This window comes from Streptomyces sp. NPDC102467, from assembly GCF_044765445.1.
GTDB lineage: Bacteria > Actinomycetota > Actinomycetes > Streptomycetales > Streptomycetaceae > Streptomyces.
Genome location: NZ_JBIWKA010000030.1, coordinates 1 through 54,628 on the forward strand (window position 1 = coordinate 1; position 54,628 = coordinate 54,628).

The window sequence follows — 54,628 nt, forward strand, 5'->3', positions numbered from 1 at the left end:
AACGGTTCCAACTTCGGACCACGACGAGGCACCGGCACATCCGCAGAAGCAGTCATACACAAACTAACGACGGATCTCCGACGCGGGACACTAGCCGTCCACCTCGTACTGCCCCACCTCACGGAAGTAGCGCAGAGTCTCTGGGGATCCGTCGTCGAGAGCCTCGTTGGCAGCGGCGCGGAGGGCATCGCTGATGTTCGGGTTCGCGAGGAGGCGGGCGATGGCGACCTGATCGTCCTCCGCCTGTGCCAGCCGGTAGCCGGTCTTCAAGAAGGCCCTCATGCCGTCCACGGTGCCGTTGAGTGCCTCACTGGCCTCTCGGACGACTCCGCGGCCGCTGGCCTCGTCCGCCAGCATGGCTGCGATGGCGGCACGCAGTTCGGCCTCCGACATGGCGTCCACCGGTGTGTCGGACGTGGCCGCCACGGTGGTCGTGGACGAGGCTGTCGAACCGTCGGCGAACGCTGGGGCGGTGAACAGAGGGGACGAGGCCAGGCTGCCGGTCACGATGAGCAGGGCGATACGCGTCGGTCTCATGAATGACGCCTCCGTGGTCGATTGGTAGATGATCCGACGTTCCACTGCCCGACCAGTACGCCACCGCCCTGCAGGGGGCCGACATGGTCGCCCTGAAAAGCCTGCTGACGCAGGACACCCGCTGGGAAATGCCCCCGGTTCCCTGCCGCAGCGGGCTGGAAGATGTCCTCAAGCAGCGCGCAGGCGCAGCGTGCCGATCTGGCCCCAGCCGTGGCGCTCGAGCCGTTCGTCGAGGCGGAGTTCGGGTCCGGCCAGCACGCTGAGGGATTGAGGTGGACTGAGTCTGCGCGCCAGGACGACGAGGGTCTCTACAGCGCTGTTGGAGAGGTATCGCACGCGGGTGAGGTCGATGGTGATCTCACCCGCGGTGCGCGCGTATGCGGTCACGGCGAGCGCGAGAGGGGCTTTGTGGGCGCCGACGACCTCGCCGAACAGGCGCACCCCGTCGGTGTGGTGGAGCGGAGTTATCAGCAGGAGATCGTCGATGAAGTAGCCACGCATCCAAGCGTCCCTACGGCCGTGCACCGCGTGGCAGACGACGCCGAGGAGGGATGTCTTGCCTCGTCAGGGCGGTGCGGTGGTGATGGAAAATCGGGCCTGCCATTGCCGGTGCAGAGGGTGCGCATGGCGCGCTTGGACGAGCGCGCCCGCCACCGTGCTGCCCCGTTGCGCATATACCGGCTCGGCCAATGGCCGTCCCCGCCCCCGAACGGGCGGCAGCAGGGGCCCTGACGCCAGTGGCACCAGGGCCCCGAAGGAACTGCTACACCAACTGCCGGCCCTTGAACTGCGCCGGCCTTCTGTGTCCGCCCACCCGAGCGAACTGCCGCCGGGGGTACGGGGATCGCGGCTGCTTGACCGGAGACCACCTCACTATCGATGTCCTGCGGTACCCGGACTCAACACATCCGCCCGGGCGATCCTGATGACGCCTCGTCCCTCCGTGCTATACCGCCACTGCGCACCGCGATAACGCGCACGGCAGCCCCTGATCACTGCGGGCCACCCGGTCCGACTGCCAGCCCCGTCGCCGTCCTGCAACTGCCCTGGCTTCGAAACTCGACCGCCGCACCGCCTTGCGCACTGCAACTTCCCTGCTACTGGCCGACAGTTCATCCCTGCCGGGCCCCTTCGGTCTCGGGTTACGAGAGAAACCATAGCCACACCGAAACCCAATGTCTACTCCGGCCAACACAGGTTTTATGCACACTGCGGCCGGCTAACCAGCCTCGTGTGGCAGTAAAAGGCATCTGGTCGGACACAAGATGCTCTCCCCGCCGGGCTAGGCCCTAGACCAGGGCGTATGACGTCGAGGCGGCGAGCGGAGAGGCTACCGATCCGCCTGACGGCCCTGCCTCACTTCAGGTGTCGGACCAGGAACTGGGCCGCCGCGTCCCCCGCGAACTGCGGGACGCCAGTGTGCCCGCCCATGTTGGCGTGCAACGTCTTCTCCTTGGAGCCGAAGGCGTCGAACAGGTCCAGGGCCGCCTGCCGGTCGTTGCCTTCGTCGTCCCACTGCAGCAGGACGTGCAGCGGAATGGTGACGTGGCGGGCCTCCTCGAGCATGGCGCGAGGGACGAAACTCCCGGAAAAGAGAACGGCGGCCGAGATGCGCGGCTCGACCAACGCCAGTCGGGTCCCGATGGAGATCACTCCCCCCGAGTACCCGACCGGTCCGCCGATCTCGGGCAGCGACAGGAGGGCGTCCAGGGCAGTCCGCCATTCCGGGACGGACTGTTCGACGAGCGGGAGAATGAGGGCGTCGATGATTTCGTCGCCGACCGGTTCTCCGGCCTGCATGGTCCTGCGCAGGTCGGCGCGGGCCTGCTCGACGGCGGCCAGGCGGGGCCGGTCACCACTTCCGGGGAGTTCGATGGTGGCCGCGGCGAAGCCATCCGCCGCGGCGTGCCGGGCCCGGCCCACCAGCCGGGGGTACATCTTGTGCAGTCCGAGCGGGGGGGTGGCCGAGCAGGATCAGCGGCACCGGCGCGGATGCAGATGCGGATGCCGGCATCCACAGGATGCCGGGGGCGTCGCCGAGGGTGAATTCGCGCTCGATGACGCCGTCGTCGAGACGCTGTTCAGAAGTGACGTGCATGGTCATGCCTTTCGGGAGCTGCCCTTGAACGGCGCTCCCGGACGACCTATCGCCCGACCGTGACCCTGGAGGAGAGCACCCATGTGAATACGTTCATGGGTTCCACCTCCTCGTTCTCTCGCACGGCCTCCAGAAAAGTAGCAGTGGCCACTATGGTCCGCCAAACGGATTCCTCCGCGAGCTCCCTGATCCGGATGCCGGCACTGTCGGCCCTCGTTCGGCGCGGTGCTCCCGTGGCAGGGCCGTCGCCGTGTCGTTACTCGCAGCAGGCGCCGGTCGGCGCCGCAGGTGAGGCGGGAGCTGCAGGTCCGGGTCGTTTCAGGGCGCGGCGGTCGAGTTCACCGGTTCGGCGGCGCGGCGGTACGCGGCGTTGATGCGTTGGGCTTCTACGAGCTGGTCTTCGAGGATGATGATGCGGCAGGCAGCCTCGATGGGCGTGCCTTGGTCGACCAGTTCCCGGGCGCGGGCAGCGATGCGCAACTGGTAGCGGGAGTAGCGCCGATGACCGCCGTCCGAACGCAGCGGGGTGATCAGGCGGGCCTCACCGATGGCGCGCAGGAAGCCCTGCGTAGTGCCGAGCATGTCGGCGGCCCGCCCCATCGTGTAGGCGGGATAGTCGTCGTCATCAAGCCGGTTGAACGAGTCGTCTGCTGTCATCTGCACCTCTCTGCACAAACGCGTGGAGGGGCCCGGGTGCCAGTGGCACCCGGGCCCCGAAGGAACTGCTACACCAACTGCCGGCCCTTGAACTGCGCCGGCCTTCTGTGTCCGCCCACCCGAGCAAGCTGCTGACGGGGGTACGGGGATCGCGGTTGCTTGACCGGAGACCACCTCACTATCGATGTCCTGCGGTACCCGGACTCAACACATCCGCCCGGGCGATCCTGATGACGCTGCGTTCCTCCGAACTTCCCTCAGTGATCAACTACTGTGCTGGTGCTGCGTACTGCGTGATGCCGGTAATGCGAACTGCCTGCACAGGTACCGCCACTGCGTACCCGCGATTCTGCTCACGGCGGCCCCTGAACACTGCGGGCCACCCGGTCCGGCCGCCAGCCCCGTCGCCGTCCTGCAACTGCCCTGGCTTCGAAACTCCACCGCCGCACCGCCCTGCGTACTGCAACTTCCGTACTACTGCCCGGCAGTTCGTCTCTGCCAGACCGTTCGATCTCTTCGGGTTACGAGAGAAACCATAACCACACTGCCGCCTGATGTCTACTCTCGTCAGCACAGATTTTGACGAGTCTGATGGTGAGGTAACCGGTGTCGTACTAGGGGAAGGACGAGGGCCGCCCGTCGGTGTTCGGCGGCCTCGAAGAGGCTCAGTAGCGGCGCCGTATACACCTAGGGCCGTGGCGGGGCGCAGGCAAGGGCCTCTTCCAGGGTGCGCATCGGCTGGAACAGGTCGCCGAGCCGGAGCAAGCGCAAGATCCGCAGGGTGAACGGATGGGGGCACACAAGCTGGAGGCTCCCACCGCGGGCGTGGATCCGCCGCCGGGCAGTGCAGAGGAGGGTGACACCGGCACAGTCGAAGAACGCCGTCGGGGTCAGATCGATGACGACCAGAGACTCCGGCGAGGAGGGCATGGCCGCCAGGAGCGGTCCGATCGCGAGGGCGGCAGCCAGGTCGATTGCCCCGTGCAATTCGAGGACGGTACAGCCGCGGTGCTGGTAGATACGCAGGTGCTCGGTCACGACTGGGGCGCTGACAATCACAGCGGCATCACCTCTGCGACGAAGGGCTACCCGCTCCGGGGCAGCTGGTCGAAGACCACCGGGGTCAGGGGTGACGATGGCAATGAGCGTAGAGGGATGACCGGCCGCACCGGGAGCGCAGAAACGGTTCCTGAGCCGCAGATGCCCCCGTTGGGGTGAACAGCCAGGCGGAAGCTTGACATATCCACAGAGCAACTCCAGGCGGAAAATGCCTTGTTCGCGCGAGGCGCAGTTCGCTCCGCGTCAGCGAGGGCCGCTCTGCCGCAGGCAAGGCGGCCGCAACGAAGACGGCGCTGGTCAGCATGAGAGAACCCCTCCATCCGGGCAGCGACCGCGCGAAGGGCGACCGACACGGTCGCACGCTGGACGCATCTTCTGGGGCGGCAGTACGTCCGAGCGCGGCATACGACGTGGCGTCAGCGGAGCGCCCGCGTTCCTGTGGCAGTTATGGGCTGCAGCTTTTCGTAGCTGTCGCTGCCTGGAACGGCGGCGTAGACAAGCAGGAAGTGGGCCTGGCCCGGGTCCACCAGTGCCTGGCAGGTCAGCTCCAGCGCGCCGAGCTCGGGGTGGACGAAGCGCTTCACGGCGTGGGGACGGACGCCGACTTCGTGGTCGTTCCATACCTGTCGGAACTCTTCGCTGCGGGCGAGCAGCAGGTCGGCGTAGGTGGCTGCGCGGGAGCCTGGGCCTCGCAGCGTTTCCCGACAACTGGGCCGCCCGGCGCCGAGGTTCAAGCTCCTCCAGCGGCGGCAGTTCGGTGATGCCTCAGACGTGCTCGGCGGGAGCGACCAGGTGCAGGCGCTCGCGAAGAGGCCCGGTAACTGGGAAACGGCACGCCAGTCCATCAGGCCACTCTGCCCCCGGGCGCCTATGCAGATCACAACCACGGCGCGTGCCCCGGCTGTTGACGCGTGAGAGCGCCTTCCGGCATGCCATAAGCAGCCGCAGCATGGCGAGTTGGCATGTGTGCGGAGCGAAACGAGGGGAACCCGAACAATGCGCAGGCCCGCAACGCCCCCGTCCCCCGGGCCTGCCAGTGGCCCGGGCGGACGGCACCTGCTTGGTGGAGTCCAGTGGCCGTCCGCCCCGCCACACTCCCGCGCCGGTGCATCCGCACTCCGGCGATTCCGCGGACTCAGGGGCGGGAGCATCGAAGTACCCGCTGTGAGGGGCGATGGTGGTGAACATCGAGGGCGATGCATGTCCGGTGCTGCGTCGCGACGCCCGGGCCGGAAAAGTTACTGCTGCGGCTCTCATGCGGCGGCAGACTGAAAAGATGTGTCTGGAAGCGCGGGCGGCCGCACTGCGCGCCTCGACCATGCGTGAGCTTGCGAGAACGTCCTGTCTGTCCGCGCAGCACATGCGAGCGGGCGCCCGGCGCCGACTGGCGGCCGCACGCGCCTGGCTGCAGGCGGACACTGGCTCTTCCTAGCTTCCTAGCTTCCGGCTGACGTCTTCGAAGGCGCCGTCTCTGACAGTCGGCTGTTCTCACCGGGGTCCACGAACTGCGGCACCGGGGCTGGCGTCTTCGATGTGCGCCTGCTCCCGTCGTGCCCGACGGCGCGGGCCGGTGTGGCGGCCACGACCGCCCTCAGGTGGGGTTCAGCGTGCTGCGCGGCGGGCCAGCAGGACTGAGTCCTCGGCTTCGACCGGCCCGCTGTCCCGCTTCAGCGTACGGGAGTGCTGTTCCACGACCACGGGCTCGAAGTCGTCCGGCAGGCCGGGGAGGAGTTCCGCGGCCAGGAACATCGCCTTGCGGTGACTCTCGGACAGCTGCGTGAACTCGTGGGACGGCGCATGGCCGACAACAAGAAGCAGCCCGCCGGGAGCGACGGCCGTGGCAAGGCGGCGGGTCACCTCGACCATGCCGCCGTCAGGAGCGTGCAAGTAATGGCTCGTGACCAGGTCGTACGAGCGGTCACCGGCGTCAAAGGTGCGGGCGTCGACCTGCCACCAGTCGACGCGGTCGGCAACCCCCGCCTCCTCGGTGTGACGGGCGGCGCGGGCGAGGCCCTCCGCCGAGAAGTCGGCGCCCGTCACGTGCCAGCCCTGCCCGGCCAGCCAGATGACGTCACCGCCTTCCCCGCATCCGACGTCGAGCGCGGTCCCGGGGGTGAGTTCACCGGCGGCGGCGACCAGTTGCGGGTTGGCCTCGCCGCTCCAGAACCGTTCCTGTCCCGCGTACCGCTCGTCCCAACCCGCCGGTTCGAACATCGCGGCGGCCGCCTGCTCGTCGTGCGTGCCGCCTCGGCCGGCTTCGTGGTGTTCCGCCATCGGATGCCTCCCGTTGCTGTCGGTGCTCTGCCGCACCGCTTGTCATCTGGATCGCCCCGGCCCGCAGGGCGCACGGCCGATGATGCCCGGACCTGCGCCGAACAGCACATAAAGTTGCCGGACCAGCAACAACAGTGTCGACCGTCAAGTGTGCGCGAGCCCTTCCGATTCCAAATGCCGCGGTCAGGGGGCAGAGCCGCCTCCGTGACGCGCACCATACCCACTGCGTTGGTGGCGAAGGCCTGCAAGGCCGTGGGCCGTCGGGCATGCCGTTTCCCAGAACTCCCGCGTTGTTCACCAGCACATCGAGCCGGCCTTCGGCCGAGTCGATTGTCGCCAGCGCGTCGCTCACCGAGGTGTCGTCGGTCACGTCCAGCTGTACGAATCGAGCACCCAGAGCCGCTGCGGCCTTCTCACCTGCCGTACTACGCCGACCACGGCTCCGCCTTCCGCTCAGACGTTCTCCGGCGATGTACGTGGGCGTGGGCCTCGGCTTACGTAGGCGGCGATTCCCGCGGTAGCCAGCACTGCTGCGACCGCGGCCGCGGGACCACTGTCGGGTGCCTGTGTTTGCCAGGTGAGTGCCTCCCCCGCAGAGCCCGTGCCCGGGAACGCCGCCGCGCCGAGCGTCCACCCGAGAGGCAGGAACCACGACCGGGCCGTACCGACCGTGACCACCCCCAGGGCGGTCAAGCCGAGCAGGCCGGCGGTGTCGCGGACGACGTATCCGAACGGCCCGAACCGCGTGTCGGTGAGCAGTGTGGCCAGCAGGAGTATGAGCGTGCATCCCAGGACTGTGGCCAGGTGCACCATCCGCAGCCACGGCCACGGCCTCGCCGCCGTACGGTCCAAGGTGTCGTCGGGGCCGCCGAGCGTGGCGGTGACGACGGACACCAAGAGGAGCACCGTCAGGACGAGGACGGTGCTGCTCACCTCTCCCTTGTCGCCGAAAACCGTCGCCGGCAGCCACGCGACGGCAGTGCCCGCGACCGCTGCTCCGAGCGCCGCCGGCATCCGGCGCGAGCGGACGTAGAGCGTCAGCCCTCTCACCGGGCGCTCCGGGTCAGGAGGCCGGTGGTGTCCTGGCACTTCTGCCCGGCCTGGTAGACGGCGGTCACCCGGGCGCCGGCCTCGGCCCGCGGCAGTGCTTTCAGCCCTTTCCAGAGTTTGACGGCCTCGGCGTCCTTGTATTCGAGGCCATCGGGACCGACGGTCGGCTCCCGGTCGAGCAGCCAGTAGGCGGCAGCTGTGGCGACCTGGAAGTTGCGGGTGTCGCCACAGTTGAGAGGGCCGGTGAACACCTCGGTGAGCATCGTCGGTTCGAGCCGGCCCGGGTCGGCGAGGCGACCGTGCTTGTCGACCGCGATCCTCATCGGCGCGGTGTCGGGCCGCGACCTCGGTGAGGTGGGAGGAAAGATCGTGGTGGTGTCCTCGTGTGCCTCGGCGACCGGAGTGATCGTCGTGGTCGTCGTGGTCGTCGTGGTCGTCGTGGTCGTCGTGGTCGTCGTGGTCGTCGTGATCGACAGGAGTTTCAACGCGTGCCGGGCCTTGGGGATCACCTCGGGCAGCAGCCCTTCGTGCGCCCGGCTGACGCAGACCCGCGGAGCCCTGTCGGTGCACACCAGTTGCTGGGCGACGGGGTCGAGCGTTGCGTGATCGTAGGCATCGCCGGTCGGCACGACCAGAGCCGTGGCCGTCGCCCCGATTGCCAGTGGCACCAGCGCGGTGAACGCGAACTTGCGGTTCTGGACTGCGAAGAGCACGACGCCGGCCACGGCGACCGCGACCATCCAGAGTGCCTGGGCGGCGCTGACCTGGCCGCCTACGGTGGCGTAGTCGCTGAACATGCTCATCCCCATGCCCGGGGAGAACGCCGCCGAGACTCCTTCGTCCGGAAGGGCGTGGGGTGCGAAGAGCAGCAGCGCGAAGCCGAGGACGGCCAGCGCGGGTCCGGTGGCGAGCGCCGGTACCAGACGTCCGACGGCAAGCCCGAGCCAGACGGAGGCGACCATCGAGACCAGTCCGACGGCCACGACCACAAAGGCGGCCGGTGGCAGGTAGCGCGCTGTGTCGGCGATCCTCGGCGCCGCCGCGAAGAGCGTGACCAGGTACGCGACGAGGACTGCAAGCCCGGTCGCGACCAGGATCGGGACGATGCGCTGAGGTCGTGGACGGGGCACGCCGGCGAACAGTTCGGCGACGTTCGCCCGGTGCTCGCGATAGGACTGCCAGGCACCGGCGGCCATCGCCAGGGGTGACAGGAACACGAGGTATTCGCGCTGAATCATGACCAGCGCCATCCATCCGGTGGGCCATCGCCCCGCGGTGGCGTGCAGCATGATCGTGCCGGTGACGGCGATCAGTAGCGCGGCGCCGAGAGCGGCCGACCGCCGGAGTTCGATGCCGAGAATACGGATCATGCGTGACTCCGGTGCTGGCGCAGGAGTGCGGAGTAGCCGCGCTCGGCCGGGCTGTCGCCCGCGTCGCTCTGTCCCCCGCGGGCCATCAGTTCGTCGGGGGTGCCCTGGAAGAGAAGTCGGCCTTCGTTCAGGAGGATGACGTCGGTGCAGGCGGCGACGACGTCCTCGACGAGGTGGGTGGAGACCAGCACGCAGCTGTCGGCGCCGAGGTCACGCAGCAGGTCGCGGAAGTCGAGACGCTGTTCGGGGTCGAGTCCGACGGTGGGCTCGTCGAGCAGCAGCAGCTCGGGGTCGTTCACGATGGCCTGGGCGATGCCGGCCCGGCGCAGCATGCCGCCGGACAGCGTCTTCATCTTGGCGTCGGCCTTGGTGGTGAGACCCACCCGGTCGATCGCGCGTTGCACGGCGTCGGGTACCGCGGTTCTGGGCATTTCCTTCAGCCAGGCCATGTACTCGACGAACTCGCGGACGGTGAACCGCGGGTAGAAGCCGAACTGCTGCGGCAGATACCCCAGCTTGCGACGCACCTCGCGCAGGTCGGCACGGCCGTCCACCGCGGCGCCGAGCAGCGTCAACGAGCCGTCGGCGGGTTTGACGACGGTGGACAGGGCGCGCATCAGCGTGGTCTTGCCGGCTCCGTTCGGGCCGAGCAGACCGTGCACGCCGGCCCCCAGAGCCAGGTCGAGGCCATCGACGGCCAGGTGCCGGCCGGTCCGGACACGCAGTTCCTCCGCGTGGACGAGCCAGGGATGAAGGGTGGGAGCCGTTTCGGCAGCACGCACCGGTCTCAAGGGAACTCTCCTGTTCGGGCATTGGTCGGGGATTGGTCGGGCACTTGTCGGGGATCGCTCGGGGGTCGGTCAAAGACCGGTCGGCGATTCAGTTGCCGCTGGTCAGGCGGCGGAAATGAGAGGCGGCGAGCGAGGTGATCGCGGCGAGGACCACGGTGGTCGCCCCCCAGACGGCGACGCTGCCCGGCTGCAGCACCGGAGACAGGGATCGGGTCGCCACGCTCGGCAGCAGGACCGCCACGGACCATGCGACTGCGAGGCCGATCGCCGCGCGCCGCACACCGATGAAGGCACCGAGCGCGAGGGCGGCCGCGGTGAATGCCAGGCACGGCAGCAGCGTGAGGGCCAATGAGGTCCCTGTGCTCACGCCCGCCACCAGCAACGCCGGAAGCACCACGACGAGCACCGCGAGCGTGCGCCGCAACACCATGGCCAGGCCCGCTGCGGGTGTGGTGGCGATGAGTTCCCAGACCGGGTCGATGTGCCGGCTCCAGGCCACTGCGACGCCCGGCAGTGGCGCCACCGGGGCCAGCAGCAGGACGAGCGAGGGCAGGCGTGGCTCGGCGGAGTCGAGGAGTACACCACAGCCCAGCACCGCGACGGTCACCGCGAGCCAGGGAAGCAACGACCAGGCCAGCCGGCGTCGGTGCACGGCCGCTGCTCGTGTGCGCTGCCGGGCCGGGCGCGGGCTCGTTCGCATCGCCTGGTCGAGCGAGGCGGCAACACGGTCGAGCAGATCCGTCGTCGCGGGGGTGGCGTGTTCGGCCAGGTGCTCACGGCAGGCCGCGCACGCGTCGAGATGGACCTCGATCGACCAGAGCGCTGCGTCGTCGAGTCCGCGCCCGCCGTCCGCGTAGCGGGCCAGCACCGTGGTGGGGGGATGAGTCATGACAGCGCCTCCCGCAACGCGATCCGGGCCCGCCGCGCGCGGGTCTTCACCGTGTTCTCCGGCATGCTGAGCAGCACTGCCGTCTGCCGTACCGACAGGTCGTCGAGCACCATCGCCTGCATCACCTGCCGCAACTCCGGTGGCAGCCGCAGCAGCGCCTGTTCGAGGTCCTGGTCGACGCGGTGCGCCATCACCTCGTCCTCGGCGGCCGGTACGATCGTCTCGGCCAGGGCGATGGTCGGCACCCGCTCCTGCCTGGCGCGCCGGCGGAACGCGTCGACGAGGCGGTTCGCGGCGATCGTCCAGAGCCAGCCGACCGCGCTGCCCCTGGTCACGGAGCCCGCGTAGCTGCCGGCTGCCCGCCAGACCGCCAGGTAGGTCTCCTGGAGCACGTCGGCGACGACGTCGTCATCGGCGCAGCGGCGGCGGAGCCGCACCGCCAACCAGGGCGAGGTGCGCCGATACAACTCGTCGAATGCCGCGCGGTCACCGCCTGCGACACGACGCACGAGTTCTGCCTCGTCGAGGTCTGTCATACCTTTCACGACCAGCAAGACGACGCGACTGTCGATTCAGGTTCTCGGGCGGCTCGACACCTGTCGGGAGGAGGGGTGCGTGACGCCGAGTGCGATCAGTTGTCGCGCACCGCTGGAAGCCCCGGGTCTGCCCGAGGTCGGTCGGAGCGTGGACACCGCCTCGGTCGGCTCAAGTGCAGGTCAAACACAGGGAGTTGAGCATCGAATCAGTGGCTGCCGGGACTGCGGGAGTTGAACGGGAGGTTCGCGTCGCACTCCGGGTGTCACTTCGGTGGCCGACGGCGCATCTTCTGGGCCGGTACAGCCGGTTGCCGGTGTCCGCCCCTTCCGCATCAAGGTCCCCCAGAAGGAGCTCAGCGAGCTTCGGTGGCGGGCACGAGCGACGCGCCGGCCGGACCGGGAAACCGTCGGCGGCCGGACCCTAGGCGCCCAATCGGCAAAGGTCCGGCCGTTGGTCGAGTACTGGGGCACCCGATACGACCGGCTGCTGCACTTCTACTACGCCGGTTTCGGCTACGCGGGGTTCGAGGCCGCCCACCACTGTTCCCTGGCGGCCTCGAACGCGGCCTGAAAACACACCGAACGGCCGCTACGAAACTCGGGGCGGCTCAGTTTGCCGGCTTGACCCAGCCCTTCTTCACCAGCTGGTCGCAGTGCCACGTGCTCTGGGACGGGGACTCGCCCTTCTCCTTGGTGGCGGCCAGGCAGTCCTTGTAGGGGAACGGCGGGCCGTCGTTGGAGACGGGGGCAGCGCTCGCCATCGACGTGGCCATGCCGAGGGCAGCGACGGCCGTGGCCAGGACAATGCTCGTACGACGCATAAGTGTTCATCTCTCGCTCGGTACGGAACGTTCATGAACACCAACGAACCTGGTCGCCCTGTGGCACGCTCCGGCCCCTGGCACCCACCCGGATGCAGGAACCGTCCACGTGCCGGCAGGGCGTCCTCCCCGGCGCCGCGCTCGACGTTGATTACTTCACGAGAACCACGGAGTTGATCGGCGTGTAGTCGATCGCGGCCCACTCACCCGTACCGCGGTACACAGCCGAGCAGTTCGTGCCGTTGTACCCTCGGCATTCCTGGAAGCCTGCACCGCCGGTCTGGTTGTTGACGACCACACGCTGTCCGGTCACGTTCGACAGGTTGTGGTAGCCGTAGCTGTAGAAGATGTTCTTGCTCAGGATGCTGCCGTTCGTCTCGCGGATACAGAATGCTCCGCTCGGGCAGGGCGTCGCGGCCGTAGCGCTGGGCGCTACGGCAAGCCCCGTTCCTACGGCAAGCGACAGGGCGGTAACGGCTAACGCGATCTTGCGCATAATTTCTTTCCCCTTCGTCCTGGAAGGTTCCGTTACGGAGCGCTTCCCCGGGTCCGTCTCTGGTCACGGCGGCCCCTGCGTCGTCGACCGTAGAGCCCGACGCTGGATGAATGTCGCCAGAATGTGTCAGGTACTCGCCATTTCCTGCGCGATCGGTCATAAGTCGGGGGCGGGTCGGCTACGAACCCGAGCAGGGCTTGAGCACCGGGGGTTTCAGGCATGCGCAGTGCGAGTGTGGATGCGGTGTACAGGAGTGTGGAGCGCCTGCAAGTAGCTGTTTCTTCGATCATGGTTCCGTTGAGGCTGACGCCGCGTATTGATGTGCCCTTCCAGCCCTTCCAGACGCGTTTTGGATCGGCGGCCGCCGGAGAGGTGGTCGTCACGCGGATCGAAGGCGCACGGGGCCAGGTCGATCGCTCACGCAAGCTGATCACCTCGACCGACCCCGAACTGTTCGTGATCATGCTGGACCGTCGGGGGTCGGTGATCGTGGAACAGGACGGCCATCAAGACCGGATACGCCGCGGCGAGTTGGTGGTCCTCGACACCACCCGGCCCTATCGAGCCCGCTACGACGATCCATGCGACGCCGTGGTTCTCACGGCGCCATGGGCTGCATTCGGCCTTCGCGTGGACGCGCTGCGTCGCCGGACCGCGGCCCGGCTTGCCGGCGACAGCGGGACCGGGGCGGTCATCAGTGCGTTCCTCACCGGACTCGGCGAACAGTTGGGTCACCTGCCCGGGCCCTCCGGTTTCCAGTTCGGCGAGGCCCTCACCACCCTGCTCGTCGCCGGCATCTGCGAGACCACGCCGGACCGGGTCGGCCCCGCCGTCGAACTGACGGACAAGATCACCGCCTATGCGCTGGCGAACATCGCCGATCCGGGCTTGTGCGTGGAGGCCGTGGCGCGCCGCTTCGCGATCTCGCCCAGCAAGTTGCACCGGCTCTTCAGACAGCGAGATGACACGTTCGCCGCCTGGGTTCGTGAGGAACGGCTCCAGCGCATCCGTCGCGACCTGTTGGATCCGGCCTTCGCCCACCGCACCATCGCCACCGTCGCAGCCCGATGGGGCCTCTACGACCCCGCCCACCTCAGCCGTCTGTTCAAAGCGCGCTTCGGCCAGACCCCCGCCCAGATGCGGCGTCTGAGGTCAGGGACGCCGTTCACGAACAGCGAACCCTAATAGGTGGTCATCGCGGGCGGCCCGGGTACGTACACCTCCGGGAACCAGAACCTCCGGACCGGGTACCGCACGCGGACGCCTGCGCCGGTGCGCATGTACAGGCCGACCCGGACGACATCGGCTCAGGCCGGCGCAGGCAGATGGACCGAGGCGAGTTTGGCCGGGTCGATGACGATGTGGATGCCGGTGATCCGATCTTCGGTGACGTGGAAAGCGATGATGGAGAGAGGGACTCCGTCGGAGCGCCAGGACATGTGGCCGGGGACGCCGTTGACCAGGACGGGCCGTTGGCGGGCGGCCTGGCCTGAGAACATCCGGGCGCCGGAGGCGACCTTGGTGGCGCCGAGGGTGACGACCACGCCGTCGGGGGTGTCGACTGTCAGCTTCACGTTCGGGTCGAGGACACGCAGGAGTGCTTCGAAGTCGCCGCGGAGGGCGGCGGCACCGAATGCCTGAACGACCTCTCGGTGCTCGCGGTCAGTACCCGCCGACCGGTCCGTGGCTTGGACTTTGCGGCGGGCGCGGCTGGCGACCATCTTGGTGGCGTCGGCGGACTTGCCCAGGATCTGGCCGATCTCGCGGAACGGGACGGCGAACATGTCGTGCAGGACCAACGCCACGCGCTCGCTCGGGGTGAGCGAGTCGAGCACGACGAGCAGGGCGAGGCCGACCGAATCGGCCAGCGCCACCTGCTCGTCCGGCGCGGGACCGTCGTCGGGCGTCACCACGAGGTGCGCGAACTCCTGCTCGTAGGCGGCTTCGGGGTGGGCCCGGCGGGACCTCAGAAGGTCCAGGCTGATGCGGCCGACCACGGTGGTCAACCACCCCGCCAGGTTGCCGATGGTCGCCTCGTCCTGGCGGACGAGGCGCAGCCAAGCTTCCTGGACCACGTCTTCGGCATCGACGTGCGAGCCCAGCACGCGGTACGCGACGGCACGCAGCCGATCACGCTGGGCTTCGAACGCCTCGGCCACGAGGTCGGACGGGTGGGCGGTCACGACTTTCGCGGCTGACGGAGCGAGACCCGGTTGCCGTCCGGGTCCACCGCCTCGACGCGGAGCCCGAACGGGTAGTCCTGAGGCTCGGGCTCATCAAAGACGACGCCGCGTCGGGACATGAGCTCGAAGTCCTTTCGCAGATCGTCGGATTCGAGGATCAGCGGACCGGGCGCGCCCGCTTCCCCCGGCTGCCCCGCAGCCGCCGCCTGCGACCACAGGATGATCTGCACCGGGCTGTCGGGAACGCCGATGGTGAGGAAACGCCCGTCGGGCCCTGGGTAATCGACCCGCTTTTCCAGGCCGAGTCCCTCGGTGTAGAACTCAAGCGCGCGATCCTGATCGGTGACGTAGATCGTCACGTACATGATGTCGGTCAGCATCCGGTCCTCGTTTCACTCGTCCTAGGTGTGGCGACCGTATGCGGCCGTCACACCTATGACGAGCACCGACGGGGGAAGGTAACAGGGCCGGTCCGGTCACTCGCGGAAGTCCCACCTATGACACCCAATGCCCTGGGCCCAGGTCCAGGTCCCCAGTCCCGGTCCCGGTTTCCGGCAGCCGGCGACGACGGCGTCTTCGAATGCTCCCGCACGGTTATCGGTGAGGCCGGTGCGTTCGTCGAGGCGCAGGCCGTACGGCAGCCCATCGCCGGTGAGCCGCTCCAACCCCTTGATTCCACAGGAGAATCTCACTAACTTCCCTCACCAGGTGAAGCGCTTCGACGAGGAACGTGCGCCATCCTCCTTGGGTCCCGCCCCGCTCGCTGACTCACCGATGAAAGGCCCCATGGTGTCCGTTCAGCCCGTCATTCGGGGTTTCCACCCCGATCCCAGCATCTGCCGCGTGGGCGACGACTACTACCTCGCCTGTTCCAGTTTCGAGTACTTCCCCGGCATCCCGCTCTTCCACAGCCGCGACCTGCTGCATTGGACCCAGATCGGCAACGTCCTCGACCGGCCGGGGCAACTGCGCCTGCCCGTCGACATGTCGTCCTCCGGGGGGATCTACGCGCCGACGCTGCGCCACCACGACGGCCGTTTCTGGCTGATCGTCACCAACTGCTCCGAGGGCGGCGGCAATCTGCTGGTCACCGCCACCGACCCGGCCGGCCCCTGGTCCGACCCCACCTGGCTCCCCGGCGTCCAAGGCATCGACCCGGATCTCGCCTGGGACGATCACGATGTCTGCTGGTGCACATTCGCCGGGGTGGGGCAGGTCGCGATCGATCCGTACTCGGGGCGCACGCTCGGTGAGGAGCGCACCTTGTGGTCCGGGGCGCCAGGCGCCAAGGCCCCCGAAGCACCGCACCTTTACCACATCGGCGCGTACTGGTATCTGCTCATCGCCGAGGGCGGCACCGAGCGCGGCCACGGCGTTTCCATAGCGCGGGGGCCCGGCCCGACAGGCCCCTTCGAGCCCTGCCCCGACAACCCGATCCTCACCCACCGCGGCACGGACCACCCCGTCCAGAACACGGGTCACGGGGACCTCGTACAGGCCGCGGACGGCTCGTGGTGGATGGTGTTCCTCGGCGTCCGGCCGCACGGCGGCACCCCGGGCTGGCATGTGATGGGCCGCGAGACGTTCCTCGCGCCGGTCACCTGGACCGACGACGGCTGGCCCGTGGTCGGCGAGATCGTCTCTCTCTCAATGACACCACCGAAACCACCGATATCACGGATATCACGGATATCACGGATATCACCGACAGCAGCGACAGCTCACACAGCTCCGACACCACCGGCGCCTCCGACAGCGCCGACAGCTCCGGATCCCCTGCCACCGCACCGTTCCACGACGACTTCGACTCCCCCGAATTCCACCCGTCCTGGATCTCCGTGCGCGACCGGTCCCCCGAGCACTGCACCACCAAGGAGCGCTCCGGCTCCCTGACTCTGCACGCCCGCGGCACTTCCCTGGACGACCCCGACGCGGTCTTCATCGGGCGCCGCCAGCAGCAACGGGCGTGCCACGCAAGCGCGTTGATCGACGCGGCCCAGGGCATCGGCGGTCTCGCCGTCCGCCTCGACGAGCGGCACCACTACGACATCGAGACGGACGGCACGCAGGTGCGGGCCATCTCGCGAGTCGGCTCGGTACGCGCCGTCGTGGCCACTCAGCCGGTGCCCGCGGGCCCGACCGTCCTCGGCGTGCGGATCACGCCGCCGCCCGCGCCGCACGACGCGCGCACCGGCCCCGACATCGTCTCTCTCGGCGTGGAGCAGTCGGACGGCACGTTCGCCGTGCTCGCCACGCTCGACGGTCGCTCGCTCTCGACTGAGGTGGCCGGCGGTTTCACCGGTCGAGTCATCGGCCTGTACGCGGCCCAGGGCACCGTCCACGTCGACTGGTTCGGCTGCGAACCGCTGCCCGCCTGAGTCGGCCACTCCCCCTCTGCTGTCCGCCTGTACGCAAATCCCCAGGCGGCAAGCACGGTCCCGTCGCGCCCCTTTGTACCGGGGGTTCTGGACGCGGCCGATGTCCGACTCGTTCATCCTGCGCAGATGACTCACCGGCGCCGGCACGCTGAGCATGCCGCCCAGCTCGGAGGCCACCTCTTGCGCGCCTGACCGAGCAGATGTCTCTCCCTGCCACTCTCAACCTATAGCCCACTTGGGGGCTTGCGGCAAGACCCGGGTGGTGGCGCAAAATCGTCCGCCGAGGCCACAACCAGCGGAAACGGGGGCGCGGCATGCGTGCCGGTGCAGTGAGACGGAACACGACCGCTCTGGGGGCAGCAGGATGATCGAGCAGTACGTGGTGAGTCTTCAGGAAGTGGACGAGACGCAGATCGCCGTTGTCGGCGGCAAGGGCGCACACCTGGGCGGGTTGTCGCGAATCGAAGGCGTCCGCGTCCCGCCCGGCTTCTGCGTGACGACGCACGCTTTCCGGCGCGTCATGGCGGAAGCGCCATCGGTAGAAGAGGGGATCGATCAGCTGTCGCGCCTGGACCCGGACGACGGGGCCGCGATCCGCACACTCAGCGCGCAGATCCGCCGGACCATTGAGGAGATCGCCCTCCCGGCCGACCTCGCGACGGCGATCACCAGCGCGCTCGCTCAGCCAGGTGGGCAGACCGCCTGGGCCGTCCGATCCAGCGCTACGGCGGAGGATCTGCCGACGGCTTCCTTCGCCGGTCAGCAGGACACGTATCTGAACGTCCTGGGGCCGGAGTCGATCCTCCAACACATCAGCCGGTGCTGGGCTTCGCTCTTCACGGAGCGGGCCGTGACCTACCGTCGACGGAACGGCATCGACCACCGTACGGTCGACATGTCCGTGGTCGTGCAGCAGATGGTCGTTCCGCATGCGGCCGGCATCCTGTTCACGGCAGACCCCGTCACGGGCAACCGGAAGGTCGCCACCGTGGACGCAGGCTTCGGCCTTGGCGAGGCCCTGGTCTCCGGCCTCGTGAACCCGGATGTCTACAAGGTGCGGGAGACCGAGATCGTCGCCAAGTCGGTAGCCGCCAAACACCGCGCCGTCCAAGCCCTGCCGACCGGCGGTACGCAGGAAGTGGCGATCGCCCCGCACCTGCAGGAACAACCGGCGCTGACGGACGCCCAGGTCGTACGGCTCGTGCAGCTCGGGCGGCGTATCGAAGCGCACTTCGGCAGTCCGCAGGACATCGAATGGTGCCTGGTCGGCGAGGACTTCCAGATCGTTCAGAGCCGACCGATCACGACACTGTTCCCCATCCCTGAGACGGGGGACGTCGCCGGGACAGGTGACGCGCCCGGGGCCGGCGACCCGGAGAAACGCGTCTATGTCTCCGTCGGTCATCAGCAAATGATGACCGACCCCATGAAACCCCTCGGGCTCTCCGTATGGCAGCTGACGGCCATGGCGCCCATGTACGGGGCTGCCGGGAGGCTGTTCGTCGACGCGACCCGGGCCCTGGCCTCGCCCGCGAGCCGCGCCCGTCTCCTGGACCTCGCGGAGAGATCCGATCCGTTGACCAGGGACGCGCTGGAGACGGTCCTGGACCGCGACGATTTCGCCCCGCCGAGCCCGTCGATCCCGCCCATCCCGTCGCCCCCGTCGACCCCGTCGCCCCTGGACTCGGGTCCCGGCAAGCCTGCCGCCGGCAGCGGCGCGTCCGCCGCGGTCGAGCCCGATCCGGCCATCGTCACCGAGCTGATCCAGCGCAGCCAGGCTTCGCTCGCCGCCCTGCAGCGCGACGTCCGGACGAAGACAGGACCGGCACTGTTCGACTTCCTGCGGGAGGAGGCTTTCGAGGAGCACAAGCGAATCCTCAAGGATCCGCAGAACATGCAGGCGGTCATGGCGGGGATGGAGGCCACGTGGTGGCTCAACGACAAGCTGCGGGAGTGGCTGGGTGAGAAGAACGCGGCGGACACGCTCACCCTGTCCGCCCCCGGCAACGTCACGTCCGAGATGGGACTGGCGCTGCTCGACGTCGCCGACGTGATCCGCCCGTATCCGGAGGTGGTGGCGTTCCTGCAGGGCGTCGAGGACGAGGACTTCCTGGACGAGCTGGCGAAGCTCGCGGGCGGGACCGAAGCGCGCGCCGCCCTCGACGCCTACCTCGACCGGTACGGCATGCGCTGCGCCGGCGAGATCGACCTCACCAGGCCGCGCTGGCGCGAGCGCCCCGCCACGCTCGTACCCGCGCTCCTCGACAACGTCAGGAATTTCGGACCGGGCGCCGCGCAACGGCGGTTCGAAGAGGGCCGCCAGCGGGCGAAGGCGAAGGAACAGGAGGTGCTGTCACGCTTGAGGGCCCTGCCGGAAGGGGATCGGAAAGCCGACGAGACCAAGCGGATGATCGACCGGGTCCGCACCTTCATCGGATACCGGGAGTACCCGAAGTACGCCATCATCAGCCGCTTCTTCGTCTACAAGCAGGCTTTGACGAAGGAGGCCGAGCGCCTCGTAGAGACCGGCGTGATTCCTGTGCAGGACGACGTCTTCTACCTCACGCTTCAGGAATTCCACGACGCCGTGCGCACGAAGCAGGTGGATGGCCGGCTCATCCAGCGGCGCAAGGACGCGTTCCGGTCGTACCGCGCGCTCACACCGCCCCGGGTTCTCACATCGGACGGCGAGGCCGTCACCGGGGCCTACCGGCGCGCCGGTGTGCCGGCCGGCGCCCTGACCGGCCTGCCGGTCTCCACCGGGACCATCGAGGGGAGGGCCCGCGTCATCCTCGACATGGCGAAGGCCGATCTCGAGAGGGGCGACATCCTGGTCACGGCCTTCACGGACCCCAGTTGGTCGCCCCTGTTCGTCGGGATCGCGGGGCTGGTGACAGAGGTGGGCGGTCTGATGACCCATGGCGCGGTGATCGCCCGGGAGTACGGCTTGCCGGCCGTCGTGGGCGTGGAGCAGGCCACCCGGCTGATCCGGGACGGGCAGCGCATCCGGGTGCACGGAACCGATGGGTACGTGGAGATTCTGCCCTGACCGGGGCGAGCGGGCTCCGGCTGTGGAGGCGCGTCACAATGGAGACATGTTGCCTCAGCCCTTGCTTGTCTTCGACGGAGATTGCGGTTTCTGCACCACCTCGGTGAAATTCGCTGAGCGACGTGTCCGGCCGCGTTGCGAGATCGTGCCGTGGCAGTTCGCGGACCTGGAAGCGCTCGGGGTCACTCAGGAACGAGCAGAGTACGAGGTGCTCTGGGTGACACCGGCGGGAACGGTCCATGGAGGTTCCCGAGCGGTCGCGAAGGCGTTGATGAGTGCAGGGCGTGGATGGACTCTGCTGGGTGCCCTGCTGATGCTGCCTCCCATTCGGTGGGTTGCCCACGGTGCCTACCGATTGATCGCCAACAATCGGCATCACATGCCGGGAGGAACAGTGGCGTGTGCGGTGCCGGGCCGCCGACCGCAAGGACACTAGGTCGTTTCCGTCGGGTCTCGGGCAGAGCGGGCCACGGCACACTGCATGCGCGTCCCGCCACGCGACGCGCATGCCCGACACCCACGCTGATCCATCCAGCGCGGCCCTCGGAACTTCCTAGGCGTGGCAGAGGGCGTCTTCCAGCAGGTTGGTCACTGCTTCCTTGGCCGGGCGGCCGGTGCCCCAGGCCACCGACAAGGTGACGGCACGCCCGCCGGGGGTGGCGAAGGTCCAGGTGGAGCTGCCCAGCGCGTCGCCGTCATGTCCGTACGCGATCGCACCGCAGGGCGTCGCCATGGACTGCAGGCCGAGGCCGGTCTGCGAGGGCTCGGAGATCGTCATCATCTCCCGCAGCAGCTTCGGCGGCAGCAGTCGGCCGCCGAGCAGGGCGGTGGTGAAGGTGTTGAGGTCGGCGGCGCTGGAAATCAACTCGCCGGCCGCGTTCATGACCGACGGGTTCATCTCGGTGATGTCGACCACCCCGCCCGCCCCGTCCGGAATGTAGTTGTGCGCGTGGCTGCCAGGGATGCGCAGCTTGGTGCCCGGCAGCAAGGTGTCCTCCATGTTCAGCGGCCGGAGTATCCGGTGCGAGATCTCATGGGCGTACGAGTGCCCGGTGACGCGCTCGATGAGCAGGCCGAGCACCAGGTAGTCGGTGCTGGAGTAGTGGTACGAGGCGCCCGGCTCGAAGACCGGAGGCTGCGCGGTGGCGCGGTGAACCAATTCGGTGGTGGTCCACGTCCGGTAGCGGATCGGCAGGAAGGCGGTCGGCGGTTTGAGCGGCAGCGTGTCGGTGACATCGGGCAGGCCGCTGGTGTGGTTCAGCAGTTCGCGTACCGTGATCCGGTCGCCGTCCGGCACCAGTCCGGGCAGCCATCGGTCGACCGAGCCGTCGAGATCCAGCAGGTCCTCGTCGACCAGTTGGAGCACCGTGGTGGCCACGAACGCCTTGGTGACACTGCCCGCTCGGAAGCGTCCCGCCGGGTCCACGGGCCTCCGCGTCCCCGCGACCGCGGTCCCGCTCGTCGCCCGAACGGTCCGCCGGGCGCCCCTCACCTCGACCAGCGCGCTCGTCGGTCCGCCCGCCACCACCGCGTCCAGGTCCTGCCGCAGCACCGACGCCTCCTTCTGGCGCGACTCGTTGTTCCCGTCCACCGCCGTGGCTGTCGTGGCCGATACGGGCAATGCGACGACAAGAGCGGCGACAACCGCGGCCGCGCATCCCACCTTGTTGCGGTTTCTCATCAGGGTCTCCCTCTCGTAGGTCCGTGCCGAAGAACCTACGAGCACCGGCCACTGCCGAACATGCGGCAAGTCCCCCTCCTGTTCCGGGGGTTCACCCCACCCGTACGGGTCCCTCGTAAGGGAGAGGGTCAAAATCAGTGGAGCCGCCATCGCGTGCGCCGCTACCGTGATGTTCCCCGCTAGCCACCCCGTCAAGGACGTGCCGTGTACACCAAGTGAGAACCCCTGAGCGCTGATCCGTCGCGCGGCACACATGTGCGCCGCGCTCCTTCTCGCTGCGGTCCTCTCACTGAAACCGGTATCTCTCTGTGTCCACATACTGGGGCACCATCATGATGAACGTGCGTTCCGCGCATTCCGAACTCCTGGCCTTCGGCCGGGCAGCCCAACTGCTCCGCGGTGCGGGCGTCTCGGGTCGTTCCGGCCGGCCCGCCTGGCAGTCGCCGTACGGTCCGCCGCCGGGGCGGGCGCGCCGCGGCCGGTGGGCGCCTGCGCCGGTCCTGGCGCGGAACCGGCCCGCGGTGCGGCGCGGATACCTGTGCGGTCGGTGCGAGTGACGGCTTGCTCCGGTTACCACCCACGTCGGAGATCTCGTCGCTGTCCATCGATCGGCGGAGCCGGAGTCGGTCACGCCTCACTCCTCCGCACCTGACCCAGGAACACTGAGCCTGTCCCTCATCCCGCGGCTGGGGCACACGGCGAGAACCCGCGCCAGCAACCCGCAATCCCGTCACCGGACCCGAGACCGTGACAGCACACGCATGCTTCCAGAGGTCACGATCCAGTACGCAGTCCCAGAACCCTGTGCTCCACCATCAGACGGTCGTACTCGTCGCCCGTGTTCCGATAGCGCTCCCCGCCGGCAGCTGGGACACAGGCCTGGGCACGTTGATCGGCTGGAGGCGCAGGAACGACTCTCGGGTGAGCGGGGCATCGGCAGTCATGACGTGATCCTAGAGATGTACCACCGCACCATCACGGCGCCTCAACTCCGCCTGGGCGTGCCCCGCTTACCAAGAATTTGGTTGCGCCGTCCCCGCCGTGACCCCGACTGTCTCTCTACGGCTGCAGCCACAGCCTGAACGGTCACCGACCCACCGGAAAGGACCTTATGTCAGGCGTTGTCGTGGTCGGTGCGGGAATCGTCGGTTCCTCAGTGACCTACCATCTGGCCCGCCAGGGCGTCCCGGTCACCCTGCTCGAGCAAGGACCCGCACCGGCCGCAGGGGTCACCGGAGACTCCTTCGCCTGGATCAGAGAATCGGGAGGCCGCTGGCCGGGCGGAGCACAAGACCTCCACGAGTACGTTCGGGCGGACTACCGACGCCTGGAGAGCGAACTGCCCCACATCACCGTCCGCCGGACCGGCTCGCTCTCCTGGGCCGACACCCCGGCTGCGGTCTCGCAGCCGGGGCCGGGCCAGTTCCGGATCGGCCGACGTGACATCACAGCCCTGGAGCCCCACCTCGTACACCCACCCGAACAGGCCGTCCATACCCCGAGCGACGCAGGCGTCGACCCGACGGCCCTGTCCCACGCCCTCGTGACAGCCGCCTGCGCCCACGGAGCAACCGTGCTCCACGACACCGCGGTCACCTCCTTGCAGCTGACCAACGGCCGCGTCGAGGGAGTACTGACTTCGGCCGGGCCGCACGCCGCCACCACCGTCGTGCTCACGGCCGGAACCAACATCCCCGAGCTCTGCGCGCCGCTCTCGGCCGACCTGGCCATGGCCGCCGCCCCGGCCACCCTCGCCCGGGTCGCAGCACCGCCCGGCCTTGTCAAGACCATCGTGGCCGGCCCGGATTTCGAGGTCCGAGAGGTACGGGACGGCGACCTCTTGCTGGTCGTGCCGCATGTCGCAGACACAGCAGCGGCGTATGAGCAGGCCGCTCAACGCGCGCTCCAGCACCTGAAGACAGCCTTCCAAGGAAGCGACCGGTGCCGCCTGTTGGGCTACCGCACCGGCAGACGTCCCATGCCCGCGCACGGACCCGTCATCGGATACGCGACACACGATCGATCCGTCTACGTCGCCGTCATGCACTCCGCCATCACCCTGGCGCCCACCGTCGGACGGCTCGTAGCAGACGAACTTGTGACCAGCAGACCAGCCCCCGAGCTACGGCGTTGCCGCCCGCGCGTCCTCTGACATCGCTTCTCGACGACCGTCGTCAAGGAAATCGGAGCTCATCAGCACGGTATCCGCAGCCCGATCTGGGCCAGCCGCCGAGAAGAGACGACGCCATGGCTATTGCACATTCCGCGCCAGAATCCCGAGGGTCGCGCGGAGGGCTGCCTCGGGGATGACCGGGAAGATGCCCGCGTCCCGGTACCGGTCCTCGATCTCGCTCCAGTCGTAGTACGAGGTGGCCAGGGTGCCGCCCTCGTTGGCCTGGAGCCGGTAACCGTAGAGGTGCCGGATAGGAGGCTGCACTTGGCCGGAAATGGTCCATTCGATCAGGGCGTCCTGCTCGAATTTCGTGATGATCACAGTGACGTCGTACTTGCCCATCGGGTAGTCGTTCAACGCCTCACGGTCCATGTGGACGACGAATTCGTCACCGGCCCCGCGTACAGGTTCTCCTTCGGCGGACTGAAGCATCCCTGAACTGTCGATCGCCACATGTCCGGCCGGATCGCACAGCAACGCGAAGACCTTTTCCGGGGGTGCAGCTATCTGACGCTGCACTTCAAATCGTTCCGTCGTCATACGGGCCACCCTTACACGATCACACGTGCATGGACCAGTAGAGGCCGCGACCCAGAGGATCCGGCGGCCATGCACATGGCCTCTGTGTGGCATGGCCGGACGGGGCATACTGCCACTATGGACGCTGACCCGGTGGACGGTCCCCCCTCGGCACCCGACGCTGCACAAGATCTGCAGGCGCGCGAACATACGGGCCACGAAGAACAGCAGGCGGCCCAGGGTCGCGACCGCATCGCCGATGAACGGGAGCGCACGGCGGACGCACGGGAGGCCGCTGTTGATGCGCGCGAGGTCGTTGCGGATGAGTGGCAGGAACAGCTCGCCGACCGGGAGCGGGGCCTGGATCAGCGGCTTCGCTCAGCGGGGGGCTCGACTCCGGGTCTCAAACAGCGTTCTTATGAGGAGATCGAGCGGGCTGAAGGGCTCCTGCGGTCAAGCCAGGCGCGCCTGGATCGCCAGAAGGCGTCGCTACCTCGATCGAACATGGCCGACCTTCGGGAACAGGGCGCCGTCGACCGGGAGTCAGCCACTGCCGCCGCTCCGCACGCGGAGCACAAAAGGCTGTCCGTCAGGATCGTGGAAGCCAAGGCCGACCGACTGCGGTCGAGGGCCGCAGCGGCAATCGATGAGCTGGCCGCAGTAGAGGACTCTCTCGTCCGTGAGCACGAGCAACAGGACCGGACCGAGCAGGCCGCCGAGCACCGTCACCGCGCCGAGCAGGCGCGGAGCGCTGCCGGCACGCTCCGCACCGCCGACGAAGACTGACGCGACACGCCTCCCGCGGGCCATCGAACGCATCGCACCCGCCGCCATGATTGACGCTTCTGGATTCCTCGGCACATCATCTTTCTTCAGGTGGATCCGAAAGGTGGACCCGAAGCGCGCAAGAGTGCTGACGGCGCGCTACGGACCGAGGGGCGAACTCACACCGGACCGGCGCCATGGGACGGGTTGTCACACAAACGTGGGGAGAAGCTTGTGACCGAGTGGATCTTGGCATTCGACGCCGGCTGCCGATTCTGCGAAGAAGTGGTGGATCGGGTTCGCGTGACCGTCGACGGCGCGCTGACCACCGCGGGCCTCACGGAACCCCGTATTCGCGGCCTGCGCGCGCGTGCCCGGGGGGAAGAAGCCGAGTGGGCCCCGACCCTGTTGGCGGTCGACGGCAGCCAGGTGCGGGCCTGGACCGGGACCGCGCTGTCCCTGCGCCTGGCGCGGCTGTTGGGGCCGTCGGACTCGCTGCGGGTGGTGCGTGCCCTCCGCGACCTCGATGCGCTGCGGCCCCCGAGCCGTCGAGGAATCCTCAAGGCGGTGCCGGGGCTGGCCCTCGGAACGTTTCTGGTCACCGGCGGCCTGGCGACCTCACCCGCGCAGGCCGCGACCCGCGCCAAGGGCAGTAAGGCGTCGCGATGGGTGAAGGCCAACCTCGACCGACTGCCCTCCGGATACTCCGAGTTCGCCTCCTACCCCGCGGATTATCGGCGCGCCGTATACGGGGCACTCTCCGCTTCGGCTCGGAGCAATCTGTGGGTGGCGCACTTCGCGAACTACCGGAAGACACATCCCGGTCTGTCGGCCGAGCAATCCGCAGTCCTGGACGATGCGACGCGACTGGCACCGCCGATCATCGCGGGGCGCCTACAGGGAACAGCCGTCGAAGGGCTGGAGACGGCGACTGTGACAGCGTTCGGCGAGAGCGGGGCGGGGGCGATTCTCAGGACGCTGGGCCCCGCCGAGGAGCCGCGCGCGGCTTCTCGGAGCGATCAGAGCATTCAGGCCCAGGACTGCAATTCCCAGTGCGCGGGGACCGGAAGCTGCGACACGGTGTGCTACGGCTCCTGCAACTGGACCGATTACGGCTGCGGTCCGCTGTGGCTGGGACCGTGCAGCGGGTTTTGCGCCTGAGGGATTGACGAGTGCGGAGTGTTCAATGAGGCGCGAGCTATGACCGAGCCATGTCGTACAGCGGCCGGTCGAGGCTCTGCGGGGCCGTCTCTCGATGGCCTGAATTGTTACTCAGCCGCTGCCACCGCGGCGCGTACCGGCAGGGTGCGCAGATAGCCGCAAGCTGCATGGTTGTTCGGTGAGGGGTTGTCCACCACAACGTCGGCGATTATCTTCGCCGCAGTCCTGAAGTCGTCCGCCAAGGTGGTGTCCAAGGTGACGATGTCGAACGGATCGGCGACGTTCATCCACAGCCCTACCGGCGCGGGTATCTGAAGGGGATGGACGACCAGGTCCTGGATCTCGGTGTAGCCCAGCGGCGAACCCACCGTGATGAACAGGGGAACTTCCTGCTGCGCGAATCGGGCCTCGCTGAGCACGTCGTAGGCGACGACGGTGCCGAGGCTGTGACTGACCAACACGACGCGGCCACGCGCGGCGTCGAGCTCTGTACGTAACCTGTCTCGGATCGGGTCCTTGGCCTTGGTGAAGAAGTATGCGTTGGCGTCCGGGATGAAGGCTCGCAGGAGCTGTCGGAGCAAGAAGCGGCGCAGCGCGCTGGGCAGCGGCAACAGTTCGGTGGCGCTGTCGGCAGGACGGGGATCCGCAACCGGGGCCGCATGCACCGGGCTTGCGGCGCGGGTCGCCATGCTGACGGACAGTGAGAGGGCGAACGACTGCGCGTCCGGGGACATCTGGCTGAACGCGGTATGAGCCTCGTCATCTTGGAGGAGGGCGGTATCGGCGAACGCGTCGGACACGAGTGCCGCCACGGCACCGGTCGCGGTGCACGCATCGGCCGCGATCGCGGCGGGGTGGTCGTGCAGCAGGTCTGCGTAGTAGACCATGCGTGTTCGAGCACCCATGTTCCTGCCGAACAAGTCCTCGTCCCAGGCGCGCTTGAGAACATTCACCGGCGGTTTGTTACCAGCCCCGTGCACATAGATGAACGTAGTGGGGTTCGTGTCGGGTTCCATCGCAAGGACGCCCCTTCCGGTCTTTCCACTGGAGGGCGGTGCATTCGCGGGGAGCATCCCGCTTCACCGACCTCCGGTCAACCAGCTCTGCTCCTGCCCTGCTCAGGCGTACACCCGCAGTTCTTCACCGTGTAGTCAGAGGGGTCCGGCTGATCTTCACGCGCATTCTCCTGTTTCACTCAGCAAGGGAGTCGGCCTGTTCCGCAGCAGGACGAGCCCTCATGCATCCGGACATCATCGACACTGCGGAACGTGCGACTTCCACTGGGACGCCGACCCGGTCGTCACGTACCAGTCGTTGATGTAGCCGCTGTCGCTGTCGAAGTCCAGCGCGAACCAGTAGCGGTCACCGTGACCGTCCGGACGACGGCGACACCGCGCAGCCGCGGCAGTCGGCACAGTGGCGCTGACCGCAGCCGCGGTGTGCGCCACCGCCTCGCCGGCGTCTGCCGCGGGCTGGGCCTGCAACCACGACGGCCACACGGTGTGGTGCGCGTCGGTGACCGGCATCTCGGCCGGGTCCTATCTGGCTTCCCACAACGGGCCGTCCTACGGTTCGGGCACGACAGGGCACCGCTACGCCAACGACGACACCATGATGCTGGCGTGCTGGACCACGGGCGACGGCGACGCGGACGTAGCCAGTTGACGGTTATAGCGCCGCGCGAAGTGTGGACGATGCACACAGTCGGCGCGCGGGCGGGCGATCCTGGCAAGGCCCGCGCGAGAAACCCGCGCGGGCCTTTGGGCAACTCGCGGTCACCGCCGTGTGGTGTCCGTCGTCTCACGGCTACCGCTCTTGGCCAGCCCGCGGCTGATCAGGTAGCCGATGGTCAACAGCGTGACGTACAGCCATGCCCGGTCGGCAGGGAACCGGTCCACCCCGTCGGAGCCGTCACCGACCGCCAGCGAAGCGACCAGGACCGCTATCACCGACGCGACGTAGGCGAACATCTCCGAGGTCTTGAACGAGAGTTTCGTCTCGGACTGGGTTTGACGTGCTGTGTATGTGTCCCTGGCTTGGCCGGATTCCGCTTCCGGATACCGGGGGGACGAAGCTGCGGTCATCTTGCCTCTGCCTCTCTTGAATGGGATTGCCTCACGACGTGCAGGCAGGCGAGCGTGTACCCGAGGCACCGGCACCAGAACGCCCTGTCGCGTACGCTCTGTCGCCACCCCCCACTCCTCAGCCAGGCACCCAAGAGGCAGCAGAGCGCCATGCGTTGGGGAGCACCGCACCAGGTGGCCGGTGTCGTCGCGGCGTGTCCGTGGGGCCGGACGCCAGTGCGCACTCCGGCCGGAACAACGCGCTCTATCGGAAACGCCCGCGGGCCCCACCCCCGAAGTCCCGGGGTGAGGCCCGCTCTTGGCATGGTTGTTCGTCGCCGCTAATGGCTCAGGTCCACGTCCGCGTCGCGCATGCCCTCGCCCGCCACGTGCAGCGGCATGGCGTGGGGCGCGTACCCGCTGGCGATCACGGTGTACTCGCCGGTGTCGAGGTCGTTGAACGCGTACACGCCGTCCGCGCCCGTGACCGTGGAACCGACCGTGTTGCCTGCCGCGTCGAGCAGAGTCACCCGGGCCTCGTCCACCGGGTCGCCCGCGCTGTCGCGGATGGTGCCGTGGACGTGGGAGCCGGGGTCGAGTCGTACCTCGTAACGGTTGGCGGCGGCGCCCGCGATGTCCACCGGCAGGGCTGTCGGCCGGTGTCCGGCGGCGCTCACCGCGAGGGTGTAGACGCCGGGGACCAGGTCGGCGAAGCCGAAGTCACCGGTCCGGTCGGCGATTCCGGAGGCGACGACCTCGCCGCGTACGTCGGTGGCGATGACCAGGGCGCCCGGCAGCGGCCGATCGCCCGGGGCGGCCAGGACGGTGCCGGACAGGCCCGCGGCGCCGCTGAGCACCAGGTCGAAGTCGACCGGTGCGTCGGCGACGGTCACGGTCGTCGCCTGCGGCCTGCGCGTATCGCCGGAGGCGATCAGGACGTACGTCCCCGCGGCGGGAGCGGCGACCGCGTAGTGACCGTCCGCCCCGGTCGTCGTGCGGCCGAGCTGTTGCCCCCTCAGGTCGATCAGGGTGACGACGGCCCGCGCCACCGGTGCTCCCGCGCCGTCGCGGATGTGGCCCCTCACACCCGCGGCCGGTACGTCCGTCGCGGCTGTGGCGAGTGCCTGGACCGGATCGACCACGTCGGCGGCGTCGGTCGCGCCGGCAGCCGGTGCGGGTGCGGATTCAGGTGCGGTCTCCGGTTCGGTGGTGCCGCTCTCCTCCGCGGCGCGGGCCTCCAGGCCCGACATCTTGCGCAGCGGCACCTCCTTGGTCCACAGCACCATCAGGAAGCCGAGCGCGACCACGCCCGCCGCGATGAGGAAGACCACGTGCATGGAACTGGCGAAGCCCTGCTTGAAGGGTTCCGACAGGCGCGGGTCCAGCTGCTGGATGAACGACGAGTCGCTCAGGACGTCCGATGCGCCGCCGCCCGCACCGGGGCGCCGCAGCATGTCGAGGACCGGCTTGTTGGCCGGGTCGGAGAGGACGGCCGGGTCGTGCAGCGCGGCCTGGAACTGCGGGGTGCCCGCAGCCGACTTGAATGCCGAGGAGATCTTGTCGCCGACGTTGCTGAACAGCACCGAGAGGAAGATCGCCGTGCCCGCGGTGGCGCCCATCTGCCGGAAGAACGTGGACGAGGCGGTCGCCACACCCATGTCCTGCGGCGGTACCGCGTTCTGCACGGCGAGGACGAGGGTCTGCATGCAGCCGCCGAGGCCGAGGCCGAAGACCAGCATGAAGACCATGGACTCCCACAGCGGCGTGTCCCATTGCACCTTGAAGTGGAACAGCAGCAGCGCCACGACCATCAGGAGGGTGCCGACGGTCGGGAAGATCTTGTAGCGGCCGGTCTTCGCGGTGATCTGGCCGGACACGATCGAGGCGATGATCATGCCGACCATCAGCGGCAGCATTTCGAGGCCGGACTTGGTGGGGCTCGCGCCCTTCACGATCTGCAGGTACTGCGGGATCATCAGCATCCCGCCGAACATCCCGGCGCCGATCAGCACGGACAGCAGGCTCGTCTTGCTGAAGATCGGGTTGCGGAACAGCCGCATCGGGATCAGCGCGTCGTCGCCCATCCGGCGCTCGACGAGGATCCAGGCGACGATGCCGACCAGCCCGATCCCGTAGCAGGCAAGGGACTCGGACGAGTCCCAGCCCCACTCGCGGCCTTGTTCGGCGACGAGGAGCAGCGGTACGACGCCGAGCGCGATGGTGAACGCGCCCCACCAGTCGATCCGGCGGACCCGGCGGATGTGCGGGATGTTGAGGACCTTGGCGACGACGAAGAGAGCGATGACGCCGATCGGCACGTTCACCAGGAAGACCCAGCGCCAGCCGACGACGCCCAGGATGCTGTCCTGCCCGGCCAGGAAGCCGCCGATGAGGGGCCCGGCGACGCTGGAGGTGGCGAAGGTGGCGAGCATGTACCCCTGGTAGCGGGCCCGTTCGCGCGGCGGCACGATGTCGCCGATGATCGCCAGGGCCAGGGACATCAGACCGCCGGCGCCGATGCCCTGCAGGGCGCGGAAGGCGGCCAGCTCGGTCATCGACGTCGAGAACGTGCACAGCGCCGAGCCGACGATGAAGACGCTGATCGCGCCCAGGAAGTACGGCTTGCGCCCGTGCAGGTCGGACAGCTTGCCGTACAGGGGCGTCGCGATCGTCGAGGTGATCAGGTACGCGGTCGTCGCCCACGCCTGCTGGCTCAGGCCGTTCAGGTCGTCCGCGATGGTGCGGATCGAGGTGGAGACGATGGTCTGGTCGAGCGCGGCCAGGAACATGCCCAGCATCAGGCCGCTCAGGATGGTCAGAATCTGCCGGTGGCTCAGGCCACCGCCGGAGGCGGGTATCGCCTTGGTCTGTGCAGTCGCCTGCTCAGTCATCTTCTCCGCGGTCTTCTCGGTGTCTCGGCGCGTTGCCGACACGGCCTCACTCATGCGTGCTTGCTCCCTGCTGCGCCACGGCTTCGGGGTGAGTTCCATCGACGTGGCGGGTCTGTTTGTGTGTTACCAGGTCATCGTTGAGGCGAGTCATCAACCGGATCAGCTGGTACCGGTCCTCGGCGGGCCAGGGCGCGAGGAGCTCCGCCAGCTGCGCGTCACGCTGCTGCCGGTACGCCTCGTACACCGCTCTGCCGGACTCGGTCGCGTACAGCAGCGCACCGCGCCGGTCCTCCGGGTCGGGCCGCCGCTCGATCAGACCGCGCTCCACCATGGACCGCACCTGACGGCTGACCGTCGACAGGTCGAGGAAGGTCTCGGCGGCCAGATCGGTGGCGCGCTGCTCCCCCTCGCGTACCAGCCGGGCCAGCAACACCCGTTCCCCTGCGCCCTGTTCGAGCTTGGCCTGCTGCCTGCGGGCCGCGACGAGCCGGGTGAAGCGCACGATCTGGTTCCCCAGGCCGGCCCCCGCTTCCTCGGCGCTCGCGACCCCGGTGTCCGGTTCCGCCCCGGTGTCGCGGTCATGGACCGTCCCCTTGTCCATCGCCCGTCCCACTCCCTCGTCAACTTTATTGCTTGTATCTACCAAGTGAGTGTAGAGGGCCTGGAACGGTACGGGGTGCGGGGTCCCTGCGACTACATGAGTTCGACGAGCCTCAGCGGTAGAGGCTCCATCGGCCGAAGCGGGCCATCAGCTTCCTTGTCGCATCCGGGTCAAGGCCGAGGGCGTCCGCGTTCTGCTCAATGGTCTCGTTGCTCCGCGCATCACGGGCCGGCCAGTACGCGACGTTGGCCGCACTCACTTCCATGCGACGGGCCGCCCGGACGGCGGCCACCGGCGATACCTTGGCCAGCCTCTCGATCTCTTCTTCCAGTCTTTCCAGCAGCACAGTGATCGTCTCGGGCAGGGGTACGGCCGCCTCCGCCACCTCCTCGGTGTGCTCGTCCCAATTCTGTGTGCACGCGCCCGCTGCGCGCTCCCCCGCGTCGGCCAACTCCTGATCGCCGATCTCGTCCCAATCCAGCGGATGCTCGGGGCCGGTCCAACCGCACGAGCACACCGCACGCAGTACGGCGGCCCTCGGCCCGTGAAAGGGGCGACCGTCGAAAACGCTCCACTGCGAGACGGATTGGCCTCCCGCACCGGAACTCGCACCGAAATACACGGGGTCGGGCACCGACCCGTCGGCCAGCAGGACTCCGACCGTGCCCGTATGCGAAGTGCCGAATTCCTCCGTCGTCCACGTTTCCCGCTCGCCCATGACACCCCTCCGTCTGTCGCGCTCGCCGGTCTGCGGCGCCCCACACGACGATGCCGCAACTCAGCTGTACGAACCGCCGGATTTGCCGAACCCGCGCCGGCCGCGGTGTGCGCCCGGCGCGCGGGCGCCGCGGACCGGCGCATCCGGGGTCATTGGGGCCGGGAGAACCGAGGTCACAGGGCGATCAGCCCTGCGGCCGTCTCTTTGAAACCGCAGGCATCGAGGTAGAACGATCGCAAGTGCTCTTCGAAATCGACATGTAGCCACTCGCACCCCGCGGCACGGCATCCCTCAGCGGCTGCCCCGACCAGCGCGGCCCCCACCCCGCTCGAACGAACATGCTGAGCCACGACCGTATCCAGGACGAACGCATGGACGCCGCCGTCCCAGGCGACGTTGACGAAGCCCACCAAACAATGATCTTCCCGGGCGCAGACCCACCCCAGGCTGTGCCGGTGAAGCCGCGCACGCCAGTCCTCCCGCTCGAGCGGATGACCGAACCCTTCGGCATGCAGCTTGTCGAAAGCCGCGTTGTCGATGTCGCCCCGCCACTCATACGTGATCGTCATGGTCCGAACGTAGCGACCACCGGAGGCGGCCTGATGGGCTTTCATCGACTTGAGGCCGCGGCGCCGGCGCTCAGGCCGTAGCCCCGGACGGCGTGTGCAAGCGGCGTCCCGGAGTGCCGTAGAGTGGGGTTTACCGACGCGGGGTGGAGCAGCTCGGTAGCTCGCTGGGCTCATAACCCAGAGGTCGCAGGTTCAAATCCTGTCCCCGCTACCAATTCCGGCCCCCTCGACACGCGCTGTCGAGGGGGCCGGTCTGTTTCGTCCTGTCCGCCCGCTGTACCGGGTCGTCAGTCGTCGACGGACAGCGCTTCACTGATCAACCGGGTGGCGAACGCGCGGTCATCGGTGATGCGGTTGATGAGTTCCGCGAGCAGGAACACGGTGGCTTCCAGCGGGTTCATCTCCTCGCTGGTCCAGTAGCCGTACTGCTTGCGCCACAAGCTGGGGCTCAGGCCGCTGCCTGCCGCGACGAGCAGGCCTGCCATGGTGGGGATGACCTCGGGAGGAACGCTCCTGGTCATCGTGCGCATCGTGGCCACCAGGTTGGGCACCACGACAGCCAGGACGTCCTGATCGTGATCTTCGTACGCCTGCCGCAGCCAGTGCATGTACATATAGATCAGCGTGCAGGCACCGTCGAGCATGTCATCGAGCTCGCCGGGCCCCCAGCCGGCGGTGAACTGGGCGGTCAGCGCCTGCTCCTCGGGGTCGGCGACGGACTCACCGCCGTAGATTGCCTTCAGCCGCGAGTCGACCATCATCAGCGCCGCGCCCACATTGCCGGCGGGAGCACGCTGGGGATCGCAAGGCGACGACACAGGAGACCTCCTCAGCCAACCTTGACGTGTCCGACAGTAGACCGCCGACAAACGGCGGGGTGGACGAATCCCGAAATGCGTCCATTGCCACCGTGGAGGAAAGGTCTCTAGTGTTCCGCTGGTCCGCGATAGCTCGACTGCAAGAGGTCCCGTCGGCGTTGACCGAGGTACCAGTCACCGGACTCGTCGAGGTCGATGGTGGTTCTGAGGACAGTGGTCCGGCCGACGGCGGCTTCCGCGATGACCTCTCCCCTGGGTGAGACGACCATGCTGGGGCAGTGTTGGCGAGGGTCTGCCACGTTGGCCGCGAGGACGAACCGTTGGTTCTCGGCCGCGCGGCTGATGAGATGGCTGCGCCAGACCCCGGCGGGCTCGGAGGGGTTGGCCGCATGGGTGAGGTAGATGAATGCCTGTGCTCCGCGTTCGGCCAGATGCTGCCATTGCTCGGGGAAGCGGATCTCCCGACAGATCTGGATGCCGACCCTGGCCAGCCCGCCGGCCAGCTGGATCGGGAGCGTGGAAAGCTCCGAGCCGGCGGCGAGCAGGCCGCGCTCATTCATGGCCAGGTTGGTCTTCCGGTAGGTCCAGCGTGTGCCGTCCGGAGCGAAGTAGAGGGCGGCGTTGCTCCGGACGCCGTGCCCGACGAGCAACGTGCCGCAGAACAGGTGGATGGCTCTGCGCCGGGCCAACTCCGCGAGACGGTCCATGGCGTGTACCAGGGCCGATGGCTGGAGACGTTCGAGGGCCGAGAGGTCGGCGCCGTATCCGGACAGCGCACCCTCGGGAAGCACGACGACCTCATCCGGCTGCGTGTCTGCCAGGAGTGAGGTGATAGCCGCAAGGTTGCGCTCGATGTCCCAGGCAATGGGGAGTTGCACGATCGCTATGGAAACCTTCATGAGTCCAGTCCTTCTCTTCTCTCGGCGGCCGCCCCGACCTCCGGACAGGACCCCGGCGAACCGGTTGGGTTCAAGGAATCCGCAGCATCCAAGGGATTCGAGGGGCATCGCGCCCCGATGCCCTCCCACTCCGCGAAGTTGGAGAAGGGCGTGCAAGTGCATCGTCTTCTGTGTCGCGCCATGACTACGGTGATCATCGGCGGTAGCGGGTTCCTGGCCACGGGAAGTTGAGCACGCGCATCAGGGCTGCCACCGTCCGTCTTCTACTCGAACAAGGCTCAGCCGAGACCGCGATGAGCGGCCCACAACGCCCCGGCACGGTCGGCGGCGTCGGCGATCAGAGCCGCCAATTCGGGTCTGTCGGGGACAGGGAACGAGACGTAGGCTCCGCGACCTCCACCAACCGGCCGCCCGTACGCCTTCGCCGCGAGGCGACCGTCCGGGAGGAGCCGAACGTTGAGTGTGGTCAGCGTGAACGCTTCACCGCGTCGAGTGTCCGTCCAGCGGAGCGCCTGCGGGATCGTGACGTTGATCGCCAGAGCGCTCACTTCCAGGTCGCTGCTCATGGACGGATGATCTCACGCGCGTCATCGCAGGCGATAAACCCGGCGACGTCGGCGATCATTCCCGGAATACTGGTCCCCCATGGATGAGGTCAAAGTCGTCGTCGCCCATTCCGAGCGCGCGACCCTTCGAGTGGGCGACGTGTTCTTGAAGGTGGATGCCGATCACGCGCGGATCGACGATGAGGTCGAGGCGATGTCCCTCGCGCCGGTCCCGACCCCGGAGGTCCTGTGGCGCAAGCCGCCCGTGCTCGCGATCGCCGCACTCCCGGGGACCACGCTCGGCCGCCTCGGCGGGTCGTCGACCGGGTCACCGGCGGCGTGGGCCGCGGCAGGCGCCACCATCCGGAAGCTGCACGACGCGCCCCTGCCGCCCCGGACCGGCCGGGCCGGGCGGAGCATCGTCACGCTGGCGGCGGAACTCGACGACGAATGCGAGTCGCTGGTGACGCATGGCGTCCTGCCCGCCGACCTGGTCACCCGCAACCGCCAGGTCGCCGAGACCGCACTCCGGCCGTGGACTCCGGCCTTCACCCATGGCGACCTGCAGATCGCGCACGTCTTTGTCGACGGCGGCGAAGTCACCGGCATCATCGACTGGTCCGAGGCGGGCCAGGGTGACGCCCTCTACGACCTCGCCACCTTCACGCTCGGACACGAGGAGCACCTCGACGACGTCATCGCCGGCTATGGCACCGACGTCGACCTCGACGTGATCCACGCGTGGTGGTCGTTGCGAAGCCTGCTGGCGGTTCGCTGGCTGATCGACCACGGCTTCGACCCGTTCGCGCCGGGCTGTGAGGTCGACGTGCTGAGATCCCGCATGTGAGACCGCGCGGCCCGCCCGACGAGTGGTGCGCGTCAGTTCTCTGGCGCGGCCTGGTGCAGCAACCTCTGCAGCCGGAGACCACGGTGGGCGTCGAGTTCGCCGGACCTCCCGGTGCGGACAGCGGTGGCGAACTCGCGTCGGAGGACCGGCCAGCACTCGTCGTGGTCGATGCTGGCCGTGTCATAGACGAGTTCGTGCTGCCGGCTGAACAACTCGACCCGGGTCAGCGCCCGTTCGCGGGGCACCGAGCCGGACAGCGATGCCTGGCTCACGGCGCCGCTCACGTGCTCGCAGGTCAGCTCGGTCCAGCGGCGGGCGTCGCCGGTGCCGCGCACGTTGATGATGGGGCCCATTGCGGCGTCCAGGAGGTCGAGGAGGTGCGGGCCGAGGTCGAAGAGAACGCCGTGTTCGAGTCGCCAGGACGTGGCGAAGTCACCGCCGAGGAAGGCCCCGTGCAGGTAGCAGGAGCGCGCGCCGATGACGTCGAGCTGTCGTGCCTCCTCGATGAAGCGGCGGGTCACGGGGTGGTACCGCTTGGTCAGGACGAGTTGGGTGACGACGCCCGCCTCGTCGACCGCGTCCACGAGGCGCTCGGCGGCCGCGAGGTCGAGGGCCAGGGGCTTCTCCAGGAGAAGGGCCTTGCCGTGCTTGGCAGCGACGGGCGCCAGTTCGGCCTGGACGGACGGCGGCACGGCGAAGGCGACGGCCTCGCACTGGTCGAGGAGGTCCTCGAAACTCGTCGCCACCCGGGCTCCGTAGGGCGCGGCCGTCTCCTGGGCCGCCTCCGTACGGCGTGCCCAGACTGCGGTGAGCTGCGTCTCGGGCCCTGCGGCGAGCATCCGGGCGTGCATCGCGCGGGCCCACGGGCCGGCGCCGACGAGTCCCACGCGGACGGGCTGCTGGCTCCAGGGGGCGGTTGCCGTGTCGGTCACGAGTTGTCCTGCTCTTCCGGTGCGGTGCGGACGGGAGGCGTTGCCGCGAGGACGCGGAGTCGGGCGTCGGCTCGCTCGGGCGCGTAGAGCACGTCGACGACCATCGCGGCGGCGCCGATCAGACCCGCGTGTTCGCCGAGCCGGGAGGTGACGACGTTCAGGTGGGCGGTGGTGCGGGGCATGGCACGCTGATAGAGGAGTTCACGGACACCGGTCATGAAGGGGATGCCCGACAGGTCCCCGGCGAGCATGAGTACCCCGGGGTTGAGCAGCGTCACGACGGTGACCAGGACCTCGCCCACACGTCGGCCTGCCTCCCGGGCGAGACGGACGGCGTCGGGGTGGCCTCGGTCGAGGAGTGCCTTGACGTCGGCTCCGGAGGTGACGTCGAGGCCGAGGTCGTCCAGGCTCCTGGCCAGGGCGCGGCCGCTCGCCACCGCCGCGAGGCAGCCGTAGGAGCCGCACATGCACAGGGCGTCGGGCCTGTCGTGGAGGCGGATGTGGCCGATGTCGCCCGCGCCTCCGTCGATGCCGCGGTAGATGTCATCGTTGACGACGACACCGGCGCCGATGCCGGTGGAGACCTTCACGAGGACGAACGCGGCGCAGTCCGGGTGGCCGGTCCGCTGTTCGGCGAACGCCATCAGGTTGGCGTCGTTGTCCACGAACACGGGCACGCCCACACCCTCCGCCCCCGCCGCGCCCCCCATGCTGGGGCCCACGTGCTCCGCGTACGCCTCCTGCATCCGCTCCCGGATCGGGTACCGGTCCCAGCCCGGCATGATCGGCGGCTGCACGACCTGCCCCGTCTCCCAGTCCACGGGGCCGGGCACGGACAGGCCGATTCCGCAGACCCGGTGGGCCGGTGTTCCGGCGGCGGCCAGCAACTCCGGGAACCAGCGCGCGAGTTGGTCGAGCACCCGGTCGGGCCCGTCGCCGATGTCCAGTTCGGCGCGGTGCTCGGCCAGGACGGTGCCGGCTAGGTCGAGGACGGCCGCGCGGGCGTACTGGGTCTCCAGGTCGATGGCGATGACGGCGGCGTGGCCGGGGTCGAAGGCGAGGCGGTGGGAGGGCCGGCCGCCGGTCGAGGTGCCGGTGTCCTGGCGCAGCCAGCCCGCCCGGTTGAGGTCGTCGAGGCGCAGCCCCACGGTCGACCGGGACATGCCGGTCGCGCGTTGCAGGTCGGCACGGGTGGTGGCCTGGCCGCTGCGGATCAGCTGCAGCAGTCGGCCCGAGCTCGCCGGACTCGGCGTCGTCATTGCTGGTTCCCCTGTTCAGCTCTTGTCGGCGCCGCTGGTGAGGCCTTCGGTGAGCAGGCGTTCGGCGGCGAAGAACAGGATTACCACGGGAAGCGTCAGCACCACGGACCCGGCCATGAGCACCGTCTTGGAGACCTCGATGCCGTTGGACAGCTGGGCCAGGCCCAGCGAGACGGTCCACTTGCCGGGGTCGGCGGCGAGGAACAGCAGGGCGAAGAGGAACTCGTTCCACGCGATCATCAGCACGTACAGGCCGGTCGCCATCAGGGACGGCAGGGCCAGCGGCAGGATCACCTTGCGCACGGTCTGCAGGCGGCTGCAGCCGTCGAGAGCGGCGGCCTCCTCGATGGAGTACGGGATGGTGACGAGGTAGTTCTTCAGCATGTAGATCGCCACGGGGACCGTCTGCGCGACGTAGACGATGGCGAGGCCGACCAGGCTGGAGGAGAGGCCGATCTTCGCGAACATCACGAAGAGCGGGACGGCGAGGAGCGTCGAGGGGAACAGGTAGACGGCGAGGAAGAGCGCGCTGACCTGGCGGCTGCCGAAGAACTTGAGGCGGCTGATCGCGTACGCGCCGGGTACGGCCGCGAGCAGGGTCAGCGCGACCGTGCCGAGCGACACCAGCGCGGAGTTGCGCAGGAGTTGGAGGAATCCCTGGCCGCCGTCGTCGGTGGAGCGCAGCACCTCGCTGTACGTGTCGAAGGTGAGCTGCTTGGCCGACACCCACAGGGAGCCGGGGTCGAGCAGCAGGGAGTCGATGGGCTTCACCGACAGGAGCAGCATGTAGTAGAAGGGCACGCAGGTGATCAGCACGAGGAAGGCGATGACCACCCATCGTGCGACGCCGAAGAACGTCTCCTCGAACTGGGCGCGTGTCATGGCCGCCTTACGGGTCACGACTCCTCCTGCATCTTGTTGCCGAAGAACTTGAAGTACAGGCCCAGCAGGACCATGAGGGCGACAGCCAGGACGAGGGCCTGGGCGGCCGCGGCGCCGACGTCATAGCGCGAGGTGAGGAAGTCGTAGACGCGGACGGCGGCGACATCGGTGCCCGCTCCGCCGCCGGTCAGCAGATAGACGTCGTCGAACTTGTTGAAGGTCATGATGAAGCGGAGCACGCACAGCAGCGCGATCACGGGCATGAGCTGCGGCAGCAGGACGTGCCGGAACTGCTGGGTGGGCGTGGCGCCGTCGACCTTCGCGGCTTCCTCGAGGCCGTCCGGCACCGCCTGCAGGCGGGCGAGGATGAACAGGAAGGCGAAGGGGAAGTAGCGCCAGCACTCGAACGCGATGACCGTGAGCAGCGCCAGCGGGATGTCGAAGTGCAGGCCGAGCAGGTGGACTTCGTACGAGCGGGTCGAAAGGAACGCGATGGGGTCGTCCCAGCCGAACAGCTTCTGGCCCCACTCGTTGACGATGCCGTACTGCGGGCTGAGCGCGACCTCCCAGACGAAGGCGACGGCCACGACGGGCGCCACGTACGGCAGGAGCATCGCGGCGCGCAGCAGGCCGCGGCCGCGGAAGGGCCGGCGCAGGGCGAGGGCGGCGACGAGGCCGAGCGCGACGGAGCCGAAGGTGCCGCCCACCGTGTAGAGGACGGTGGTGCCGAGGCTGGACCAGAAGCCCGCGGAGTCGAAGACCTGCTCGAAGTTGCGCAGGCTCCAGTTGCCGAACAGGCCCATGCCCTGGATGTCGACGAGCTTGGCGTGCTGGAAGGCGAGCAGGACCGTCCACAGGATCGGCAGCACCACGACGACGAGGACGACGAAGAAGGTGGGGCTCACGAAGGCGAGGCCCGCCCTGTTGGTGCGGCGGCTCGCGGTCATGGGTTTGCCGCGGCGGTCGTCGGCGGGCGGTGTCGGCGATCCGTCCGGAGGGTTGTGGCGCTGGGGTGCGCTGGAGGTGGCGGTAGTCATGCTGCGACTTTCGACGAGGCGTTCGGGAGGTGGGGCAGTGCGGCGGGGGCCGTTACTGCAGGGATTTCTTGAGGGCCGCGACCTCTTCCTGGGCTTCCCGGGCGGCTTCGGAGGGTGAGACCTGGCCGCTGGTCATGGAGCCGATCGCCTTGGGCACGGGGAGTTCGCCGTTGGTGGCGCCGACCAGGGCGCCTTCGCCCTGCTCGATGCCCCAGCGCCTGATGTCACCGACACCGTCGGCCAGTTGGTCGAGGAGTTCGGGCGGGTACACCTCGTCGAGCGGCTTGCGGGTGCCGACACCGATCTTGCTGTGCCGCCAGTCGGCCACGTATTTGTCGGGCTGCGCGGCCGTGCCGTGGCGGACCGGGATCTTGCCCTCGGGGGCCATGCCGAACCACGACTCGTAGCCGCTGCCCATCATGTACTCGATGAACTCGCGGGAGGCCGCCGTCTCGGCGGTCTTCGTGGTCACCCAGGACGTGACCTCGCCGAACTGCGCGGGCTCGGCCGAGTCCGTGCCCTTGAGCGCGGTGACGATGCCGGTGTTGTCGGAGAGGAACCGCGTGTTGTGGCCGCACTCCTTGCAGCTGGGCAGGGCGTCCTTGCGCAGACCCGCGAGCTCGTCCAGGAGGAAGGTCGACCAGATCATCATCGACGACCGGCCGGAGAAGTAGGTGGCGCGTGTCGAGTCGACGGTCTGGGTGCCGGGGGCTCCGTACTCGCGCGCCAATTGGTCGTACGTGTGGAACGCCTTCACGCACTGCGGCGAGTCGAGTGTGACCTCGCCCCGGTCGTCGACGAGCTGGCAGTTGTCGGCCAGGGCCAGGCTCTCGAAGCTCTGCGAGGTGAAGACGTCCGAGGGGTCGGTCGCGGCGGACATGCCGTCGTGCCCCTCGGTGGTGAGCTTTTTGGCGGCCTTGAGCGCTTTCGCGTACGTGTCCGGGGCCTTGAGGCCCGCCTTGGCGAACTCGTCCTTGCGGTAGACCAGGAGCTGCAGCCAGGCGTCGGAGGGGACGCCGAGGTTCACGTTCCCGTCGGTGGTCAGATCGAGGGCGTTCTTGTCGAAGGTGTCGCTTCCCAGTCCTTTGACGATCTGACGGGGGATGTCGGTGTTGAGCAGCCCGTTCGTGTACATCTGCCAGACCTGGCCCATGGGGGCGGCGCCGATCACGTCCGGCAGGTGCCCCGAGGCCGCGGCGGACATGATCAGTTGAGGCATCTGCCCCTCGTCGACGCCGACGAGATGGACCTTGATGCCCGTTTTCTTCTCGAACCCGTCGACGATCTTCTGCGTCGCGGCGACCCGGTCCGGAAGGTTCTCCTGGGACCACACCGTGATCTCGCGGTCCGGAGCCCCCGGGCCCGTGCTGGTGGAGCAACCGGCGAGCAGCCCGATGCCCAGAGCCGTTGTGACGCCGACCGCGGTCGTCTTCGACCGCCTGGTCCTGGTGCGCATTGCCTGTCCTCATCGCCGACTTACGTCTATCCGTGACGCATCTCAGCACTACTTTTGCCTGTTGACAAGACATAAGTTGAGGATATCGTCGTCACAACCAACACCCGCATCACCTCTTTTCGGAGTCATCCGTGGAACGCGTCGTTCAATTCACAGGTCCCCGCCAGGTGGAGGTGGCCGAGCACGACAGCGCCGAGCTGCCGCCCGGCCACCTGCGTGTCCGCACCCGCTACTCCGGCATCTCCGCGGGCACCGAGCTCACGGCCTACCGCGGCACGAACCCCTACCTGACCCGGACGTGGGACGCCGACGCCCGGCTGTTCCGTGACGACGAGGCCGGCATCAGCTATCCGGTCGTCGGCTGGGGCTACTCCGAGGTCGGTGAAGTCACCGAGGTCTCCCCCGAGTTGACCGGGACACCGGGCATGCCCGTGGTCGGCGACCTCGTGTGGGGTATCTGGGGCCACCGCAGCGAGGGCATCGTCCCCGCCGAGCGCATGGTCGGCCACACCCTGCCCGCCGGACTCGAGCCGCTGGCCGGCGCGTTCGCCCGGGTCGGCGCCATCGCCTACAACGCGGTCCTGGCCGGCGGCATCAACCTCGGCGAGGACGTCGCCGTCTTCGGCCAGGGAGTCATCGGCCTCATCGCCACCCGCCTCGCCCAGCTCAGCGGCGCCCGCGTCACCGCGGTCGACGCGCTCGACAACCGGCTGGAGAAGGCGAAGAGCTACGGCGCCCACCGCACGTTCAACGCCCGCTCGGGGGCTGTCGCCGAGTCCATCCGCGAGGCGACCGCGGGTCGCGGCACCGACCTCGCCATCGAGATCAGCGGTGCCTACCCGGCGCTGCACGAGGCCGTCCGCTCGGTGACCGTCGGCGGTCGCGTCGTGGCCTCCGGCTTCTACCAGGGCGACGCGATCGGTCTTCGCCTGGGCGACGAGTTCCACCACAACCGCGTAGAGATCGTCTGCTCGCAGATCGGCGGAGTACCGTCCGCGGTGTCCGGCCGCTGGACCGTGGAGCGCCTGCAGCAGACGTTCCTGCGCCTGGTCGCCGAGGGACAGGTCGACGTGGAGGCCCTCGTCAGCCACGTCGTGCCCGTCGCGGACGCCGCCGACGCCTACGTCCTGCTCGACGAGCGCCCCGCCGACGCCCTCCAGGTCGTCCTGGAATTCTGAGAGGTACCGAGATGCTGAAGACCGCTGCCCAGGAACAGCTGCTGCCCGGCTCCACCCTCCAGGAGAAGTGGGAGTTCGCGCAGCAGGCCGGCTACGACGCCATCGAACTACGTGCCAAGGGCGACCTCCACTTCGCCTCCCGGCTACCGGAGTTGAAGCAGGCGCTGGGGGACGGCGTCGTCATGCCCACCGTGTGCGTGGAGATGCTGCACTTCTTCGCCGCCTTCGACGACGACCTGCGCCGTGACGCCATCGAGCAGATGAAGTCGCAGCTCACCGTCATCGCGGAGATCGGCGGACTCGGTGCTCAGACACCGGCCTCGTACGGCATGTTCTCCCGTCGGCTGCCCCCCTTCGAGCCGCCGCGCTCCGAGGAGCAGGACCGCGAGATCCTGCTGTCCGGCCTGACCGAACTCGGCGAGCACGCCGCCGCCGAGGGCGTCACCCTCTACCTCGAACCGCTCAACCGGTACGAGGACCACATGGTCAACCGCCTGGAACAGGCCGCGGAGCTGATCAAAGAGGTGGGTCTCGACTCGGTGCGGATCGGCATCGACAGCTACCACATGAACATCGAGGAGAGCGATCCCGCCGCGGCGATCATCGCTCACGCCCCCTACATCGGGCACGCCCAGGTGTCGGACTCCAACCGCTTCCAGCCGGGCGCGGGGCACCTCGACTGGCCGGCCTGGCTGAGCGCCCTGCACACCATCGGCTACGAGGGCTACCTCGCCGCCGAGTGCCGGCTGACCGGTGATCCCGTCGAGGCGGTCCGTTCCGTGCCCGCGTTCCTCAAGGGGTCCGGCGCGTGACGTCACTCCTCGACCGGCCCGCGTCGCCCCGCTCCGCAGACCTGACCCTGCGGCGCGGTGCGACGCGTGTCCTCCTCGACAACTGGGCGGGCACCAGCACCGTGCCCTCCCGCACGCTGTACCCGCACCAGTGGAGCTGGGACTCCGCGTTCATCGCGATCGGTCTGCGGCACCTGTCCGCGCGCCGCGCACAGCGCGAGCTGGAATCACTGTTCGCCGCCCAGTGGGGCGACGGACGCGTCCCGCACATCGTCTTCAACTCCTCGGTGCGCAACGACGCCTACTTTCCCAGCCCCGACTTCTGGCGGTCCTCCACCGCGGGCGCCGCGGCCGGTGCGCCCACGATGTGCGAGACCTCCGGCATCGTCCAGCCGCCCGTGCACGCCCTCGCCGCCTGGCTCACCCATGAGGCCGACACCGAGGAGTCGCGGCGTCGCGCCTTCCTGCCGAGGCTGTACCCGCGACTCGTCGCCTGGCACGACTACCTGCTGAACTCCCGCGACCTGGGCGGCGGCGGCCTCGCCGCCATCGTCCACCCCTGGGAACCCGGCATGGACAACAGCCCCTGCTGGGACGGCCCGTTGGCCCGCGTCGACCCGGCCGCGCCCGACACCTTCCGGCGCGCGGACCTCGACCACGGCCACCCTGCGGACCGGCCCACCGACCTCGACTACGGCCGCTACGTCCAACTCGCCGTCGCCTACCGCGACGCGGGCTACGACGACCGCACGGCCCGCCCCGCCTTCGCGCTGGAAGACCCGTGCGTCAACGCTCTGTTGATCGCCAGCGAGCTCGCCCTCGCGGAGATCGCCACCCAGGCGGGCGAGGACGCCGCGGTCCACACTCAGCGAGCGGCTAGGCTCACCGACGCCCTGGTGAACCGCCTCTGGGACGATGAAGCAGGCACGTTCCTCGCCCGCGACCTGACCAGCGACACCCTGGTACGCGAACGCAGCGTGGCCGGGCTCGTGCCGCTGCTCGCCCCCGGCCTTCCCGCAGAGCTTGTGGACCGTCTGGTGGCGACCCTGGACGGCCCGCATTTCCGCGCCGACTCCTGTGATCTCGTGCCCAGTTACGACCTGACGGGGCCGGTCTTCGACCCCACCCGGTACTGGCGCGGTCCCGCCTGGTTCAACACCGCCTGGCTGGTCGAGCGTGGCCTGCGGACGCACGGACGGCACGCCCACGCCGACCGGATCCGCTCGTCGGTCCTCAACACGGCCGGTGACACGCAGTTCGCCGAATACGTCGACCCGACCACGGGCGAGGGGCGCGGCGCCCGCGCCTTCTCCTGGACAGCGGCGCTCACCCTCGACCTGCTCACGACCCAGGAGACATGCCGATGAGCACCGGCGCCCCCCACGCCCAACTGGTGCGCGACGCCACGTTCGTGCACCTCGACGCCGACGGCGGCATCACCGGCACCCGCGGGACGTCGCCCGACGGCCTGTTCGTCCGCGACGGCCGCCACCTGAGCCTGTGGCAGCTCACCGTCGACGGAAGCGCGCCTGCCGTCCTCTCCCCCGTCACGCCCGTCGGGGACGGCACCGGCGAATGCGTCCTGACCCCCGAGGGCACCCGCGACGCGCCGCCCGCCTACACGGTGCTGCGCCGCCAGACCGTCGGCGCAGGCACCTTCACCGATGTCCTGAGCCTTGTCAGCAACAGCCCCGAACCGCTCGTCGCCGACGTCGTCCTGACCCTGGCCGCCGACTTCGCCGACACCTTCGAGCTGCGCGCGGACGACCGGCACTACCCAAAGCCGGGATCGACGCGCCGGACCCACCGCACCGACACGGGGCTCGAGTTCGACTACCGCAGGGCCGACTGGCACGTACGCACCACAGTGAGCGCCACCCCCGCGCCCGACGACATACGTATCGAGGACACACGCGGCGAGGACACACGCGGCGAGGACGAGGGGGCCCACGCGCTTGTCTGGCGCCTCGCCCTGGAGCCGCACGGTCGAGCCGACGTGCGTCTGGGTGTCGTGGCACTCCCGCACGGCGATCCCCACCTCCCCTCGATCGTCACGGACAGGACAGCCGTCCATTCCGTCGGCTCCCCGGACACCGCCGACTCCCCCGACGTCTCGGAGGATCTGGACCTGGCCTGCCGCCAAGGTCTCGCCGACCTGGACCTGTTGACGATCGCGGCCATCGGCGTGGACGGCGAGCCCGTGGCCGTTCCCGCGGCCGGGGTGCCCTGGTTCCTGACCCTGTTCGGCCGCGATTCCCTGCTCACCTCGTACTTCATGCTTCCCTACCGGCCCGGCACGGCGGCCGGCACACTCAGTGCGCTCGCCGCCACCCAGGGGCAGAGCCACGACGCCTTCCGTGGCGAACAGCCCGGCCGCATCGTGCACGAGATACGGCTCGGGGAACTCGCCCACTTCCGGCAGGTCCCCTACGGTCGTTACTACGGGACGATCGATGCCACTCCCCTGTTCCTGGTGCTTCTGCACGCGCACTACGAGGTGACCCAGGACGCGACCCTGGCCGTCCGCCTGGAGCGGCACGCCCGGTCCGCGGTCGACTGGCTCCTCGGCGACGGCGGCCTCACCGAGCACGGATACCTGGTGTACACCCCCGACCCCGGCGGCCTGGTCAACCAGAACTGGAAGGACTCCGTCGGCGCCGTCTGCCACAAGGACGGCACCCAGGCGCGGGGCCCCGTCGCCGTGTGCGAAGCCCAGGGTTACGCCTACGACGCGCTCCGCCGAACGGCACGCCTCGCGGAGCACGTGTGGCACGACCCTTCTTACGCACGGGAGTTGGACCGGCTGGCCGACGAGTTGCGGGACCGTTTCGGACGGGACTTCTGGATGGCGGAGGACGATTTCCCCGCCCTTGCGCTGGACGGCGAAGGACAGCAGGTCGACGCGCTCGCCTCGGACGCGGGGCACCTGCTCTGGTCGGGCATCCTCGACGAGGACCGGGCCCGGCGCGTGGGCCGGCGGCTGCTGGAACCCGACTTCTTCTCCGGCTGGGCGATCCGCACCCTGGCCTCGGGCCAGCGCCCCTACCACCCCCTGTCCTACCACCGTGGCAGCGCCTGGCCCCACGACAACGGCGTCATCGCCCTCGGCCTGGCCCGCTACGGCCTGGCCGACGAGGTCGCCCGGGTGGTGGCAGGCCTCACGGCGGCAGCGGCCCACCACGGGCACCGCCTGCCCGAGGTACTCGGGGGCTACGACCGCGCGGCCTCCGCCCGACCGGTCCCCTATCCGCACTCGTGCTCCCCCCAGGCCTGGGCAGCGGCGACTCCGTGGGCCTTGCGTACCGCGCTGCGTCAATCGATACGCTGACGACCGGCAATGCGGAGCGCGATGTCGCCGTGCTGGTAGGCGAGTTGGTCGACGGAGAACTCTCCCTCCTCGTGGAACCAGCTGGCCACGCCGATGCCCATGTCCAGGATCGAGTACGAGGCGACCCTGGCCGACTCGACCTCGAAAGCGCCCTCGGCCACGCCCCGCTCGATGAGTTCGCGGAAGCGACTCTCGTAGTCGCTGCGGAGACGGAGGACCCGCTCCTGGTCCTCCGGTTCCAGGTTGCCGATCTCGCGGTTTCCGACGAAGGCCTCGAGGCGGTGGCGGGCGTGGTAGCGGATATGCGCCTCCACCGCACGGCGGAGCTGTTACCTGGCGGTCTTGGAGGGGGCGGGTCTGGTCACTGCGGTCCGCAGCGGCCGGGAGAGGCTGCACTACCTCAACGCCGTGCCCATCCACGACATCGCCGACCGCTGGATCGGCCAGTACGAGCGGGGCCGGCTGGCCGCGCTCAGCAACTTGAAGAACGCCCTGGAAGGAACAGCGATGAGTAAGCCCGAGTACGTCTACACCATCTACATCCACACCACGCCCGAGAAGCTCTGGAAGGGGTTGACCAGCCCGGAGTTCCTGAAGCAGTACCACGGCGGCTGGGCGCCCTCCTCCGACTGGGAGGTCGGCTCGAAGGTGCTGTGGCCGGTCGAGGACGGCGGCGAACCGCAGGACCTGGGCCAGGTCGTCACCGAGGCGGAGCCCGGCAAGCGGCTCGCCTACACCTGGCACCGGCTGCAGCCGGTGCACCAGGAGATGTTCGGCATGAGCGACGCGGAGTTCGCCGAGGCTGCCAAGGAGCGCTCGAAGGTCGCCTTCGACATCGAGCCGTCCGAGGAGCCGGGGGTGGGCGTCAAGCTGACCATCACCCATGACGGCTTCACCTCGGCCGACTCCAAGATGCTCGAGGGCGTCAGCGACGGCTGGACCGTGATGATGTCGCAGCTGAAGACGATCCTCGAGAAGGCTTGAGGTCTACCGCCCCGGGACAGGGGTGAATTCGGGCAGGGCGAGGGCCGAGTGGGCCGGTCGTCCCTCCGCGGACGGCACGGAGGACACGGACGGCACGGCGCTGAGCTTGCGCAGCATGTTGTTGCGCTGCTCCAAAGCCCGGGCGGTGGCCGGGAAGAGCATGGCATCGCCCTCGCCCACCTGATCCTGGTTCACGGTCACGAACTCACGGGTGTCCTGTTCGTAGGCGGCGAAGCCCGCGGCGTGGTCCCGATCGGCCAGGGAACCGGCGAGCATGTACGCGCCGACGAGCGCGAGGCTGGATCCCTGTCCGGTGAGGAACGAGGGCGCGTACGCGGCGTCGCCGACCAGCGCGACCCTGCCGCTGGACCAGCGGGGCAGGCGGATCTGGCTGACCGTGTCGAAGAACAGGTCATCCGCGTCGCGCAGGGCGGCAAGCATGCCCGGGACCTCCCACTCCGCGTCGGCGAAGACCTCGGCGACCAGGTCCCGTTGGGCCGCGGGATTGCGGAACGCGTCGAACGGCGGTTCCGGTCGGGCGAAGTTCAGGAAGGCGTGCACCTCGTCGCTGTCTCCCACGGCGTAGAGTGCCGCGGCCCTGCCCGGGGTGTTCCACATCGTGACTTCGTCCGCGAGCCCGAAGGTGTTGCGCATGGTGAAACCGGCGAAGCAGTAGCCGAGATAGCGGTGGAACTGCTCCTCGGGGCCGAACAGGAACTCGCGGGTACGTGAGTGCAGACCATCCGCGCCGAACACCATGTCGTACGTACGCCTGCTGCCTCCGCGAAAGGTGACCTCGACCCCGTGGCCGGACTGGTCGAGCGTGTCTATGGAGTCGTCGAACATGAACTCCACGTCGTCACGGACCGCCGAATAGAGCGCATCGGTCAGATCCCCGCGCCGCACCTCCAGGTCCTGTCCCGCGACACCGCCGGTGACGGTGTGCGGGTCGACCGAAGCCACCTCGCTGCCGTCCCCATCGAGGAAGGTCAGCCGGCGCAGGTCGATGTGGACGTCCCGCAGCCGCGGCAGGATTCCCATCTTCCGGACGACCTCAAGTGCGGTGCCCCGCACATCGATGGGGTAACCACCGCCCCGAAGCGAGCCCGCCTTCTCGACCACCGTGACCGCGAATCCATGACGGTTCAACCAGAACGCGAGGGCGGGCCCCGCGATGCTGGCCCCGGAGATCAGAACCTTGCGCCTGGGCATGGTCCGGGCATTCCTCAACCGATCGGTGCGGGTCATCCCTTGACTCCTTTGTTCATGGTGCGGGCGACGAACAGGGACAGCGCCGTGACGGCGCCGGCTATGACGAATCCGGTGACGAAAGCCGATTCGGCCGGGACATCCGACCCGGAGCGGGTCCCGGCGGTGAGGATCGCGCCACTGGCCTGCACACCCACGGCGTAACCGAGCACGCGAGTCACCAGGACCAGGCTGGTGGCGATGCCGGTGTCACTTCGGTCGACGGACGTGGCGGTGCTGGTCACCATCGCCGTGACGCACAGACCGTTGGCAAGCGCGATCAGCATCTTGCCGATGACGAGGTGCCAGACCTCGGTGTGCACGGCTGCCAGGGCGATCAGGGCGGCGGCCATGATGACGATCCCGGCGGTGACCACGGCACGCGAGCCGAAACGCCGCGCCCCGATCCCACCGATCGGGCCTGCCAGCGACGCGGCCACGGCGCCCGGCAGCAGGAAGAAGCCGATCTCGGTGGCACTGGCCCCGAAGCCGTACTCACCGGCGGGCACCGCGAACAACTGCGGGACGAGATAGACCGGCACCGAGGTGCCGACACAGATCACGAACGTCAGCACACACGACTTCCACACCGCGGGCCGGGCGAGCATACGCAGATCGACCATCGGCGAGACCGCGCGACGTTCGACGGCTGTCCAGCCCGTCGCGAAGGCGGCCAGAACCACGACGAGGGCGCCGAGCACAAGTGGCTGCGAGGCGATGTCGGGCGCAAGGGCGAGCACGAGCATGAGCGTGACCAGCGTCCCGCTCAAAAGAAGCAGGCCTGCCCAGTCGACCCCGGTGTCGTCCGACCGGCCCGGCGCATCCTGCGGCATCAGCCTGTTCACAAGGAGGGTGGACCCGATGACCGCGATCGTCGGCAGCGCGAACATCCAGTGCCGGGACAGCCCTTCCGCCACGGGCCCGGCCGACAGCGTTCCCGCCATCCCGCCCCCGACGAACAATCCGCTGACCGTCCCGATGGCCACCTTCGACTCGCCCGCGGGAAGGTGTTCGCGCACCAGGATGAACGACAGGGGCAGCGCGCCCACCATCGCCCCCTGGAGTACCTGGCCGAGCAGCAACACCGGCAGGTTCGGTGCCAGGGCCGACACCAGACCACCGGCGGAGACCACCGCCATCAGCCGGATCAGGACCCGTTTCCCGCCGTAGCGGTCCCCTAACTTGCCGGCGATCGGGGTGACGAGAGCGCCGGTGATGAGAAGCACGATGCTGAGCAAGGCCCCTTCGGCGGGGCTCATATCCAGCTCGCGTTGCAGGAGCGGCAGCGTGGGTGTGACCACCGACTCCAAGGCGCCGGTGGCGACTGCCAGCATGCCGAGGGCCCAGACAGCGGCCCTCCCAACGCGGGCCGGGGAAGCCAGAGTTGCGGTCATGAACGTCCTTTCCGTCGTTGCCGTTCGCGCGGGGCGGGGTGTGCGTGGCGCGCCCTGTCGACAGGTCAGAGGGCTTCCGGAGGACTGAACTCGGCGCAGCGAAACCAGAGTTGGCGCGTGCACGGCGCCGCCGAGCTCAGCGGGCGACACGGCTGTGGCATCCGTTGAACAATTACTACACTACACCGTGCAGTGTAGGACGAGAAGCGGCTAAGATGTGCCCATGCCGACCACGAAGACACTGCGCGAGGGGTCCACGCGGAAGCGGGCCGCCATCCTCTCGGCGGCCCGGGAACTGTTCCTCGCCGACGGCTTCGACCGGTCAAGCGTCGACGCGGTCGCCGCCCGGGCCGAGGTGTCCAAGCGGACGGTCTACGACTACTTCGGCGACAAGCAGACGCTGCTGCAGGCAGTCGTCGATGCCGTCGGCCAGTCGATGATCACCACGATCCGGCACACCCTCGACGACACCCTCACCGACCGCACCGAGGGCGCCGACCTGGAGGACGCCCTGGTCACGTTCTCGATGCGCATCGCCACCGACATGCTCGGCTCGGCGGAGTACGCGACGCTGCAACGGCTGGTCCGGGCGGAATCCGGCCACCTGCCGCACCGGGGCTACAACTCCATGGCCGACACCCCCGACGAGGCGATCGCCGACCGGTTCGCCGCCTTCGGCGCGGCCGGGCTGCTCGACGTCCCCGATCCCCGGCTCGCGGCCGACCAGTTCATCGCGCTGACCTTCGGCGTCGCGCTGGACAGGCTCGGTTCCGCGAATGCCGCGGAGGACACCCGCGTCCAGCCCCTCATCGTCGCGGGAGTGCGGACCTTTCTCCGGGCCTACCGAACCGCGTAGGGCCGGGCGGTCTCTGCAAGGCGCGTGAAAGGAAGCAGCGGCGGAAGTGGGGGCGGCGGTAGTAGGGGCCATGGGGACGTTCGCGTTCCGTCGGGCGTCAGGAGGGCGGCGCCCGCGGTCAGCGCCGCGCACAGTCTTCGCCAGGGTCCTCTCTGCATGGGCCGCAGTCTCGCTCGTCCTCACGCGTCGGCGTGGGTTCATTCCCCTACGGACCGCCATGGTGGTCGAGTTCTACAGCAGAAACAGGGGGCGCAGCGTTGCGCTCGGGGGCGTCAGGCGTCGTCGTCCTGGTCCGCTCGGGAGGCGCGCCGCCCCCGCGTGAGTGCCAGAACGCTTCCCGCGACGGCGATCACGGCGATGGCGATGCCGATACTGAGCCCGCCCTCGGTGTCCCAGTAGACGTCTTCCAGGCTGATCAACAGGGCGGCTTCGTCGATGATGAGGGCCACGCCCACCCCGTAGGCGAGCCCCATCCAGGCGCGTGCCCGCGCCGAGCGTTCGACCAGGCCTGCCGCGCCGACCACGATGAGCAACAGGATTCCCCACACGTAGTGGTGCAGGTGGACTCCGCCGGCCTCCATGTCACCGACCCCGGCCACGTCGATGTGGATGAGCCATGTGAGCAGCCGCATTCCGCCGAAGGTGAGCGTGAACCCCCACCAGGCCAGCACGAATCCGCGGCGCTTGGGAGAGATGCCGGGCAGCAGACGCAGCCAGGGAGAGGGCCGTTCTGTCCGCCCTGGCTGTGAGGGGCCGGAAGGCTGTGACGACATCAGGCAGGTCCTCCCGGCTCGGTCGCCGCGAATTTCTGGATCAGCGTCGCCATGACATCCGGCGCGCTGTAGTGGGCCGCATGGGCTGCGCCCGGGATCTCTGCCGTGCGTCCGTCGCCGACCAGGCCTGCCACCCGCCGGATCCAGGACCGGGAGGCGATGGGGTCGCCCGCTCCGCGTACGACGAGCGTCGGCACGCGGACCTGCGCCAGGTTCGCCTCGAACGACTCGGCCGAGTCCCGCAGGGCATGGCGGAACGAGGCAGCACAGCGCAAGGGGCCGGTCACCAGGTAGTCGGACGCGGCCACCGCGAGCAGACGAAGGGGCTCACGGGGCGCGTCGCGGAGCAGGCGGGCACAGTGGTGCCGGCCCGACGCGCCCGGGTCGAGTGCCGGACCGACCAGGACCAGCCGGCGCACCATGCGCGGGTTGCTGGCGGCCAATGCCGCGGCCACCTGGCAGCCGACCGAGTTGGCCACCAGGAGACTCGGCGCCAGGGCGAGGCTGCGGTGCCAGTGCGCCAGGGCCAGGGCGAGTTGCCTGACATCGGGCGCTCGGGCAACGGCGGCGCGCGAACGCGCGGTGCCCGGCAGGTCGGGCACCAGCACGGCCGCCCCGCGCTCGGCGAGCCGGCGTGCGAGCGGCACGAAGTACCGCCCCGAGAGCCCGAGCCCATGTACGAGCACCACGGCAGGGGCGCCGCTGCGGGGCAGCACCCCGAACCTGCGGGTGAAGAGCCCGGCCTCTGTCATCCGATCCACCGGTCCACCATCACACCGCCATCACCCCTCACAGGCCTCGCCCGTTGCGACTCCTCCGGGCAGAAGGAACTACCACCCTTGGGACGCGGCAAATGGAGGGAAGCGGGAACTGCCCAGTGGGCTGTGCAGCGCTACTTGGGGCCGTGGCGCAGCAGGCGGTCGCTGTGGCGTTGGAGGACGGCCTGCGCCTCTGCCGGGGAGTGACTGCCCGCCAGGACGTGGACCGTGAGGCCGTCGGCCAGGGCGAGGAGCGTCTGCGCTTCGTGATCCGCGTCGAGGTGCGGAAGGATTTCCCCGGTGTCCTGGCCGTACCTGACGAGCCACGCGATGAGGTCGTGGAGCTTGGCATACGTGTCACGCAGGACGGCGGCCAATGTGTCGTTGGCGGGGGCGGAGGTGACAAAGGCCAGCCAGACATGTGCCTGCGTCTTGGATGCGTCGTCGAGCAGGGCGAGTTCGGCCAGGGTGTGAGCCAGCAGGGTCGATGCGGCCTGGGGTGTGGAGGTGGCGGCGATGCGTTGGCCGGCGCGCTCGCTGACGTACTGGGAAATGTGCTCCAGGGCGAAGAGCAGCATGTCTTCCTTGGTGCGGAAGCAGCGCTGGACAGCGCCCATGGACACCTCGGCCTGGGCAGCGACGTCGCGGAGGCTGACGGCCTCCATGCCGGAGCGCGCGATCAAGGTACAGACGGCCTCGGCGATCCGCCGGCGCCGCTCGTCATAGTCCACCTGCTTGGGCACATTTTTCCCTTCCGTTTTCTGATGCACTTGCATCGTAACCGACTTCCCCCCACGATGTGATGCAGTCGCATCACAACGATGCACGACACCGGAAGGGACGGCTCATCGTGACGAAGCAGTTCGAGACGTCGGACAACAAGGCAGGCCAGGGGCTGCTGTGGCTGTTCGGCGCCATCCTCGCCATTCAAGGCTTCGGCTCCGCCATCACGGAAGCCGGGTGGGATACGAGCTTTGGTGTCGCCGGCCTACTGCGGGCAGCACAGGCGCCAGGGTGGGTGACGCTCCTGGTCGGCTTCGCGGGTGTGGTGCTGCTCGGCATGGCGGCGCGCGGCCACTACAGGAGGAAGCGAACGAACCGCTGACCGTGAGAAGTCCCCGGGCCGACCGACGAGTTGAATAACTCCGGACATGTATGGCGGATCTCGCGGCCGCGCCTGACGTCGACCCGACAGGCAACGCCGCCCGGAAGCCCTAGCTGTATTGACCCGTGAGGTTGGGGACGCGGCTGACGGGTGGTTGGCCTTTCAGCGCGGTGTGTCCGCGGTGGTGATTGTAGGTGTGCAGCCAGTCG

Annotated in this window: 53 protein-coding genes, 1 tRNA gene and 4 pseudogenes; 18 read left to right on the forward strand and 40 right to left on the reverse strand. The window is 68.8% G+C overall.

All coding sequences use genetic code 11. From position 1 onward, the window contains the following. Positions 1–90: 90 nt before the first annotated feature. From ACIREE_RS39560 to ACIREE_RS39620, 13 genes and pseudogenes are all read right to left on the reverse strand, one after another. On the reverse strand, positions 91–537 hold the full coding sequence (locus ACIREE_RS39560; protein ID WP_404163889.1) for an ALF repeat-containing protein: 447 nt from the start codon (positions 535–537) through the stop codon (positions 91–93). 168 nt (positions 538–705) lie between these two features. After that, positions 706–1,038 (reverse strand): hypothetical protein, encoded by a 333-nt coding sequence (locus ACIREE_RS39565; RefSeq protein ID WP_404163891.1) that lies wholly within the window; start codon positions 1,036–1,038, stop codon positions 706–708. 855 nt (positions 1,039–1,893) lie between these two features. After that, a pseudogene (locus ACIREE_RS39570) lies at positions 1,894–2,635 on the reverse strand (alpha/beta hydrolase). A 318-nt stretch (positions 2,636–2,953) separates the two neighbouring features. Beyond that, positions 2,954–3,292, reverse strand: a complete 339-nt coding sequence (locus tag ACIREE_RS39575) for a MerR family transcriptional regulator (RefSeq protein ID WP_404163894.1) — start codon at positions 3,290–3,292, stop codon at positions 2,954–2,956. 687 nt (positions 3,293–3,979) lie between these two features. Further along, positions 3,980–4,330: an STAS domain-containing protein gene (locus ACIREE_RS39580; protein WP_404163897.1), complete on the reverse strand. Its 351-nt coding sequence runs from the start codon at positions 4,328–4,330 to the stop codon at positions 3,980–3,982. A 437-nt stretch (positions 4,331–4,767) separates the two neighbouring features. Continuing rightward, a pseudogene (locus tag ACIREE_RS39585) lies at positions 4,768–5,049 on the reverse strand (transcriptional regulator); the annotation flags it as partial. Positions 5,050–5,953: 904 nt separating this feature from the next. Beyond that, entirely contained in the window at positions 5,954–6,565 is a 612-nt protein-coding gene (locus ACIREE_RS39590; protein WP_404163900.1) for a class I SAM-dependent methyltransferase, read from the reverse strand. Further along, a complete protein-coding gene (locus tag ACIREE_RS39595) occupies positions 6,471–6,995 on the reverse strand; it encodes a hypothetical protein (RefSeq protein ID WP_404163903.1) in 525 nt (174 codons plus the stop codon). Before ACIREE_RS39595 ends, ACIREE_RS39590 begins: the two co-directional genes overlap by 95 nt. An 83-nt stretch (positions 6,996–7,078) precedes the next feature. Then, a complete protein-coding gene (locus ACIREE_RS39600; RefSeq protein ID WP_404163906.1) occupies positions 7,079–7,675 on the reverse strand; it encodes a hypothetical protein in 597 nt (198 codons plus the stop codon). Continuing rightward, positions 7,672–9,045 (reverse strand): hypothetical protein, encoded by a 1,374-nt coding sequence (locus tag ACIREE_RS39605; RefSeq protein WP_404163909.1) that lies wholly within the window; start codon positions 9,043–9,045, stop codon positions 7,672–7,674. The genes ACIREE_RS39600 and ACIREE_RS39605 overlap by 4 nt, the downstream gene beginning before the upstream one ends. After that, on the reverse strand, positions 9,042–9,836 hold the full coding sequence (locus ACIREE_RS39610; protein ID WP_404163912.1) for an ABC transporter ATP-binding protein: 795 nt from the start codon (positions 9,834–9,836) through the stop codon (positions 9,042–9,044). Before ACIREE_RS39610 ends, ACIREE_RS39605 begins: the two co-directional genes overlap by 4 nt. Positions 9,837–9,924: 88 nt before the next feature. Next, positions 9,925–10,725, reverse strand: a complete 801-nt coding sequence (locus tag ACIREE_RS39615; RefSeq protein WP_404163915.1) for a hypothetical protein — start codon at positions 10,723–10,725, stop codon at positions 9,925–9,927. Beyond that, entirely contained in the window at positions 10,722–11,261 is a 540-nt protein-coding gene (locus ACIREE_RS39620) for an RNA polymerase sigma factor (protein ID WP_404163918.1), read from the reverse strand. Before ACIREE_RS39620 ends, ACIREE_RS39615 begins: the two co-directional genes overlap by 4 nt. A gap of 271 nt (positions 11,262–11,532) precedes the next feature. On the opposite strand from ACIREE_RS39620, the gene ACIREE_RS39625 reads away from it, so the two are divergent. Beyond that, positions 11,533–11,832, forward strand: coding sequence for an epoxide hydrolase N-terminal domain-containing protein (locus tag ACIREE_RS39625; protein ID WP_404163921.1), 300 nt, complete (start codon positions 11,533–11,535; stop codon positions 11,830–11,832). A 37-nt stretch (positions 11,833–11,869) separates the two neighbouring features. Here the strand turns inward: ACIREE_RS39625 and ACIREE_RS39630 are convergent, their stop codons facing one another. Both ACIREE_RS39630 and ACIREE_RS39635 read right to left on the reverse strand, forming a co-directional pair. Continuing rightward, positions 11,870–12,082, reverse strand: a complete 213-nt coding sequence (locus ACIREE_RS39630; protein ID WP_404163924.1) for a hypothetical protein — start codon at positions 12,080–12,082, stop codon at positions 11,870–11,872. A 151-nt stretch (positions 12,083–12,233) separates the two neighbouring features. Further along, the gene (locus tag ACIREE_RS39635; RefSeq protein ID WP_404163927.1) at positions 12,234–12,578 is read right to left on the reverse strand and encodes a hypothetical protein; all 345 of its coding nucleotides are present in this window, start codon (positions 12,576–12,578) and stop codon (positions 12,234–12,236) included. 219 nt (positions 12,579–12,797) lie between these two features. Between ACIREE_RS39635 and ACIREE_RS39640 the strand changes: the two genes are divergently transcribed. Further along, positions 12,798–13,763 (forward strand): helix-turn-helix domain-containing protein, encoded by a 966-nt coding sequence (locus ACIREE_RS39640; RefSeq protein ID WP_404163930.1) that lies wholly within the window; start codon positions 12,798–12,800, stop codon positions 13,761–13,763. Between the two features lie 122 nt (positions 13,764–13,885). Here the strand turns inward: ACIREE_RS39640 and ACIREE_RS39645 are convergent, their stop codons facing one another. Then, positions 13,886–14,761 (reverse strand): sigma-70 family RNA polymerase sigma factor, encoded by an 876-nt coding sequence (locus ACIREE_RS39645; RefSeq protein ID WP_404163933.1) that lies wholly within the window; start codon positions 14,759–14,761, stop codon positions 13,886–13,888. Continuing rightward, entirely contained in the window at positions 14,758–15,141 is a 384-nt protein-coding gene (locus tag ACIREE_RS39650) for a VOC family protein (protein WP_404163936.1), read from the reverse strand. Before ACIREE_RS39650 ends, ACIREE_RS39645 begins: the two co-directional genes overlap by 4 nt. A gap of 394 nt (positions 15,142–15,535) precedes the next feature. On the opposite strand from ACIREE_RS39650, the pseudogene ACIREE_RS39655 reads away from it, so the two are divergent. The 3 genes and pseudogenes from ACIREE_RS39655 (at position 15,536) to ACIREE_RS39665 (ending at position 20,624) form a co-directional block, all read left to right on the forward strand. Continuing rightward, positions 15,536–17,139, forward strand: a pseudogene (locus ACIREE_RS39655) (glycoside hydrolase family 43 protein). A gap of 364 nt (positions 17,140–17,503) precedes the next feature. Beyond that, positions 17,504–20,188, forward strand: coding sequence for a rifamycin-inactivating phosphotransferase (rph, locus tag ACIREE_RS39660; protein ID WP_404163939.1), 2,685 nt, complete (start codon positions 17,504–17,506; stop codon positions 20,186–20,188). 46 nt (positions 20,189–20,234) lie between these two features. After that, the gene (locus ACIREE_RS39665; protein ID WP_404163942.1) at positions 20,235–20,624 is read left to right on the forward strand and encodes a thiol-disulfide oxidoreductase DCC family protein; all 390 of its coding nucleotides are present in this window, start codon (positions 20,235–20,237) and stop codon (positions 20,622–20,624) included. A gap of 117 nt (positions 20,625–20,741) precedes the next feature. On the opposite strand, the gene ACIREE_RS39670 is transcribed toward ACIREE_RS39665, so the two are convergent. Further along, positions 20,742–21,869 (reverse strand): serine hydrolase domain-containing protein, encoded by a 1,128-nt coding sequence (locus ACIREE_RS39670; protein WP_404163945.1) that lies wholly within the window; start codon positions 21,867–21,869, stop codon positions 20,742–20,744. 1,111 nt (positions 21,870–22,980) lie between these two features. Between ACIREE_RS39670 and ACIREE_RS39675 the strand changes: the two genes are divergently transcribed. Continuing rightward, entirely contained in the window at positions 22,981–24,021 is a 1,041-nt protein-coding gene (locus ACIREE_RS39675) for an NAD(P)/FAD-dependent oxidoreductase (protein WP_404163948.1), read from the forward strand. Between the two features lie 99 nt (positions 24,022–24,120). Here ACIREE_RS39675 and ACIREE_RS39680 read toward each other — a convergent pair whose 3' ends face one another. Further along, on the reverse strand, positions 24,121–24,582 hold the full coding sequence (locus ACIREE_RS39680) for an SRPBCC family protein (protein WP_404163950.1): 462 nt from the start codon (positions 24,580–24,582) through the stop codon (positions 24,121–24,123). Positions 24,583–24,699: 117 nt separating this feature from the next. Between ACIREE_RS39680 and ACIREE_RS39685 the strand changes: the two genes are divergently transcribed. Both ACIREE_RS39685 and ACIREE_RS39690 read left to right on the forward strand, forming a co-directional pair. Then, on the forward strand, positions 24,700–25,347 hold the full coding sequence (locus tag ACIREE_RS39685) for a hypothetical protein (protein ID WP_404163953.1): 648 nt from the start codon (positions 24,700–24,702) through the stop codon (positions 25,345–25,347). Positions 25,348–25,560: 213 nt separating this feature from the next. Beyond that, positions 25,561–26,487 (forward strand): bacteriocin fulvocin C-related protein, encoded by a 927-nt coding sequence (locus tag ACIREE_RS39690; RefSeq protein WP_404163956.1) that lies wholly within the window; start codon positions 25,561–25,563, stop codon positions 26,485–26,487. A 107-nt stretch (positions 26,488–26,594) separates the two neighbouring features. Here ACIREE_RS39690 and ACIREE_RS39695 read toward each other — a convergent pair whose 3' ends face one another. Continuing rightward, on the reverse strand, positions 26,595–27,503 hold the full coding sequence (locus tag ACIREE_RS39695; protein WP_404163959.1) for a hypothetical protein: 909 nt from the start codon (positions 27,501–27,503) through the stop codon (positions 26,595–26,597). A 400-nt stretch (positions 27,504–27,903) separates the two neighbouring features. Here ACIREE_RS39695 and ACIREE_RS39700 point away from each other — a divergent pair, with 400 nt between their 5' ends. After that, entirely contained in the window at positions 27,904–28,152 is a 249-nt protein-coding gene (locus ACIREE_RS39700; protein ID WP_404163962.1) for a hypothetical protein, read from the forward strand. Between the two features lie 110 nt (positions 28,153–28,262). Here the strand turns inward: ACIREE_RS39700 and ACIREE_RS39705 are convergent, their stop codons facing one another. The 5 genes from ACIREE_RS39705 to ACIREE_RS39725 all read right to left on the reverse strand — a co-directional run bounded on the left by ACIREE_RS39705 (position 28,263) and on the right by ACIREE_RS39725 (position 33,329). Then, complete coding sequence (locus ACIREE_RS39705; RefSeq protein WP_404163965.1) at positions 28,263–28,457, reverse strand: hypothetical protein; 195 nt, start codon at positions 28,455–28,457, stop codon at positions 28,263–28,265. Between the two features lie 434 nt (positions 28,458–28,891). After that, positions 28,892–31,495, reverse strand: a complete 2,604-nt coding sequence (locus ACIREE_RS39710; RefSeq protein ID WP_404163968.1) for an MFS transporter — start codon at positions 31,493–31,495, stop codon at positions 28,892–28,894. Beyond that, positions 31,488–32,042, reverse strand: a complete 555-nt coding sequence (locus ACIREE_RS39715; protein WP_404163971.1) for a MarR family winged helix-turn-helix transcriptional regulator — start codon at positions 32,040–32,042, stop codon at positions 31,488–31,490. The genes ACIREE_RS39710 and ACIREE_RS39715 overlap by 8 nt, the downstream gene beginning before the upstream one ends. A 112-nt stretch (positions 32,043–32,154) precedes the next feature. Further along, complete coding sequence (locus ACIREE_RS39720; RefSeq protein WP_404163974.1) at positions 32,155–32,760, reverse strand: hypothetical protein; 606 nt, start codon at positions 32,758–32,760, stop codon at positions 32,155–32,157. A gap of 173 nt (positions 32,761–32,933) precedes the next feature. Continuing rightward, a complete protein-coding gene (locus ACIREE_RS39725) occupies positions 32,934–33,329 on the reverse strand; it encodes a GNAT family N-acetyltransferase (protein WP_404163976.1) in 396 nt (131 codons plus the stop codon). 137 nt (positions 33,330–33,466) lie between these two features. Here ACIREE_RS39725 and ACIREE_RS39730 point away from each other — a divergent pair. Then, positions 33,467–33,543, forward strand: a tRNA-Met gene (locus ACIREE_RS39730). A gap of 73 nt (positions 33,544–33,616) precedes the next feature. Here the strand turns inward: ACIREE_RS39730 and ACIREE_RS39735 are convergent. From ACIREE_RS39735 to ACIREE_RS39745, 3 genes are all read right to left on the reverse strand, one after another. Then, positions 33,617–34,147, reverse strand: a complete 531-nt coding sequence (locus tag ACIREE_RS39735; protein ID WP_404163979.1) for a hypothetical protein — start codon at positions 34,145–34,147, stop codon at positions 33,617–33,619. A gap of 107 nt (positions 34,148–34,254) precedes the next feature. After that, positions 34,255–35,046 carry a carbon-nitrogen hydrolase family protein gene (locus ACIREE_RS39740; protein WP_404163982.1) on the reverse strand — a complete coding sequence of 264 codons (792 nt, stop codon included), beginning with the start codon at positions 35,044–35,046 and terminating at the stop codon, positions 34,255–34,257. A 278-nt stretch (positions 35,047–35,324) separates the two neighbouring features. Next, complete coding sequence (locus ACIREE_RS39745; RefSeq protein ID WP_404163985.1) at positions 35,325–35,612, reverse strand: hypothetical protein; 288 nt, start codon at positions 35,610–35,612, stop codon at positions 35,325–35,327. 79 nt (positions 35,613–35,691) lie between these two features. Here ACIREE_RS39745 and ACIREE_RS39750 point away from each other — a divergent pair, with 79 nt between their 5' ends. Further along, positions 35,692–36,438: a phosphotransferase family protein gene (locus ACIREE_RS39750; RefSeq protein ID WP_404163988.1), complete on the forward strand. Its 747-nt coding sequence runs from the start codon at positions 35,692–35,694 to the stop codon at positions 36,436–36,438. Between the two features lie 32 nt (positions 36,439–36,470). Here ACIREE_RS39750 and ACIREE_RS39755 read toward each other — a convergent pair whose 3' ends face one another. Genes ACIREE_RS39755 through ACIREE_RS39775 form a run of 5 tightly spaced genes read right to left on the reverse strand, consistent with a single transcriptional unit; the run spans position 36,471 to position 42,004 of the window. Then, complete coding sequence (locus ACIREE_RS39755) at positions 36,471–37,370, reverse strand: Gfo/Idh/MocA family protein (protein ID WP_404163991.1); 900 nt, start codon at positions 37,368–37,370, stop codon at positions 36,471–36,473. Further along, the gene (locus ACIREE_RS39760; protein ID WP_404163994.1) at positions 37,367–38,629 is read right to left on the reverse strand and encodes an ROK family protein; all 1,263 of its coding nucleotides are present in this window, start codon (positions 38,627–38,629) and stop codon (positions 37,367–37,369) included. Before ACIREE_RS39760 ends, ACIREE_RS39755 begins: the two co-directional genes overlap by 4 nt. A gap of 15 nt (positions 38,630–38,644) precedes the next feature. Next, positions 38,645–39,511: a carbohydrate ABC transporter permease gene (locus ACIREE_RS39765; RefSeq protein WP_404164033.1), complete on the reverse strand. Its 867-nt coding sequence runs from the start codon at positions 39,509–39,511 to the stop codon at positions 38,645–38,647. A 14-nt stretch (positions 39,512–39,525) separates the two neighbouring features. Continuing rightward, the gene (locus ACIREE_RS39770; RefSeq protein WP_404163997.1) at positions 39,526–40,548 is read right to left on the reverse strand and encodes a carbohydrate ABC transporter permease; all 1,023 of its coding nucleotides are present in this window, start codon (positions 40,546–40,548) and stop codon (positions 39,526–39,528) included. A gap of 52 nt (positions 40,549–40,600) precedes the next feature. Next, a complete protein-coding gene (locus tag ACIREE_RS39775) occupies positions 40,601–42,004 on the reverse strand; it encodes an ABC transporter substrate-binding protein (RefSeq protein WP_404164000.1) in 1,404 nt (467 codons plus the stop codon). Positions 42,005–42,135: 131 nt separating this feature from the next. Between ACIREE_RS39775 and ACIREE_RS39780 the strand changes: the two genes are divergently transcribed. From ACIREE_RS39780 to ACIREE_RS39795, 4 genes are read left to right on the forward strand one after another with little or no spacing between them, the layout of a single operon-like run. After that, on the forward strand, positions 42,136–43,182 hold the full coding sequence (locus ACIREE_RS39780; RefSeq protein WP_404164002.1) for a zinc-binding alcohol dehydrogenase: 1,047 nt from the start codon (positions 42,136–42,138) through the stop codon (positions 43,180–43,182). Positions 43,183–43,193: 11 nt separating this feature from the next. Next, positions 43,194–43,994, forward strand: a complete 801-nt coding sequence (locus ACIREE_RS39785; RefSeq protein WP_404164005.1) for a TIM barrel protein — start codon at positions 43,194–43,196, stop codon at positions 43,992–43,994. Further along, positions 43,991–45,340 carry an MGH1-like glycoside hydrolase domain-containing protein gene (locus ACIREE_RS39790; RefSeq protein WP_404164008.1) on the forward strand — a complete coding sequence of 450 codons (1,350 nt, stop codon included), beginning with the start codon at positions 43,991–43,993 and terminating at the stop codon, positions 45,338–45,340. Before ACIREE_RS39785 ends, ACIREE_RS39790 begins: the two co-directional genes overlap by 4 nt. Then, a complete protein-coding gene (locus tag ACIREE_RS39795; RefSeq protein ID WP_404164010.1) occupies positions 45,337–47,301 on the forward strand; it encodes a glycogen debranching N-terminal domain-containing protein in 1,965 nt (654 codons plus the stop codon). The genes ACIREE_RS39790 and ACIREE_RS39795 overlap by 4 nt, the downstream gene beginning before the upstream one ends. Here ACIREE_RS39795 and ACIREE_RS39800 read toward each other — a convergent pair. Further along, positions 47,286–47,615 carry a hypothetical protein gene (locus ACIREE_RS39800; RefSeq protein ID WP_404164013.1) on the reverse strand — a complete coding sequence of 110 codons (330 nt, stop codon included), beginning with the start codon at positions 47,613–47,615 and terminating at the stop codon, positions 47,286–47,288. The genes ACIREE_RS39795 and ACIREE_RS39800 overlap by 16 nt on opposite strands. Positions 47,616–47,643: 28 nt before the next feature. On the opposite strand from ACIREE_RS39800, the gene ACIREE_RS39805 reads away from it, so the two are divergent. Then, positions 47,644–48,285, forward strand: a complete 642-nt coding sequence (locus tag ACIREE_RS39805) for an SRPBCC family protein (protein WP_404164015.1) — start codon at positions 47,644–47,646, stop codon at positions 48,283–48,285. Between the two features lie 3 nt (positions 48,286–48,288). On the opposite strand, the gene ACIREE_RS39810 is transcribed toward ACIREE_RS39805, so the two are convergent. Together ACIREE_RS39810 and ACIREE_RS39815 are read right to left on the reverse strand one after the other, a co-directional pair. Next, positions 48,289–49,533 (reverse strand): FAD-dependent monooxygenase, encoded by a 1,245-nt coding sequence (locus ACIREE_RS39810; RefSeq protein ID WP_404164018.1) that lies wholly within the window; start codon positions 49,531–49,533, stop codon positions 48,289–48,291. Then, a complete protein-coding gene (locus ACIREE_RS39815) occupies positions 49,530–50,927 on the reverse strand; it encodes an MFS transporter (RefSeq protein ID WP_404164021.1) in 1,398 nt (465 codons plus the stop codon). Before ACIREE_RS39815 ends, ACIREE_RS39810 begins: the two co-directional genes overlap by 4 nt. Before the next feature lie 223 nt (positions 50,928–51,150). Here ACIREE_RS39815 and ACIREE_RS39820 point away from each other — a divergent pair, with 223 nt between their 5' ends. Further along, complete coding sequence (locus tag ACIREE_RS39820) at positions 51,151–51,783, forward strand: TetR/AcrR family transcriptional regulator (protein WP_404164022.1); 633 nt, start codon at positions 51,151–51,153, stop codon at positions 51,781–51,783. A gap of 272 nt (positions 51,784–52,055) precedes the next feature. On the opposite strand, the gene ACIREE_RS39825 is transcribed toward ACIREE_RS39820, so the two are convergent. From ACIREE_RS39825 to ACIREE_RS39835, 3 genes are all read right to left on the reverse strand, one after another. After that, complete coding sequence (locus tag ACIREE_RS39825) at positions 52,056–52,556, reverse strand: hypothetical protein (protein ID WP_404164025.1); 501 nt, start codon at positions 52,554–52,556, stop codon at positions 52,056–52,058. Next, complete coding sequence (locus ACIREE_RS39830; RefSeq protein ID WP_404164036.1) at positions 52,556–53,308, reverse strand: alpha/beta fold hydrolase; 753 nt, start codon at positions 53,306–53,308, stop codon at positions 52,556–52,558. The genes ACIREE_RS39825 and ACIREE_RS39830 overlap by 1 nt, the downstream gene beginning before the upstream one ends. A 140-nt stretch (positions 53,309–53,448) precedes the next feature. Continuing rightward, entirely contained in the window at positions 53,449–54,057 is a 609-nt protein-coding gene (locus ACIREE_RS39835) for a TetR/AcrR family transcriptional regulator (protein WP_404164028.1), read from the reverse strand. Positions 54,058–54,164: 107 nt separating this feature from the next. Here ACIREE_RS39835 and ACIREE_RS39840 point away from each other — a divergent pair, with 107 nt between their 5' ends. Continuing rightward, positions 54,165–54,419, forward strand: coding sequence for a hypothetical protein (locus ACIREE_RS39840; protein ID WP_404164030.1), 255 nt, complete (start codon positions 54,165–54,167; stop codon positions 54,417–54,419). Between the two features lie 109 nt (positions 54,420–54,528). Here ACIREE_RS39840 and ACIREE_RS39845 read toward each other — a convergent pair. Further along, a pseudogene (locus ACIREE_RS39845) lies at positions 54,529–54,628 on the reverse strand (IS481 family transposase); the annotation flags it as partial.

What these genes read in the sequence shown, in the direction of transcription:
- ACIREE_RS39560 (WP_404163889.1), bottom strand. Translation starts at nt 537, where the DNA reads ATGAGACCGACGCGTATCGCCCTGCTCATCGTGACCGGCAGCCTGGCC.
- ACIREE_RS39565 (WP_404163891.1), bottom strand. Translation starts at nt 1,038, where the DNA reads ATGCGTGGCTACTTCATCGACGATCTCCTGCTGATAACTCCGCTCCAC.
- ACIREE_RS39575 (WP_404163894.1), bottom strand. Translation starts at nt 3,292, where the DNA reads ATGACAGCAGACGACTCGTTCAACCGGCTTGATGACGACGACTATCCC.
- ACIREE_RS39590 (WP_404163900.1), bottom strand. Translation starts at nt 6,565, where the DNA reads ATGTTCGAACCGGCGGGTTGGGACGAGCGGTACGCGGGACAGGAACGG.
- ACIREE_RS39605 (WP_404163909.1), bottom strand. Translation starts at nt 9,045, where the DNA reads ATGATCCGTATTCTCGGCATCGAACTCCGGCGGTCGGCCGCTCTCGGC.
- ACIREE_RS39615 (WP_404163915.1), bottom strand. Translation starts at nt 10,725, where the DNA reads ATGACTCATCCCCCCACCACGGTGCTGGCCCGCTACGCGGACGGCGGG.
- ACIREE_RS39620 (WP_404163918.1), bottom strand. Translation starts at nt 11,261, where the DNA reads ATGACAGACCTCGACGAGGCAGAACTCGTGCGTCGTGTCGCAGGCGGT.
- ACIREE_RS39630 (WP_404163924.1), bottom strand. Translation starts at nt 12,082, where the DNA reads ATGCGTCGTACGAGCATTGTCCTGGCCACGGCCGTCGCTGCCCTCGGC.
- ACIREE_RS39635 (WP_404163927.1), bottom strand. Translation starts at nt 12,578, where the DNA reads ATGCGCAAGATCGCGTTAGCCGTTACCGCCCTGTCGCTTGCCGTAGGA.
- ACIREE_RS39640 (WP_404163930.1), top strand. Translation starts at nt 12,798, where the DNA reads ATGCGCAGTGCGAGTGTGGATGCGGTGTACAGGAGTGTGGAGCGCCTG.
- ACIREE_RS39650 (WP_404163936.1), bottom strand. Translation starts at nt 15,141, where the DNA reads ATGCTGACCGACATCATGTACGTGACGATCTACGTCACCGATCAGGAT.
- rph (WP_404163939.1), top strand. Translation starts at nt 17,504, where the DNA reads ATGATCGAGCAGTACGTGGTGAGTCTTCAGGAAGTGGACGAGACGCAG.
- ACIREE_RS39665 (WP_404163942.1), top strand. Translation starts at nt 20,235, where the DNA reads ATGTTGCCTCAGCCCTTGCTTGTCTTCGACGGAGATTGCGGTTTCTGC.
- ACIREE_RS39670 (WP_404163945.1), bottom strand. Translation starts at nt 21,869, where the DNA reads ATGAGAAACCGCAACAAGGTGGGATGCGCGGCCGCGGTTGTCGCCGCT.
- ACIREE_RS39675 (WP_404163948.1), top strand. Translation starts at nt 22,981, where the DNA reads ATGTCAGGCGTTGTCGTGGTCGGTGCGGGAATCGTCGGTTCCTCAGTG.
- ACIREE_RS39680 (WP_404163950.1), bottom strand. Translation starts at nt 24,582, where the DNA reads ATGACGACGGAACGATTTGAAGTGCAGCGTCAGATAGCTGCACCCCCG.
- ACIREE_RS39685 (WP_404163953.1), top strand. Translation starts at nt 24,700, where the DNA reads ATGGACGCTGACCCGGTGGACGGTCCCCCCTCGGCACCCGACGCTGCA.
- ACIREE_RS39695 (WP_404163959.1), bottom strand. Translation starts at nt 27,503, where the DNA reads ATGGAACCCGACACGAACCCCACTACGTTCATCTATGTGCACGGGGCT.
- ACIREE_RS39705 (WP_404163965.1), bottom strand. Translation starts at nt 28,457, where the DNA reads ATGTTCGCCTACGTCGCGTCGGTGATAGCGGTCCTGGTCGCTTCGCTG.
- ACIREE_RS39710 (WP_404163968.1), bottom strand. Translation starts at nt 31,495, where the DNA reads ATGAGTGAGGCCGTGTCGGCAACGCGCCGAGACACCGAGAAGACCGCG.
- ACIREE_RS39715 (WP_404163971.1), bottom strand. Translation starts at nt 32,042, where the DNA reads ATGGACAAGGGGACGGTCCATGACCGCGACACCGGGGCGGAACCGGAC.
- ACIREE_RS39720 (WP_404163974.1), bottom strand. Translation starts at nt 32,760, where the DNA reads ATGGGCGAGCGGGAAACGTGGACGACGGAGGAATTCGGCACTTCGCAT.
- ACIREE_RS39725 (WP_404163976.1), bottom strand. Translation starts at nt 33,329, where the DNA reads ATGACGATCACGTATGAGTGGCGGGGCGACATCGACAACGCGGCTTTC.
- ACIREE_RS39740 (WP_404163982.1), bottom strand. Translation starts at nt 35,046, where the DNA reads ATGAAGGTTTCCATAGCGATCGTGCAACTCCCCATTGCCTGGGACATC.
- ACIREE_RS39745 (WP_404163985.1), bottom strand. Translation starts at nt 35,612, where the DNA reads ATGAGCAGCGACCTGGAAGTGAGCGCTCTGGCGATCAACGTCACGATC.
- ACIREE_RS39750 (WP_404163988.1), top strand. Translation starts at nt 35,692, where the DNA reads ATGGATGAGGTCAAAGTCGTCGTCGCCCATTCCGAGCGCGCGACCCTT.
- ACIREE_RS39760 (WP_404163994.1), bottom strand. Translation starts at nt 38,629, where the DNA reads ATGACGACGCCGAGTCCGGCGAGCTCGGGCCGACTGCTGCAGCTGATC.
- ACIREE_RS39765 (WP_404164033.1), bottom strand. Translation starts at nt 39,511, where the DNA reads ATGACACGCGCCCAGTTCGAGGAGACGTTCTTCGGCGTCGCACGATGG.
- ACIREE_RS39770 (WP_404163997.1), bottom strand. Translation starts at nt 40,548, where the DNA reads ATGACTACCGCCACCTCCAGCGCACCCCAGCGCCACAACCCTCCGGAC.
- ACIREE_RS39775 (WP_404164000.1), bottom strand. Translation starts at nt 42,004, where the DNA reads ATGCGCACCAGGACCAGGCGGTCGAAGACGACCGCGGTCGGCGTCACA.
- ACIREE_RS39785 (WP_404164005.1), top strand. Translation starts at nt 43,194, where the DNA reads ATGCTGAAGACCGCTGCCCAGGAACAGCTGCTGCCCGGCTCCACCCTC.
- ACIREE_RS39795 (WP_404164010.1), top strand. Translation starts at nt 45,337, where the DNA reads ATGAGCACCGGCGCCCCCCACGCCCAACTGGTGCGCGACGCCACGTTC.
- ACIREE_RS39810 (WP_404164018.1), bottom strand. Translation starts at nt 49,533, where the DNA reads ATGACCCGCACCGATCGGTTGAGGAATGCCCGGACCATGCCCAGGCGC.
- ACIREE_RS39815 (WP_404164021.1), bottom strand. Translation starts at nt 50,927, where the DNA reads ATGACCGCAACTCTGGCTTCCCCGGCCCGCGTTGGGAGGGCCGCTGTC.
- ACIREE_RS39820 (WP_404164022.1), top strand. Translation starts at nt 51,151, where the DNA reads ATGCCGACCACGAAGACACTGCGCGAGGGGTCCACGCGGAAGCGGGCC.
- ACIREE_RS39825 (WP_404164025.1), bottom strand. Translation starts at nt 52,556, where the DNA reads ATGTCGTCACAGCCTTCCGGCCCCTCACAGCCAGGGCGGACAGAACGG.
- ACIREE_RS39830 (WP_404164036.1), bottom strand. Translation starts at nt 53,308, where the DNA reads ATGACAGAGGCCGGGCTCTTCACCCGCAGGTTCGGGGTGCTGCCCCGC.